The 53263-nt window shown below is 60.7% G+C and carries 52 protein-coding genes and 1 pseudogene; 23 read left to right on the top strand and 30 right to left on the bottom strand.

Features of this window, described 5'->3' with window-relative positions; all coding sequences use genetic code 11:
- Window positions 1-112: 112 nt before the first annotated feature.
- From H3028_RS21360 to H3028_RS19430, 4 genes and pseudogenes are all read right to left on the bottom strand, one after another.
- Window positions 113-463 (bottom strand): annotated as a pseudogene (locus H3028_RS21360) (site-specific integrase); the annotation flags it as partial.
- A 531-nt stretch (window positions 464-994) separates the two neighbouring features.
- Window positions 995-1609: a LysE family translocator gene (locus tag H3028_RS19440; protein ID WP_181298867.1), complete on the bottom strand. Its 615-nt coding sequence runs from the start codon at window positions 1607-1609 to the stop codon at window positions 995-997.
- A gap of 343 nt (window positions 1610-1952) precedes the next feature.
- A complete protein-coding gene (locus H3028_RS19435; RefSeq protein WP_181298866.1) occupies window positions 1953-2792 on the bottom strand; it encodes a bifunctional allantoicase/(S)-ureidoglycine aminohydrolase in 840 nt (279 codons plus the stop codon).
- A gap of 257 nt (window positions 2793-3049) precedes the next feature.
- Complete coding sequence (locus tag H3028_RS19430; protein WP_258237853.1) at window positions 3050-4036, bottom strand: DMT family transporter; 987 nt, start codon at window positions 4034-4036, stop codon at window positions 3050-3052.
- 159 nt (window positions 4037-4195) lie between these two features.
- Here H3028_RS19430 and aceK point away from each other — a divergent pair, with 159 nt between their 5' ends.
- Complete coding sequence (gene aceK / locus H3028_RS19425) at window positions 4196-5920, top strand: bifunctional isocitrate dehydrogenase kinase/phosphatase (protein ID WP_181298865.1); 1725 nt, start codon at window positions 4196-4198, stop codon at window positions 5918-5920.
- A 178-nt stretch (window positions 5921-6098) separates the two neighbouring features.
- Window positions 6099-6224 carry a PA1414 family protein gene (locus tag H3028_RS21355; protein WP_258237852.1) on the top strand — a complete coding sequence of 42 codons (126 nt, stop codon included), beginning with the start codon at window positions 6099-6101 and terminating at the stop codon, window positions 6222-6224.
- Window positions 6225-6251: 27 nt separating this feature from the next.
- Here H3028_RS21355 and H3028_RS19420 read toward each other — a convergent pair whose 3' ends face one another.
- On the bottom strand, window positions 6252-6923 hold the full coding sequence (locus H3028_RS19420) for a glutathione S-transferase family protein (RefSeq protein WP_181298864.1): 672 nt from the start codon (window positions 6921-6923) through the stop codon (window positions 6252-6254).
- Between the two features lie 96 nt (window positions 6924-7019).
- Between H3028_RS19420 and H3028_RS19415 the strand changes: the two genes are divergently transcribed.
- Complete coding sequence (locus H3028_RS19415) at window positions 7020-7616, top strand: tRNA-uridine aminocarboxypropyltransferase (protein ID WP_181298863.1); 597 nt, start codon at window positions 7020-7022, stop codon at window positions 7614-7616.
- A 17-nt stretch (window positions 7617-7633) separates the two neighbouring features.
- On the opposite strand, the gene H3028_RS19410 is transcribed toward H3028_RS19415, so the two are convergent.
- Both H3028_RS19410 and H3028_RS19405 read right to left on the bottom strand, forming a co-directional pair.
- Complete coding sequence (locus H3028_RS19410; protein ID WP_181298862.1) at window positions 7634-8035, bottom strand: YbaN family protein; 402 nt, start codon at window positions 8033-8035, stop codon at window positions 7634-7636.
- Window positions 8036-8050: 15 nt separating this feature from the next.
- Window positions 8051-8638 (bottom strand): YecA family protein, encoded by a 588-nt coding sequence (locus tag H3028_RS19405; protein ID WP_181298861.1) that lies wholly within the window; start codon window positions 8636-8638, stop codon window positions 8051-8053.
- A 245-nt stretch (window positions 8639-8883) separates the two neighbouring features.
- Between H3028_RS19405 and recQ the strand changes: the two genes are divergently transcribed.
- Window positions 8884-11007 carry a DNA helicase RecQ gene (gene recQ, locus H3028_RS19400; protein ID WP_181298860.1) on the top strand — a complete coding sequence of 708 codons (2124 nt, stop codon included), beginning with the start codon at window positions 8884-8886 and terminating at the stop codon, window positions 11005-11007.
- A 178-nt stretch (window positions 11008-11185) separates the two neighbouring features.
- Window positions 11186-11617 (top strand): MarR family transcriptional regulator, encoded by a 432-nt coding sequence (locus H3028_RS19395; RefSeq protein WP_181298859.1) that lies wholly within the window; start codon window positions 11186-11188, stop codon window positions 11615-11617.
- 55 nt (window positions 11618-11672) lie between these two features.
- On the opposite strand, the gene H3028_RS19390 is transcribed toward H3028_RS19395, so the two are convergent.
- Window positions 11673-13853, bottom strand: a complete 2181-nt coding sequence (locus H3028_RS19390) for a patatin-like phospholipase family protein (RefSeq protein ID WP_181298858.1) — start codon at window positions 13851-13853, stop codon at window positions 11673-11675.
- Window positions 13854-13923: 70 nt separating this feature from the next.
- Between H3028_RS19390 and H3028_RS19385 the strand changes: the two genes are divergently transcribed.
- Window positions 13924-14211, top strand: coding sequence for a SelT/SelW/SelH family protein (locus H3028_RS19385; protein WP_181298857.1), 288 nt, complete (start codon window positions 13924-13926; stop codon window positions 14209-14211).
- A 29-nt stretch (window positions 14212-14240) separates the two neighbouring features.
- On the opposite strand, the gene H3028_RS19380 is transcribed toward H3028_RS19385, so the two are convergent.
- Window positions 14241-15287, bottom strand: coding sequence for a LacI family DNA-binding transcriptional regulator (locus tag H3028_RS19380; protein ID WP_219920280.1), 1047 nt, complete (start codon window positions 15285-15287; stop codon window positions 14241-14243).
- 249 nt (window positions 15288-15536) lie between these two features.
- Here H3028_RS19380 and H3028_RS19375 point away from each other — a divergent pair, with 249 nt between their 5' ends.
- The gene (locus H3028_RS19375; protein WP_181298856.1) at window positions 15537-17321 is read left to right on the top strand and encodes an IlvD/Edd family dehydratase; all 1785 of its coding nucleotides are present in this window, start codon (window positions 15537-15539) and stop codon (window positions 17319-17321) included.
- Between the two features lie 45 nt (window positions 17322-17366).
- On the opposite strand, the gene H3028_RS19370 is transcribed toward H3028_RS19375, so the two are convergent.
- The 6 genes from H3028_RS19370 to H3028_RS19345 form a co-directional block, all read right to left on the bottom strand.
- Window positions 17367-18809, bottom strand: coding sequence for an FAD-binding oxidoreductase (locus H3028_RS19370; RefSeq protein WP_181298855.1), 1443 nt, complete (start codon window positions 18807-18809; stop codon window positions 17367-17369).
- 34 nt (window positions 18810-18843) lie between these two features.
- Window positions 18844-20100, bottom strand: coding sequence for a TRAP transporter large permease (locus H3028_RS19365; protein ID WP_181298854.1), 1257 nt, complete (start codon window positions 20098-20100; stop codon window positions 18844-18846).
- Window positions 20097-20585 (bottom strand): TRAP transporter small permease, encoded by a 489-nt coding sequence (locus H3028_RS19360; protein ID WP_181298853.1) that lies wholly within the window; start codon window positions 20583-20585, stop codon window positions 20097-20099. Before H3028_RS19360 ends, H3028_RS19365 begins: the two co-directional genes overlap by 4 nt.
- A gap of 69 nt (window positions 20586-20654) precedes the next feature.
- A complete protein-coding gene (locus H3028_RS19355) occupies window positions 20655-21704 on the bottom strand; it encodes a TRAP transporter substrate-binding protein (protein WP_181298852.1) in 1050 nt (349 codons plus the stop codon).
- Between the two features lie 91 nt (window positions 21705-21795).
- Window positions 21796-23118, bottom strand: coding sequence for an L-fuconate dehydratase (locus H3028_RS19350; protein WP_181298851.1), 1323 nt, complete (start codon window positions 23116-23118; stop codon window positions 21796-21798).
- A gap of 238 nt (window positions 23119-23356) precedes the next feature.
- Complete coding sequence (locus H3028_RS19345; protein ID WP_181298850.1) at window positions 23357-24298, bottom strand: LysR family transcriptional regulator; 942 nt, start codon at window positions 24296-24298, stop codon at window positions 23357-23359.
- Window positions 24299-24507: 209 nt separating this feature from the next.
- On the opposite strand from H3028_RS19345, the gene H3028_RS19340 reads away from it, so the two are divergent.
- Window positions 24508-25689, top strand: coding sequence for a fumarylacetoacetate hydrolase family protein (locus H3028_RS19340; protein ID WP_181298849.1), 1182 nt, complete (start codon window positions 24508-24510; stop codon window positions 25687-25689).
- On the opposite strand, the gene H3028_RS19335 is transcribed toward H3028_RS19340, so the two are convergent.
- Window positions 25686-26645: a LysR family transcriptional regulator gene (locus H3028_RS19335; RefSeq protein WP_181298848.1), complete on the bottom strand. Its 960-nt coding sequence runs from the start codon at window positions 26643-26645 to the stop codon at window positions 25686-25688. The genes H3028_RS19340 and H3028_RS19335 overlap by 4 nt on opposite strands.
- 119 nt (window positions 26646-26764) lie before the next feature.
- Here H3028_RS19335 and araD1 point away from each other — a divergent pair, with 119 nt between their 5' ends.
- Both araD1 and H3028_RS19325 read left to right on the top strand, forming a co-directional pair.
- Window positions 26765-27760, top strand: coding sequence for an AraD1 family protein (araD1, locus tag H3028_RS19330; protein WP_181298847.1), 996 nt, complete (start codon window positions 26765-26767; stop codon window positions 27758-27760).
- Between the two features lie 141 nt (window positions 27761-27901).
- The gene (locus H3028_RS19325; RefSeq protein WP_181298846.1) at window positions 27902-29482 is read left to right on the top strand and encodes an aldehyde dehydrogenase (NADP(+)); all 1581 of its coding nucleotides are present in this window, start codon (window positions 27902-27904) and stop codon (window positions 29480-29482) included.
- Window positions 29483-29608: 126 nt separating this feature from the next.
- Here H3028_RS19325 and H3028_RS19320 read toward each other — a convergent pair whose 3' ends face one another.
- The gene (locus H3028_RS19320) at window positions 29609-30583 is read right to left on the bottom strand and encodes a LysR family transcriptional regulator (RefSeq protein WP_181298845.1); all 975 of its coding nucleotides are present in this window, start codon (window positions 30581-30583) and stop codon (window positions 29609-29611) included.
- A 156-nt stretch (window positions 30584-30739) separates the two neighbouring features.
- Here H3028_RS19320 and dctP point away from each other — a divergent pair, with 156 nt between their 5' ends.
- The 4 genes from dctP to H3028_RS19300 all read left to right on the top strand — a co-directional run bounded on the left by dctP (window position 30740) and on the right by H3028_RS19300 (window position 35505).
- The gene (gene dctP / locus H3028_RS19315; RefSeq protein ID WP_181298844.1) at window positions 30740-31759 is read left to right on the top strand and encodes a TRAP transporter substrate-binding protein DctP; all 1020 of its coding nucleotides are present in this window, start codon (window positions 30740-30742) and stop codon (window positions 31757-31759) included.
- A 75-nt stretch (window positions 31760-31834) separates the two neighbouring features.
- Window positions 31835-32407 (top strand): TRAP transporter small permease subunit, encoded by a 573-nt coding sequence (locus tag H3028_RS19310; protein ID WP_309109567.1) that lies wholly within the window; start codon window positions 31835-31837, stop codon window positions 32405-32407.
- Window positions 32404-33705, top strand: coding sequence for a TRAP transporter large permease subunit (locus H3028_RS19305; RefSeq protein WP_181298843.1), 1302 nt, complete (start codon window positions 32404-32406; stop codon window positions 33703-33705). The genes H3028_RS19310 and H3028_RS19305 overlap by 4 nt, the downstream gene beginning before the upstream one ends.
- A 63-nt stretch (window positions 33706-33768) precedes the next feature.
- Entirely contained in the window at window positions 33769-35505 is a 1737-nt protein-coding gene (locus H3028_RS19300; protein ID WP_181298842.1) for an IlvD/Edd family dehydratase, read from the top strand.
- Window positions 35506-35512: 7 nt separating this feature from the next.
- Here the strand turns inward: H3028_RS19300 and H3028_RS19295 are convergent, their stop codons facing one another.
- The 4 genes from H3028_RS19295 to H3028_RS19280 form a co-directional block, all read right to left on the bottom strand.
- Window positions 35513-36415 (bottom strand): DMT family transporter, encoded by a 903-nt coding sequence (locus H3028_RS19295; RefSeq protein WP_181298841.1) that lies wholly within the window; start codon window positions 36413-36415, stop codon window positions 35513-35515.
- Between the two features lie 78 nt (window positions 36416-36493).
- Window positions 36494-37261, bottom strand: a complete 768-nt coding sequence (locus H3028_RS19290; RefSeq protein WP_181298840.1) for an AraC family transcriptional regulator — start codon at window positions 37259-37261, stop codon at window positions 36494-36496.
- Between the two features lie 75 nt (window positions 37262-37336).
- Window positions 37337-38725 (bottom strand): adenylate/guanylate cyclase domain-containing protein, encoded by a 1389-nt coding sequence (locus tag H3028_RS19285; RefSeq protein WP_181298839.1) that lies wholly within the window; start codon window positions 38723-38725, stop codon window positions 37337-37339.
- Window positions 38726-38899: 174 nt separating this feature from the next.
- Window positions 38900-39217: an Mpo1-like protein gene (locus H3028_RS19280; protein WP_181298838.1), complete on the bottom strand. Its 318-nt coding sequence runs from the start codon at window positions 39215-39217 to the stop codon at window positions 38900-38902.
- A 262-nt stretch (window positions 39218-39479) separates the two neighbouring features.
- On the opposite strand from H3028_RS19280, the gene H3028_RS19275 reads away from it, so the two are divergent.
- Window positions 39480-40409, top strand: a complete 930-nt coding sequence (locus H3028_RS19275) for a DUF808 domain-containing protein (RefSeq protein ID WP_181298837.1) — start codon at window positions 39480-39482, stop codon at window positions 40407-40409.
- Window positions 40410-40487: 78 nt separating this feature from the next.
- Window positions 40488-40934 (top strand): nucleoside deaminase, encoded by a 447-nt coding sequence (locus H3028_RS19270; protein WP_181298836.1) that lies wholly within the window; start codon window positions 40488-40490, stop codon window positions 40932-40934.
- Here H3028_RS19270 and H3028_RS19265 read toward each other — a convergent pair.
- Window positions 40928-42379 carry a TrkH family potassium uptake protein gene (locus tag H3028_RS19265; RefSeq protein ID WP_181298835.1) on the bottom strand — a complete coding sequence of 484 codons (1452 nt, stop codon included), beginning with the start codon at window positions 42377-42379 and terminating at the stop codon, window positions 40928-40930. The genes H3028_RS19270 and H3028_RS19265 overlap by 7 nt on opposite strands.
- 188 nt (window positions 42380-42567) lie before the next feature.
- Between H3028_RS19265 and H3028_RS19260 the strand changes: the two genes are divergently transcribed.
- Window positions 42568-42939: a YkgJ family cysteine cluster protein gene (locus H3028_RS19260; RefSeq protein ID WP_181298834.1), complete on the top strand. Its 372-nt coding sequence runs from the start codon at window positions 42568-42570 to the stop codon at window positions 42937-42939.
- An 89-nt stretch (window positions 42940-43028) separates the two neighbouring features.
- Window positions 43029-43595, top strand: coding sequence for a nitroreductase (locus H3028_RS19255; RefSeq protein ID WP_181298871.1), 567 nt, complete (start codon window positions 43029-43031; stop codon window positions 43593-43595).
- A gap of 3 nt (window positions 43596-43598) precedes the next feature.
- On the opposite strand, the gene H3028_RS19250 is transcribed toward H3028_RS19255, so the two are convergent.
- The 6 genes from H3028_RS19250 to ispZ all read right to left on the bottom strand — a co-directional run bounded on the left by H3028_RS19250 (window position 43599) and on the right by ispZ (window position 47606).
- On the bottom strand, window positions 43599-44948 hold the full coding sequence (locus tag H3028_RS19250) for a HAMP domain-containing sensor histidine kinase (RefSeq protein WP_181298833.1): 1350 nt from the start codon (window positions 44946-44948) through the stop codon (window positions 43599-43601).
- A 77-nt stretch (window positions 44949-45025) separates the two neighbouring features.
- Complete coding sequence (locus H3028_RS19245) at window positions 45026-45427, bottom strand: Spy/CpxP family protein refolding chaperone (protein WP_181298870.1); 402 nt, start codon at window positions 45425-45427, stop codon at window positions 45026-45028.
- Between the two features lie 134 nt (window positions 45428-45561).
- Complete coding sequence (locus tag H3028_RS19240; protein ID WP_181298832.1) at window positions 45562-46239, bottom strand: response regulator transcription factor; 678 nt, start codon at window positions 46237-46239, stop codon at window positions 45562-45564.
- Between the two features lie 18 nt (window positions 46240-46257).
- The gene (locus tag H3028_RS19235; protein WP_181298831.1) at window positions 46258-46641 is read right to left on the bottom strand and encodes a hypothetical protein; all 384 of its coding nucleotides are present in this window, start codon (window positions 46639-46641) and stop codon (window positions 46258-46260) included.
- A 75-nt stretch (window positions 46642-46716) separates the two neighbouring features.
- Window positions 46717-47016: a YciI family protein gene (locus H3028_RS19230; protein ID WP_181298830.1), complete on the bottom strand. Its 300-nt coding sequence runs from the start codon at window positions 47014-47016 to the stop codon at window positions 46717-46719.
- Between the two features lie 8 nt (window positions 47017-47024).
- Window positions 47025-47606, bottom strand: a complete 582-nt coding sequence (gene ispZ / locus H3028_RS19225) for a septation protein IspZ (protein ID WP_181298829.1) — start codon at window positions 47604-47606, stop codon at window positions 47025-47027.
- Between the two features lie 177 nt (window positions 47607-47783).
- Between ispZ and H3028_RS19220 the strand changes: the two genes are divergently transcribed.
- The 5 genes from H3028_RS19220 (at window position 47784) to scpB (ending at window position 52225) form a co-directional block, all read left to right on the top strand.
- On the top strand, window positions 47784-48650 hold the full coding sequence (locus H3028_RS19220; protein ID WP_181298828.1) for a PHP domain-containing protein: 867 nt from the start codon (window positions 47784-47786) through the stop codon (window positions 48648-48650).
- A 13-nt stretch (window positions 48651-48663) separates the two neighbouring features.
- On the top strand, window positions 48664-49287 hold the full coding sequence (locus tag H3028_RS19215) for an L-threonylcarbamoyladenylate synthase (RefSeq protein WP_181298827.1): 624 nt from the start codon (window positions 48664-48666) through the stop codon (window positions 49285-49287).
- A gap of 78 nt (window positions 49288-49365) precedes the next feature.
- A complete protein-coding gene (locus H3028_RS19210; protein ID WP_375154435.1) occupies window positions 49366-50541 on the top strand; it encodes a tryptophan--tRNA ligase in 1176 nt (391 codons plus the stop codon).
- A 180-nt stretch (window positions 50542-50721) separates the two neighbouring features.
- Window positions 50722-51420, top strand: coding sequence for a ScpA family protein (locus H3028_RS19205; protein WP_181298868.1), 699 nt, complete (start codon window positions 50722-50724; stop codon window positions 51418-51420).
- Between the two features lie 40 nt (window positions 51421-51460).
- Window positions 51461-52225 (top strand): SMC-Scp complex subunit ScpB, encoded by a 765-nt coding sequence (scpB, locus tag H3028_RS19200; protein ID WP_181298826.1) that lies wholly within the window; start codon window positions 51461-51463, stop codon window positions 52223-52225.
- Here the strand turns inward: scpB and H3028_RS19195 are convergent.
- Both H3028_RS19195 and H3028_RS19190 read right to left on the bottom strand, forming a co-directional pair.
- The gene (locus H3028_RS19195) at window positions 52222-52695 is read right to left on the bottom strand and encodes a methylglyoxal synthase (protein ID WP_181298825.1); all 474 of its coding nucleotides are present in this window, start codon (window positions 52693-52695) and stop codon (window positions 52222-52224) included. The genes scpB and H3028_RS19195 overlap by 4 nt on opposite strands.
- 45 nt (window positions 52696-52740) lie before the next feature.
- A partial coding sequence (locus H3028_RS19190) for an aldehyde dehydrogenase (protein ID WP_181298824.1) occupies window positions 52741-53263 on the bottom strand: 523 nt, incomplete at its 5' end.

Here is a 53263-nt window from a genome sequence, read left to right as displayed (position 1 = left end):
TCGAGTGTTCGAATCACTCCGTCCCGACCAATATGATCAATGACTTAGCCACCTTCGGGTGGCTTAGTTGTTTTTGGCCTAGCAACTTTCCGGGTGCCTACGCTGTTTTTTTCTATCCCTGTCTCCTCTTCAGGATCGTGAGCGCCGGAGCGCGTGAATCGGTTGCTGATACCTGTTGGCGGCTTCAATCAGCTGACCGAGCTCGGCCGCTGAATAATGGCTAGTGACGCTGCCGTTCTGGTGCCTCTAGAAGCACTTTCCTGTGTTCGTCCTTTACCCTCGGCGGCCCGCAGCCTCCTGCCGAACGTGTGTTTGAGGCCATGTATCCTGACCAAGGCGAAGCCGTCGAGAGGCGGCCGAAGGTATTCGTCCTGATACTGCTTCGCTGCCTGGCTCTGGCCTTTTTCCAGACCGAATCGTTCGTACGGTGCAGCGACGACGTCGGATTGCCGTTCTCATCGAATTGTCCGTACGGACCGTCGATGACCAAGCCCCCACGAGTCAGAGAAAGTACTCCCCCCGCTTTCTTACCGGCGGTATTGGCGCAGCCGATATCAGGGAAGTGGTTGAGCACATCCTGCGCCACGTGGCCGAACTCAATATGCAATCCGTATCGCTTTGGGTGGCCCGACATCTCCGGCGTGGCCGGCATCTGGCGATGCCGAGTAGATTCGGGGGGCTGAGAGGCACGGGCAGACGGGGAGACCGCGCTGCGCGCGTGCTTCGAGCAGGCCGGGAGGAGGGCGGCCTACCGGAGACAACCAGCTGCGCAGCGCTGACGGCATTCGTCATGGCGGTCACCCGCGGTATTGCAGTCCAGGCGAAGGCAGGCTTAGCCGCGAAACACTAGGGACAGTGGCCGACCAGCGTTGTCGACTGGCTATCAAGATCAGCCAGTCATCTGTGCCAGGACAGACGGATGTTTGCGGCCAGGGGGGGCCGCATTATCCCAAACATTCTCGGCGTTCTGCTTAGAAAATTCTGCGGAGCTTACCTATCTGTCAGATAACGCTAGGTTGGCCCCAAGCCCTGCGAAAGACGCAGCAAACCCCCGGCGCAGCCAGGCCCGAACTCGCTCCGATTCGATGACCGCTTTGCGGAAGGCGTCGGCCAGAAATCCGTAGAGCGCGAAGATAACGAAGGTTATAAGCATGAAGGTCGCGCTGAGTCCGAGCAGCTGTGCGAGTTCACTATCCCCGCCTGGCCGGACGAATTGCGGCAGGAACGCCAGAAAGAAGATCGTCAGCTTTGGGTTGAGAAGGTTGATCAGCATCGCCTTGGTCACCAGGCTTCGGGCACTGAGCGGTGCGCCATAGGCCTCCGCCGCGAGGGCGGATCGATCCCGCCAGGTGGCATAGGCGAGGTAGAGCAGGTAGGCGACACCGGCGTACCGAAGGGCTTCGAAGACCAGGGCGCTGGAATGTAGGATCGCTGCGATTCCGAAAATGGTTGCTAGCAGATGAGGCAGGATCCCTAACGTGCATGCCAGGGCCGCCAGGACGCCCGCGCGACGCCCGTGCACCAGCGCCGTTGAAACCGTATAGATCACGCCAGCGCCCGGTACCAGTACCACGACCAGGCAGGTGAGCAGGTATTCGAAGCTGGGCATGCGGGCTCCTCGGCATTCAGGATAGCTCGGCGGACGGCGCGGCCATTAAGACCACACCAGCATAGAACATCAGCCAAATATGCAGGCGTCACGACCGGCCGAGTTAGACGAAACGACCGCAGCCACGTTGAATCAAGGAAGGCATTCATGCGGGGTCTACGCACTTCGATGAGCGGTTAGCTCGGGGAATGGTGTTGACCAGCGGCTCGTACCGCAACGAGGTATCGACTATCCTCGCTCCCGCTGATGCCGTACTGGATGGCACAGTAACCGTGCGCTTAGCCGGACCTGAAATGAAAACGCCCTCAGTGCCAAGAGGGGGGGAGGGCGTTCGATGCTAAGGCTAGGGCCGGTGATTATACTTGCCCAGATCCATGTGGCGGTTCACGTCCTTATATAGAAGATAACGGAACTTGCCGGGGCCGCCAGAGTAACAAGCCTGCGGGCAGAAGGCGCGCAACCACATATAGTCGCCAGCTTCCACCTCAACCCAATCCTGGTTCAGGCGATAAACGGCCTTCCCTTCGAGTACATACAGGCCGTGTTCCATGACGTGAGTTTCGGCAAAGGGAATCACTGCACCGGGCTCAAATGTCACGATGTTCACGTGCATGTCATGCCGCATGTCGCGCATGTCGACGAATCGGGTGGTGACCCACTTGCCGTCGGTGCCCGGCATCGCTATCGGCTCGATATCCTGCTCGTTGGTCACAAAGGCTTCGGGGTGAGGTAGGCCTTTGACCGCCTGGTAGTACTTGCGAATCCAGTGAAAGCGCGCAGGGGAGGCGTTGTTGTTGCGTAGACTCCAATCGGAGGCTGGCGGGATGAAGGCATAGCTACCGGGGCGCATGGCGTGCTTGGTGCCTTCGAGCGTCAGAGTGAACTCACCATCGACCACGAACAGCACGCCTTCGGCATTCGGGTCTTGTTCGGGCTGGTCACTGCCGCCTCCTTCGGCCAGTTCCACGATGTATTGGGAGAAGGTCTCCGCGAAGCCGGACAGCGGGCGGGATAGAACCCACATACGCATGTTGTCCCAGAACGGCAAGTGGCTCGTGACGATGTCGCGCATCACGCCTTTCGGGATGATGGCATAGGCCTCGGTGAACATCGCACGGTCGGTCAGCAGTTCGGTCTGCGCTGGGTGGCCCCCAGTGGGTGCGTAGTACTTGGTGTTTGCCATATAACTCCCATCTTGGTTGTTGGCGCCCGCTGGCGTGATTGCCGCAAGCTGGTAAGGGGCGTTTTAAGATTGTATACATGATGCGGTGAAAACTATACACAAATGTATACAACATCTTTCACGCTACCGAAAGCCATTCCAACGTTATCGAAAGAGCGGGACGGGCGAAAAAAGAGGTTCGTCGAAGCCCTCCACACCTAAAACACCGACCTAAGGGATGTGTGGATTCCCTCGTATTGGCAACCGGCTTGTGACGCTCAGTCTGGTCGGCATGATGTGGATGGTGTTTGGGCTCGCTCTGGTATTCCAGCAAGCGCCGGATCGTCGCTAGTCGTTTCGGGGGCAGGCATCGCCACAGTAGTGGCCGGCGCTTGCTTCAGCACAAGCCAGAGCGCAACGGCGATCAGCGCGCCGCCGTAGACATAGGCCCAGTCCAACGGCTCACCAAGAAACAATGCTCCCCAAAGCACACCGAACGGTGGAATGATAAAGGTCACCGTCAGGGTTCGAACCGGGCCGATATCAGCAAGCAGCCGGAAGTAAAGAATATAGGCGAACGCCGTGCAGCCGATACCGAGCCCGAGCAGGCTAAGCCAGACCGCCCCGCCGCCCCAGGAAGCCGGCGGCGATATCAGCAACGATATGGCAAACAGGGGCAGCAGACACAGCACTGCTCCGGCCTGACTGCCGAAGGCAACCAACTCGCTGCTCAGTCCGCCGTGCTGGTTGATCCAGCGCCGGGTCAGGAAGCCCCCGAATCCATAACATGCCGTTGCGCCGAGACATGCGAGCGCACCAATCAGCAGCTGTGCGTCGAACGCCACGGGGCCAGTGCGAGTTAGCAGCGCCACGCCGCCCAGCCCAAACAGCACGCCGATCATTTTCTCCACCGTTAGCGCTTCGGCAAAAAACAACGCACCGATGAGTACACCCATCATCGGCGTAGTCGCGTTAAAAATGGCGGAATAGCCGGTTGGCAGAAACTGCGCTGCCAGTGCATAGAGCGCGAAAGGGACACCGGAATTGATCATTCCCAGAACCAGACATAGCTTCAGCTTGCCGCGAAAATCCCAGCGAACACGCATCAGCGTCAGGATCGCCAGCAGGCCAACGCACGCGAATAGCACACGGAAGAATGCGGTGGGGAAAGTCCCGAGCTCTGGTGCGATGATCCGCATGAATAGGAAACTGGCGCCCCAGATAGCAGCGAGGCCGAGAAGACGCAGAAGGTCTGAAGGGCGCATGGGAAGGCTCCGGAGGCGGGACATCGGAGTGTTGGCGAGTGCTGCCTATCTGGCAAGCCGGATCGCGCTTTTAAACTGCTTCCCATCCCCGTTGCGATACCTTTCATTACGGCCAGCCACTGGCTAAGCTCGGGCTTCCGCCGTAGCGAGACCAATCAAATGGACCAGATATCAGTGGATGCCGAGATTGCCCGGCAGATCCTGCTGGGCTTCGATGACTATCGTGAGCACTTCCGCTTGATCACCAACGGGGCAAGGTCTCGCTTCGAGCAGGCCCAGTGGCAGGAAGCCCAGCGTGCATCGGCGGCTCGTATCAATCTGTATGAGCAAAAGGTCGGTGAAACCGCAGCGACCCTGCGCTCGGCGTTCGACGCCGAAGCGCTATTGGATGTGCAGCGCTGGCCACGGGTAAAAAGTGCCTATATCAACCAGATCAATTTACGCTTCGACGATGAGTTGTCAGAGACCTGGTACAACTCAATTTTCTGCACGCTGTTCAGCCATGACTGCATCAGCGACGGCACCATGTTCATCCATAGCACTCGGCCAGGGAATCGTGCCCATGAGCGGATGACGCAGACGCGCCGGTATCAGCCCGGCGGTGACTTACACGACATGCTCGCGCAGATCTTCGATGACTTTGCTTTCGCTGTGCCATACGCGGACCTGAGTGGAGACCTGCAAAGGCTCGAGGCGCAACTGCAAGTGTCCTTGCCGGACTGGGTGTGCAAGGACCCAGAGCTCACGGTCGAACTCTTCTGCTCGGTACTGTATCGCAACAAAGGCGCCTACCTGATCGGGCGGGTCTTCACCTGCGATGAGCAGTGGCCACTCGTGATCCCGCTGCTGAACCATGAGGGCGCCGGTCTTGTCGCCGATGCGCTGATCACTGACGAGGCGGAAGTCTCGATCATCTTTTCTTTTACGCGCTCGTATTTCATGGTCGAGGTACCGATTCCGGCGGATTTCATCAGCTTCCTCAAGCGCATCATGCCAGGCAAGCATATCGCCGAGCTCTATACATCCATCGGTTTCTACAAGCATGGCAAGTCGGAATTTTATCGCGCGTTGATCAACCACCTGGCAACCACCGATGACCGCTTCATCATGGCGCCGGGGGTGCGCGGTATGGTGATGAGCGTGTTCACGCTGCCGGGCTTCAATACGGTGTTCAAGATCATCAAGGATCGATTTTCCCACGCCAAGAACGTCAGTCGCGCAACGGTGATCGAGAAGTACCGACTGGTGAAGAGCGTCGATCGGGTAGGTCGCATGGCCGATACGCAGGAGTTTGCGGATTTTCGCTTTCCCAAGTCGAAGTTCGAGCCCGACTGCCTGGCAGAACTGCTGGAGGTTGCGCCCTCAACAGTCGAGGTCCAAGGCGATACGGTTCTGGTACGGCACTGCTGGACAGAGCGGCGGATGACCCCCCTGAATATCTACGTGGAGAACGCCAGCGAGCAGCAGATCCACGAAGCGCTGGAAGATTATGGGTTGGCGATCAAGCAACTCGCTGCGGCCAATATCTTTCCGGGCGACATGCTATTGAAAAACTTCGGCGTGACCCGTCATGGCAGGGTGGTGTTCTACGACTACGATGAGATCTGCTTCCTCACCGAGGTGAACTTCCGCTACTTCCCCGAGGCGCGTTACCCCGAAGATGAGATGGCTTCCGAGCCTTGGTATTCCGTCGGCCCGAACGATGTATTCCCTGAGGAGTTTCCACGCTTTTTGTTCGCTGATATTCGGCAGCGCCGGCTGTTTGCCAAGCTGCACGGTGAGCTGTATGACGCCGCTTATTGGAAAGGTCTGCAGCAAGCGATAAGTGACGGCAAGGTGATCGACGTCTTTCCGTACAGACGTAGGCTGAAAACCACCCAGTGAGTAGCGCGGCGCGGTGAACGCCTGTAGATAGTCTGGGTCGCATTTTATAGAGCCGGAAGAAGGGCACGGCGGCCACAAACTGCAACATCTGCCGCAAGCGACCGTGCAATTCTTGGGTTATTCTGACCATGAAGCCCATGGCTCTACTACGACCCGTTACCAAGCAGGAGGGTTCATCATGAAAGCATGGCTCAGTAGCATGTGGTGGAATCTGGCAGTGGCGCTTGGCTTCATCGATCCGCCTCGGCTGCAGCCGATTCCGGTGCGCGCCCAGCGAAGCGATTCAGCGACGCCAAGACGCTGACTCGTTGAGTCTCCGGGACTGAATTGCTCAGTGCCCGGGCATTACCGGACCACCTCGTTCTATGGCTCGCTGATAGGCGGGGCGGTCACGTATCCGTTGTAGAAAAGCGTTCAGCCTCGGGCGGCTGACGCCAAGCCCGGCGCGGGCTTGGGCAGCTTCCAGCGGGAAGCTCATCTGAATATCCGCAGCGCTGAACTCTTCTCCTGCAAACCATTGGCTCTTCTCCAGTTCGCTCTCCATGTAATCCAGATGGAGTTTTAGCTGTGGGCCGATAAATGCCTTGTTGGCGCCTTTGGTGATGGCTCGGGCCACCGGCCGGATGACAAATGGCATAGGTCCGTTGGCAATGCGGTCGAATACCAGCTTGAGCAGAAGCGGAGGCATCGCCGAGCCCTCGGCGTAGTGCATCCAGTAACGAAAGCGAAGATTTTCAGGTGAACCCACAGGTGGGGCTAATCGGCCCTGGCCGTAGCGCTCGACGAGGTATTCAAGGATGGTCGCCGACTCAGCCAGCGTCAGCTCGCCGTCCGTGATGACGGGCGATTTACCCAAGGGATGCACCTTTTTCAATTCGACCGGTGCCAGCATGGTCTGCGGGTCCCTGGCGTAGCGCTTGATTTCGTAAGGCAGCTGCAGTTCTTCCAGCAGCCAGAGCACGCGCTGCGAGCGGGAATTATCCAGATGGTGCAGGGTAATCATCGGTGAGCCTCTCGGTATCGGCAGTCGCGACTAGCTTAGCGGACCGCTACGTTCCTGTCGGATATGGCAGACTTCGCCTTCTATCCAGGAGAAACTATGCCCCGTCCGCAATGTCCGCGTTGTCAGCGTCCCCTGAGTCACTGCCTCTGTATCTTGATTCCCTCGCTTGCCAGTCGCACGGCTGTGTTAATCCTGCAGCACCCGAGCGAAACCGGACATGCGCTGAATACGGCGCGGCTCGCAGCGCTTGGTCTGGTCAATGCCGAGCTGCGAACCGGAGAGGTATTCGACGAGCTGCCGCTCAATGATGGCGTTGGAAGCTATCTGCTGTTTCCAGGCGAGCATGCCGTGCCACTCGCAGAGTTGGCGCGAGAGCCTAAGCCGTTGCGGCTAATCGTCCCGGATGGAACTTGGCGCAAAGCCCGCAAGCTGCTGCATCTCAATCATCACCTCGCGAACCTGCCTCGGGTGGCGCTTCCAGAGGGGCTGACATCCCGTTATCGGTTGCGAAAGGCTCCGATGCCCGGTGCGCTGTCCACGCTTGAAGCCATAGTGGTTGCGTTGAACACGCTGGAAGGCGCGGGGCGATTCGACGCATTGCTGAGACCCTTCGAGGTCATGATCAGCGCCCAGATCGAGGCCATGGGCGACGAGGTCTTTCAGCGCAATCACGGCGGCTGTCGCGCGCGCTGAGCGCACGAAGTAATGGATTAGCGCGGCGGAAGAGTTTTTAGGCGGAGGATGTACAAGGTCACCAAGGTCGCGGTGAACAGCATGGCGATGCGGGCCCAGAACAGCGGCACCAGCCAGCAGGACAGGCTGATGCTCAGCCACATCGTCGTGATCGCATAGACCTTGCCCTTGAGCGGGACGCCATTGCCCTCCAGATAATCTCGGAACCACGGGCCAAGCCGTGGATGTGTCACTAGCCAGTTGTAGAAACGCTGTGAGCTGCGCACGAAGCAGGCGGCGGCGAGCAGAAGGAAGGGCGTGGTAGGCAGAATCGGCAGGAAAATGCCGATGACGCCGAGCGCGACGCTTAGCCAGCCGACCACCAGCAGCGCATAACGCGCTACCGGATTGCGATACGTCGGGATATCGCGGTGGGCCAAGAGAGAATCCGTGTGTCAGTGCTTGCGCGGTTTGAGAAGCGCCGGCTTCTCTTCGGGTGCGTGACAGATCAGATACAGCGCAGTAAGGATTTCCGGAATTTGCGCAACCATTTCGTCGACCAAGTCGCGGTCTGCTGCGATGTCGCTGAACTCGGGTTGCTCGTCGAATAATCCGGAACCGACCATGATCGGCAACAGCAGCTCGCTGACCTCTTCCTCGGAATCTTCGAACCACACCGACTCGCGCATGAACACGCCTTCCATGAATCCGATGCACCAGCCGCGCATGTCAGATTCATCCGGTTCGTCACCCAGGTCCAGGTCGCATGGCAATTCCATGTCTTCGTCGCTGGCCAATTGGCGGGCGATATGCGCCTTGAGTTGGATCAATGTGGCTTCGATGGCTTCGCGTTCGGTGTCGTCGGCGTACTTGGGCGGCTCGGCGAACAGCGCGTCGATCCACTCACGCTCGGGTATCTGCTCCGAACAGATGCACAACGCAGTCAGGTAGCCGTGCGCGGCGATGTAATCCAGCGCCTCTTCGTGCAGATCATCTGCATCCAGAAACACTTGCAGGCGGGCGAGTTGCTCGGCGAATGACATCGATGACTACCTTGGATAGAAGACAGCGGTGATTCTAGACGAGCTGGGGGTCCCCGGCTACCGCGCGCTCAAAGGCTACGGTGGCTGTGTCAGTTTTCAGCTCCTTCGTCTTCGACAGATAGAAAAATCCGTACGGAGTTCCGCCGTAACGGCGCTGACCACCCGGCTATCGCGTCATCGTGGTGTTCCGCCTGAACCCAGCGCTCGTGTCGCGTATACTCGCGCGTCTTGTTTCGGAGACCGGCATGCTCGATCAGGCACAGCGCATTCTAAAAGACGTTTTCGGCTATGACGCGTTTCGTGGCAACCAGGGTGCGGTCATCCAGCGTGTGGCCGGCGGCGATGATGCGCTGGTTCTGATGCCCACGGGCGGCGGCAAGTCGCTCTGCTACCAAGTGCCTGCATTACTTCGTGATGGCCTGGCTGTGGTGGTATCGCCGCTGATTGCGCTGATGGACGACCAGGTGGCCACGCTCGAGGAGCTTGGCGTTGCGGCGGCTGCGCTCAATTCGACACTGACGGCCGAACAGCAGCGCGACATTGCCGATCGCCTACGGCGCAACGAAATAAAGATGCTCTATCTCGCGCCTGAAAGACTGGTTCAGCCGCGCATGCTGGCGTTTCTCCAGCGCCTGCAGATCGGTCTGTTTGCCATTGACGAGGCCCATTGCGTCTCGCAATGGGGTCATGATTTCCGTCCAGAGTATCTACAGCTCGGGCAGCTCGCTGAATTTTTCCCCAGCGTCCCGCGCATCGCGCTCACTGCCACGGCTGACAAGCGGACGCGGGAAGAAATCGTCCAGCGGCTGCATCTGGAGAACGCCGAACGTTTCCTTTCCAGTTTCGATCGGCCAAATATTTTCTATCGCATCGTGCCGAAGGAGCAGCCGCGTAAGCAGCTGATGACGTTCCTGGCCGAGCGCCGCGGCGATGCCGGCATCGTCTATTGCATGTCGCGCAAGAAGGTCGATGACATCGCCGCCTTCCTCACCGAGCAGGGTTTTCCGGCGCTGCCCTACCACGCGGGGCTGCCGAATGATCTGCGGGCCCTCCATCAGAAGCGCTTCCTCAATGAGGAAGGCCTGATCATGGTGGCGACCATCGCCTTCGGCATGGGCATCGATAAGCCCAGCGTGCGTTTCGTCGCCCATCTGGACCTGCCCAAGTCGCTGGAAGCCTATTACCAGGAAACCGGCCGCGCGGGTCGCGATGGTCTGCCCGCCGATGCCTGGATGGCGTACGGCCTGCAGGACGTCATCTTCCTCAAGCAGATGCTTAACAACTCTGAAGGTGACGAGCGGCACAAGCGGATCGAGCAGCATAAGCTCGACGCCATGCTTTCACTATGCGAGGAAACCCGCTGCCGTCGCCAGGTCCTGCTGGCCTATTTCGATGAGCAGATGCCGGAGCCTTGCGGCCATTGCGATAACTGTGTCGATGGAGTCCAGACCTGGAATGCCACCGAACCGGCACGGCAGGCTCTGTCGGCCATCTACCGCAGCGGGCAGCGCTATGGTGTCGGGCATCTGGTCGATATCCTGCTGGGCCGCGACAATGAAAAGATTCGCAGCCTGGGTCATCAACACCTGTCCGTGTTCGGTGTTGGCAAGACGCTATCGGAAGGGGAGTGGCGCTCGCTGTATCGCCAGCTGGTTGCCCGCGGTTTGGCGGATGTCGATCTGGAGGGTTTCGGAGGGCTGCGGCTCAGCGATAGCTGCCGAGCCTTACTGCGCGGCGAGGTGACCTTGGAGCTGCGCCGCGAGCTGGCTGCCAAGGCGCCGAAGTCAGCCGTCAGCGCCGCGAGTCAGTTGGTGCGCAGCGAGGAGCGCGAAACCTGGGAGGCGCTGCGCACGCTGCGCCGTAAACTGGCTGAAGAGCATGGCGTACCGCCCTATGTGATTTTCCCGGACGCGACCCTGTTGGAAATGCTCCGCAGCCAGCCGGGCTCCCTCAGCGATATGGCGCGCATCAGCGGCGTCGGTGCTCGCAAGCTGGAACGCTATGGCCAAGCGTTCCTGGAAGTTCTGCAAGGCACGGCGAGTACCGTCAGGTCGCCCGCCGACATCCGCCATGAGCTGATCACGCTGGCTCGCGCCGGCATGACGCCGGCACAGATCGCTCGTCAGCTCGATTGCAGCGAGAAGAATGTGTACGCCATGCTCGCCGAAGCGATTGGCCAGCAGCAGCTCAGCTTGGAACAGGCCCTGGATCTGCCAGAGCAATTGCTCGGAGAGATTCAGGAGGCCTTCCTCGATGGTGAAGGCGAGCTACCACCCGTTGCGGCAATCGCTGAGCACTTTGCCGGGCGTGTTCCGGAAGCCGTTCTGTTCTGTGTCCGGGCATCGCTGCAAGCCGAATTCGAGCTCTGAATCGCTTCGGATGCTGCCTTTCGGCCGGCGGCGCCTACTAACGCTCCCCTTTTGAACATGCGCCCGGAGCGGAGCTCCAGCAATTCACGGTTACGTTCTTGCATCGATGGTAGCCTTGCCAGCATTCTGGAGGTGTGGTTAGCTCGCTAATAATTAGTATTTGCGGGAAAACCGTTCCATGTACCCTGACCAACACCGCTTCGCCATGCAATTGGCGCAACTTTCGCGTGGCTGGCGCGCTGAGCTGGATCGTCGACTCGCAGATCTTGGCTTATCGCAGGCTCGGTGGCTGGTTCTGCTGCATCTGGCCCGATTCGATCATGACCCGACCCAGCGCGAGTTGGCACAAAGCGTAGCGGTCGAGGGGCCGACGCTCGCAAGGTTGCTGGATGGCCTTGAGGCCCAGGGCTTGGTGCACCGCAAGCCGGCCCCCGGAGATCGGCGGGCCAAGCTCATCACCTTGGGCGCTCCGGCCCGCCCACTGATCCAGAAGATCGAGGCGATCTCCACCCAGGTTCGGGAGGAGCTGTTCGTCGGGATCGCCGAAGAGGATCTGCGCAAGTGTCAACAGGTGCATGAACACATTCTTGCCAATCTGGTTAAACGATAGCCAGCGGCGTCCTGACTATCAGGCTCTCTAAAAGTCTGAAGGCCAGGACAGCTGCCTAGAAGCTGCGACCCAGATTCATGTATAGCGCACGCTCGGATTCATCGTTCAGGCCATAACTGAAGTTCAACGGCCCTAGTGGCGTCTCGTAGCCGACAAAGACACTGCCGGCATTGATGTAGCCGCTGTCGAACTCGTTATCGTTATTCCAGGCGCGACCGCGTTCCAGCGATGCCCCCAGGTACAACGGAAAGTCCAGCGGCAGAAACGAACGCGGTGTCATTCGGCGAAAGTAAATCATGCGTGCCAGGCTAATGTTCTGACCGGAGAGGGCGTCTTGGCGAAAGCCCGAAAGCTGCCGCGCGCCGCCAAGTAGAAAGCTTGAGGTTATGATCTCAGCATCATCCAACGTGCGTCCGTAACGCCCCCCAACGACCAACGTATTCAGGCCAAAGCTGACGGCCTTGTCCAGATTGAATTCCCACTGCCGATAGCGTTGATCGGAACCAAGGCTGGGGTCGTATTGGCGCAGGTTAAGTCCGATATTCTCGCCTTCATGAGGGAAGTCGACATTGTCCACCGTGTCGAACGAATACTGCAGCTGGTAGTACCCTTCTTCGAAGGTGAAATCCGGAAGTTGCTGGTCGCCGACCCGTACATCCGCTTCGCCCCACGCCTGACCTACGCCGAAGCGAATTTCGCCGTTATTGGCAATCTGGCGACCGATATTCAGTCCGTAGCCGTAGCGCTGAAGACGGTACTCGGCGATAGGGTCGTTATCCAAGATCGCCTCTACGTTCTGCGTTTCAGCGAACAAATTAGGCGCGACGAACCAACGCGAGCCGGCATCCAGTGGTTGGTAGAACTCGCTGAACAGCTCCTGGCGATCACCCAGCTGCAGACGCGTCAGCCACTCGGCGCCCAGCTCGTTTATCCCATTTTTGCGATAACTCGCGCCGATGTTGAATGCACTGTCGCCGCGAAAATCATCCGAGAGGTTGATGCCTAGGCGAAGGTAGTCGGTGCCGGAGCGCTTCTCACGGGTGGTGATGACGAGCGTATTGCCTGGGTTGCCATGCACGACGCGGTATTCGACCTGTTCGAAGTAGTCCAGTCCGTACAGGGTACCCATGTCTTTCTGCAGGTCCTGAAGGTCCAGCCGCTTGCCTAGTTGCTGGCGGATATGCCGGCGGATCACTGCGTCACCGACTTTCGAGTCATTCTCGATCCGCACAGCGGTAATCAACGGGGTGCGAGGCTCGGCTGAGCGGGCAAGGCTCAGCGCAAGATTGCCGCCGCTCTCGCTGCGCATGGCATTAAGCCGGCCGTTCATCGCGCTGGCGGCTCGGTAGCCCGCATCGATGAGCTGTTGGGCCCGGCCGAAATCGGTCGAGCCGAATCCCGCCAGCATCGGTTGCACCAGCACGTCTTCCGGGCGCAGGGTCGCCAGCTGTGCTTCGGAATTGCGCCGGGTCATCATCGTGATCGATTGGTTGAGTACATCGACAACAGTGAGTAGTTGCTCACGAGGCTGCAACGGCGAGCCGATGTCCACCACGATCAGTCGATCCACGCCCATGTCACGGGCGACATCCATGGGAATGTTGTCGACCATACCGCCATCGACGAGCAGGCGACCCTCTATCTCGACCGGAGCGAACACCGCCGGGATCGACATGCTGGCCCGAATCGCCTGGGGCAGGTGGCCGCTGCGGAAGATGACCTTCTTGTCATTGGCGATATCCGTTGCGACCGCGCGGAAGGGAATCGGCAGACGATCGAAGTCACGGGTGTCGCTGGTGTGCACAAGAAGGCGCTCGAGCAGCAGGGCGAGGTTCTGCCCTTGAATAACGCCAAGCGGCAATCCGAGGCTGCCATCGTCACGAAAGCTGAGTTTGCGCTTGACCAGAAAGTCGCGGTCGTCCTGCTTGCGTCGGAAAGGAACATCCTGACGCGGCGGGTCGTCAGACAGCACCTGCTGCCAGTCGAGACCGAGTGCCAGCTCTTCCAGTTCTTCCACGCTATAGCCCGCCGCGTAGAGCCCACCGATGACTGCGCCCATACTGGTGCCGGCAATCGCGTCGATGTGCACACCGTGCTCCTCCAGCGCTTTCAGCACGCCGATATGCGCCAGCCCCCGTGCCGCACCGCCGGACAGCACCAGGCCGGTGGTGGGCTGGGCGTCGGCGAATCCTGTCAGCGGCATCAGGACGATCAGCAGAAACAGTAGGCGGGACATGGCAACACCGGCGGGATGGCTGCGAAAAGGCGGCTATTATAGGCGTCCCTTCAACAGCGAGCGCCCCGTCATGTCCGATGCCAAGCCGGAGATCGTCATTACCTACTGCACTCAATGCCAGTGGCTGCTGCGTGCTGCTTGGTTGGCGCAGGAGCTGCTGTCCACCTTTGCCGCTGATCTGGGCAAGGTCTCGCTGGTACCGGCTACCGGCGGTACATTTCACATTGCCTGCAACGGGGTGCAGTTATGGGAGCGCAAGCGGGACGGCGGTTTTCCGGAAGCCAAGGAGCTGAAACAGCGCGTGCGTGACCAGATCGATCCGCAACGGGACCTCGGACATAACGACAGGCAAAGATAGAACAGTGCACCCGAATCGAACAGTGACCGCTAGCGCGGCTGCGCCGTGCTTTCGCGCGCAAGTATCCGGTAGTCGACGATCGAGACCTCGCGGGGTCTCGGCGTGCCTTCGCGCTGTGCGGCGGCGCTGGCCTGCAACAATTCGCCGGCGCGCCAGCCGATTCGGTAGGGATCGACCGAGACGGTAGTAATCGTCGGCGTGCAGTGGCGCGATACTTCGAAGTCGCCGAAGCCGGCGATGCCGATATCGTCCGGTACGTTCAGGCCTTGACGATGGCAATGCATGATCGCGCCGAACGCGGAGAGATCGCTGACGCACATCACCGCATCCGTGTCAGGCCATTGTTCCAGTAGGCGGCGTATGGCTTCGCCGCCATGGCTCATGGTGATAGGTGACTCGCCGTGCTCGACGGCCCTTGGATGGAGATCCAGCTCGGCGAGCGCTCGCAGATAGCCTTCACGTCGTTGCAACCCGCGGTGGTCAAGCGATGACGCACCGCCGATGAAGCCGATGCGCCTGTAGCCGCAACCATGCAGGTAGCGGACCATGGCTGCGGCGGCTTCGGCATTGGAAAAACCCACGGATTGGTCGATCGGCTCGCCAGGTACGTCCCAGGTTTCAACCACCGGCACGTTGGACTGCAGTAGCAGCTTGCGCGTGATATCCAGATGCGCGCTACCGGTCAGCATTACGCCCAGCGGCCGGTGCCGCAGCAATGTCCGCACCAGCAGCGCTTCCTGATCGGGATGATAATCGGTGTCACCCAATAGCAGCCGCAGTCCCTGCGCTCGGATGCTGTCGTTAAGGCCCCGCACCGTGTCGGCGAAATTCGAACTGTTCAGCGACGGTACCAGCGCGACGATGAATTCGGAGCGCCCGCTTGATAGGGTGCCGGCCGATGCATCGAGGAGGTAACCAAGGCTCTCGATCGCTTCCTGAACGCGCGTTCGGGTCTTTTCGCTGACGTTTCTGCCAGCAAGCACCCGCGAAACCGTCATCTTCGAGACACCGGCGAGCTTGGCAACATCCGCCATACGTGGAAGCGATACATCAGTCGCGGGGATGTCTTCGGTCATCGTCGTAGGTTCCGGCAGTCACGGGAGGCATCGGAGTATACCTGTGGCCCGTTGTCGGTCTGGTCGTTCATCGCGCTTTACAATGCGGATGTTATCGGTAACATTTTGAGCCGTGTCGAGCGGGCTTGCTGCTCCTTGAATGTGTTGTGGACGATCCATCTGATCTCCACTCTGCGTTTCGGCGGCTGGCGCACCCACAACTGATCGGCCGCGGAACCGTCCCGGCCGGCGAGAACAAGAAGGGCTCCCATGACTCAAGCTCACAAACGACCGCTCCGCAGCCAGCAATGGTTCGACGACCCCAGCCACGCCGACATGACCGCCATCTACGTCGAGCGCTACATGAACTACGGGCTGACTAGGGGCGAGCTGCAATCCGGCCGCCCGATCATCGGTATTGCTCAGACCGGTAGCGACCTGGCGCCCTGTAACCGGCACCATCTCGAGCTGGCCCAGCGAGTCAAGGCGGGCATACGCGATGCGGGCGGCATTCCCATGGAGTTTCCCGTGCATCCACTGGCCGAGCAGACCCGCCGGCCTACGGCAGGCCTGGACCGCAACCTCGCCTATCTCGGACTGGTGGAGATTCTTCACGGCTACCCGCTCGACGGCGTCGTGCTCACCACGGGCTGCGATAAGACCACACCGGCGTGCCTGATGGCGGCCGCCACAACTGATCTGCCCGCGATCGTTCTGTCGGGTGGGCCCATGCTCGACGGCCACCACAAGGGTGAACTGATCGGCTCGGGCACCGTGCTGTGGCACGCCCGTAAGCTGTTGTCGGCCGGCGAGATCGATTACGAGGGGTTCATGGAGATGACGACGGCAGCGTCACCCTCCATTGGTCATTGCAACACCATGGGCACTGCACTTTCGATGAATGCGCTGGCCGAGGCGCTGGGCATGTCGCTGTCGGGTTGCGCGAGCATTCCTGCGGCCTATCGCGAGCGCGGTCAGATGGCTTACCTCACCGGCAAGCGGATCGTCGACCTGGTTTTCGAGGACGTTCGTCCATCGCAGATTTTGACCCGAGAGGCATTCGAGAACGCCATCGCCGTGGCCTCAGCCCTCGGTGCGTCGAGCAATTGTCCGCCGCATCTGATCGCCATCGCTCGCCATGCGGGCGTTGAGCTGTCGCTCACTGACTGGCAACGCGTCGGTGAAGAGGTGCCGTTGCTGGTCAACTGCATGCCAGCCGGCAAGTATCTGGGCGAAGGGTTTCACCGTGCCGGCGGCGTGCCGGCCGTGATGCACGAGCTGCTTAAGGCGGGTCGCTTGCACGAGGGTTGCGCAACCGTTTCTGGCAAAAGCATTGGCGAGATCGTTGCCGCGACCCAGGCCCATGACAGCGATGTGATCCGCCCATATGGGGACCCGCTCAAGCACCGCGCCGGCTTCATCGTGTTCAGCGGCAATTTCTTCGACAGCGCCATCATGAAGATGTCGGTGGTTGGCGAAGCCTTCCGCAAAACCTATCTGGCCACCCCAGGTGCCGAAAACCGTTTCGAGGCGCGGGCGATCGTGTTCGATGGGCCGGAGGACTATCACGCACGGATCAACGATACGGCGCTGAAGATCGACGAGCATTGCATCTTGGTCATCCGTGGCTGCGGCACCGTCGGTTATCCGGGCAGTGCCGAGGTGGTCAACATGGCGCCGCCATCCGATCTGATCCGTCGCGGGGTAGATTCATTGCCATGCCTGGGCGACGGTCGCCAAAGCGGTACCTCGGCCAGCCCCTCCATCCTCAACATGTCGCCGGAGGCTGCGGTGGGCGGCGGGCTGGCCCTTCTTCGCACCGGCGACCGGCTACGCGTAGATCTGGACAACCGTAGCGTCGATCTGCTGGTCGACGAGCGTGAGTTGGATCAACGGCGCACGGACGCCGCACCGATGATCCCGGAATCGCAAACCCCCTGGCAGGAGCTGTATCGGCAACTGGTCGGCCAGCTCTCGACAGGCGGTTGCCTAGAGCCTGCCACGCTCTATTTGCGCGTGATCGCCAACCGTGGGGAGCCGCGCCACTCGCATTGACCTTTGCACCCAATCCCGGCTGCAGGCCAGCCGGGCAGGGTGCGCCTAGTCGGCTGCGGTCCGCGCTTGCGTCGGAACGATGCGGCCGGCATTCATCAAGTCCAGGGGGTCGAACAGGGCCTTCAGGCCCTTGAGCAGCTGTACGTCCTCCTGCGTGATTCGAGACAAATAGGCATTTCGCTTGACCCGCCCGATACCATGTTCGGCGCTGATGCTGCCATTGAAGCGATCCAGGACGGTGAATATCACCTCCTCGATCTGTAGCAGCAGGGCTGTGACTGAAGTGTTGGCGAGCTCGGCTGGCGGCAGGATGTTGAAGTGCAGGTTACCGTCGCCGATGTGTCCATAGACCAGGCTTGTCGCCTGCGGCGAGACCTCGGCGACCGCCTTGCTCGCCTGATCGACGAACGCCGCGATGGACGAGATGGGCACCGAGACATCGGTTCGTAGATGCTCGCCGCGCAGGCGCTGGCCTTCGACCATGCCCTCACGGATCAGCCATAGCCTGCGCGCCTGTTCACCACTGCTGGCAAGCGCGCCATCGTGCACCAAACCGTCGCTCATGGCCCGTTCGAGGAAACCGTCGAACAAGCCTTGTAAGTCCAGCGGCCCGGAGACGCTCAGCTCCAGCAGCACGTAGAAGGGGGAGGGCTCGGCCAGCGGATTGGACAACTGAGGATTGGCTTCGAACGCCAGCTCCATGCCGATCCGAGGGATCAGCTCGAAGGCCGACAACATCTCGCAGCACTCTCGCCGCGCACGGGTGTACAGCTGCACCGCATCGGCGGCCGACGCGACGGCCAGCCAAACCGTGAGGGTGCGCTGCGGGCGCGGCGAGAGCTTGAGTACGGCTCCGGTGACGATGCCCAGCGTGCCTTCGCTGCCGATGAACAGCTGCTGCAGGTTGTAGCCGCGGTTGTCCTTGCGCAGGGCATTCATGCTTTCCCAGACACGGCCGTCAGGCAGCACCACCTCCAGTCCCAAAACCAGCTCGCGCATCATGCCGTAGCGCAGCACATTCACCCCGCCGGCGTTGGTGGCGATGTTGCCGCCGATCTGGCAACTGCCTTGGGCGCCCAGCGCCAGCGGGAAGTAGCAATCCGCCGTCTCGGCGGCCTGCTTGACCTGTTCCAGCACGCAACCCGCATCAACGGCCATCGTGAAGCCGATGGGGTCGATCTGACGAACGCGGTTCAGTCGTTCGAGACTGATCACCAGTTCCGGTCGTGCGCAGTCGGGCAACGCGCCGCCGACCAGACCGGTATGCCCGCCTTGCGGCACCATGGGAATGCGGTGCTGCGTGCAGAACCGGACGATCGCGGCTACCTGCGCTGTGTCGGCCGGCCGGACCACGGCCAGCGGCGTGCCCAGGTGGCTGCCACTCCAATCGCTGACGTAGCGTTGAACATCCTGCGTGTCGCGCAGCACAGCGGTGTCGCCGAGGATTGAAACCAGCCCTTCGAGCATCTGCTGGCGGGAAATCTTCATGGGTTATTACTCCGGTGGGAGCCGGTCCGGCGCGCTAGCGATACCACAGCACCAGCCCCGGAAAGGCGAGGAACAGCACCAGCAGCGCCAGCAGCGTGAAGTAGAACGGCAGCAGTCGATGCACCAGCTGCTCCATGCCGACCTTTCCAACCCCGCACCCCACATAGAGCACTGTGCCGACGGGCGGCGTAATCAGGCCGATGCCGAGAACGAAAGACATCAGCACGCCGAAGTACACCGGGTCCACGCCGAGCTTCACCACGATAGGCGTCATCAGCGGGGCGAGAATGACCATCGCCGGCGTCAGATCCATGAAGAAGCCAACCAGCAGCAGAAACAGGGTAAGGATGCCGAGAATGACGAACTTGCTTTGCGAGAGGGCGCCGAGCGCCTCGACGAGTTGTTGCGGGATCATGTTGGCGGTCAGAAGCCAGGCCAGCACATTGGCGAATGCCAGTAGCAACATCACCACGCCGGTGAGTTTGCCAGTGGCGATACACAGCTCGAAGAAGCGTTTCACCGTCAGGCTGCGGTAGACGAACATCGAGATGCCGAGCGCATAGACCAGGGCGAAGGCAGCGCTTTCGGTGGGCGTGAATATCCCGGTAAGGATGCCGCCGACGATGATGAGCGGCAGTAGCATCGCCAGCAGTGCGCCCCGCAGTGCCGTGCCCAGTTCGCCGATACTGAAGGGCTGCGCTTTGCCAATCTTTTTCGACTGGAAGTAGGTGGTGATGGCCAGACCCAGGGTGATCAGCACGCCCGGTACGATCCCAGCGAGAAAAAGCTGGGAGATCGACGTGTTGGTCACCACGCCAAAGAGAATCATCGGAATCGACGGCGGAATGATGATGCCGACAACCGACGAGGCTACGATGATCGCGGCAGCCAGTGGTGCAGGGTAGTGATGGCGCTTCATGGGTTCGATCATCATGCTGCCGACCGCCGAGGCATCGGCAACTGCCGAGCCGCTGATGCCGCCAAAGAACATCGACGTGAGCACGGCGATCTGTCCCAGGCCACCGGAGATGAAGCCGACCATGGCACTGGCCAGGCGCACCAGACGCTTGGCGATACCTCCTTCGCTCATTACCTCGCCGACCAGGATGAACAGTGGGATCGCCAGTAAGGGAAATGAGTCCAGGCCATTGATAGCCTCGGAGACGATGGGCGTCATCGCGTAGTCGGCGTAAAAGAAGATGAACAGACTTATCGCCGCAAGGCCGAATGAAATCGGCACGCCCACCACAATGGCAGCCAGCAGGCCGATCAGAATGCTCCAGAGGATCATGTCGAGCTCCGGCTGAATATCGAGAACAATGCGATGGTGTTGGCGATCAGCGTCAGCACCGCCATGACCGGCATGGCGCTATAAATGAAGGTCTTGGAGATCTGCAGCAGAGGCGTGACGCTGACGAAGCCGGAAAGGATGTCCTTGAAGCCGATCAGAATGCAGATGCAGACCGCATAGATGACGGCGACCGTGATCAGGCTGAATACCTTTTGCACCGGGGCCGCGACCAGGTTCTTGAAGTAGGTCACCGAGACATGCTCGTTGTTCAGGCTGGCGAGCCCCGCACCAAGGAGGATCACCCAGATGAACATGATCCGGGAAAACTCCTCGGCCCAGATGAAGGAGTAGTTCAGTACGAAGCGACCGAAGACGTTGGCGGCGACGCAGAAGACGACGCCCACCACCAGCAGGCCGATCGTCACTTCCAGCGCCGAACGCAAAACGCCCAGTATTGCCTGGAGAGCAGATGAGTGAGGGATCATGGAACTAAACCTGAATGCTAGCGGGAGGGCGGGCAGGCATCGGATGCCGGCCCGTAACGAAGTGACGCATCAGCTCTTGTTCAGGATCGAATCCAGTAACTCTTCGCCGATCTGTTTCTTCCACTTCTCATAAACCGGCTTCAACCGCTCCTGGAAGACGGCTATCTGCTCGGGTGAAAGCTCGATGACATTCATGTTCGATGCTTTCATTTCGGCCTTCAGTTGGTCGTTCATGGTGCGGCTGACATGGCGTTCGTAGAGCGCCATTTCCTTGCTCGCATCGACCAGCAACGCTTGGTATTCGGCAGGCAGACGATTCCAGAAACGCTCGGAAACCAGCGTCATGAACGGCGTATAAACGTGGTTGGTTTCGGTCGCGAAGGGCTGAACCTCGTCGAAACGTGAAGCCGAGATAGTGATCCAGGGATTTTCCTGGCCATCGACGACGCCCTGTTCCAGTGCGGTGAACAGCTCCGCAAATGACATCGGCGTCGGGTTCGCCCCGAGTGTCCGCCAAATATCGATATGAATCGGGTTCTGCATGGTGCGTACTTTCAGCCCGGCCAGATCGTCAGGCGTCTGCACGGCTTTCCTACTATTGGTCAGCTGACGGTAGCCGTTCTCCGCCCAACCAATGGCGACGAAACCCTGACCGGAAGCGTCCTTGAGCATCTTCTGACCGATCTCGCCATCCAGCACCTGGTCGGCATCGGCGGGGGTGGGAAACAGAAACGGCAGGTCGAACACAGCGAGTTGCGGCAGCATGCCGACCAGCGGCGACGTCGACGGAGCCGTCATCTCCAAGGTGCCGGCCTGTAGTGAGCTGACCGCCTGCAGGTCATCGCCCAGTTGCGCACTGTGGAAAAGCTTTACATCGATACGCCCTTCGCTGCGCTGCTCGACGATTTTTTCGAAATACTCCAGGCCGCGATATTGAGCGCCGGACTGGGTGGTGCCGATGCTGAACTTGATATTGAACGTACCCTTGTCCGGGACGGTATCGCCCGTCACCTCTGGAAACGGTGGGAACTGCGGCTCGGCAGCTGCATTCAAGCTCGCAAGGCCGATGCCAAGCGCGCCGAGTATGGAAATCACCTGTTTTCTTGTATTTGTTTTCATCGTGGTATTCCGTTTGGGTTGAGGGCCTGCGGGACGTGGTCGTTCATGTCGGCCGGGTTTGTAAGACTCGGGTGTGGTTTGTCTCCTCACTTCAGGGGGTGCGTGGGGCGGTGCTGAACTGCCAGGCAGGACCGTCAGGGAATAGATGTTCGGTGAGTGACGCAGCATGCATGGCGATGCTGCTACCCGGTGCGGTCGGCACTCGATAGCGACCGCGCTCCACACGGACGGGATCGGCGAAGTGCTCGTGCAGGTGATCGACATACTCCAGCACACGGCCCTCAAGTGAGCCGGACACGGCGATGTAATCGAAAAGCGACAGATGCTGGATGTATTCGCACAAACCCACGCCGCCTCCATGCGGGCATACCGGTACGCCGAATTTGGCGGCCAGCAGCAACACCAGGATTGCTTCGTTGAAGCCACCAAGACGGGCGACATCCACCTGGCAATAATCGATCGCACCCGCTTGCAGCAGCTGTTTGAACATTACCCGGTTGTGGCAGTGCTCACCCGTAGCGACGCCGATGCCGTTGAGTCGCCTGCGAATTTCGGCATGGCCGAGAATATCGTCGGGGCTGGTCGGCTCCTCAATCCACATCGGGCTGAACTGCGCCAGCTGACGCATGTTGAAAATCGCTTCGTCTAGATCCCAGACCTGATTGGCATCCATCATGAGGACGGCTTGCTCACCGATTTCTTCACGCAGAATGCGAGCACGCCGGATATCGTCCTGTAGATCGCCTCCCACCTTCTGCTTGAAATGGGTCCAGCCTTCTGCCAGCCCTTCGCGGGCCAGCCGGCGAATTTTCTCTTCGGAATAACCGAGCCAGCCGGCCGAAGTTGTGTAGGCGGGATAACCGAATTCGATCAATTCACACTCGCGTATGGCCTTGCCGCCGGCCTGACGTCGGAGCATGGCAAGCGCTTCTTCCGGCGTCAGGACATCGCTGACGAAGCGAAAATCGAGACACCTCACCAACTCATCGGGCGGCATGTCAGCCAGCAATTTCCACAAGGGCTTGTCTTCGACCTTGGCCCATAGATCCCAAATGGCATTGACGATGGCGGCGGTGGCGAGATGGATGACGCCTTTCTCGGGCCCCAGCCAACGTAGCTGACTGTCCCCTGAGGTCATCTGGCGCCAGAACGCACCCATGTTTTCGGTGATAGATGCCAGGCTGCGGCCCTCGACCATGCCTGACAGCGACCGGACTGCAGTGACGCATATTTCGTTGCCTCGGCCGATGGTGAACGTCAGGCCATGACCGGCGAGGCCGGCGGGTGCATCGGTATGCAGGATGACGTAAGTCGCAGAGTAGTCCGGCGCGGGGTTCATCGCGTCCGAGCCATCCAGGGAACGCGACGTCGGGAAGCGGATATCCTTGACCTCGACACGGGTGATCGCCGGCATTGCGGGTTTTCCTTTGCGGTGCGTCTTGTTTTTGTTGTTGCTGTCGCGTCTGTGCGATGCGGCAACGATGGTTGGCTGGGGCGGTGGGATTGCCCTCGCCAGCGCTGAGGAAGGTATAGACGGCTTCGACTGATCGACTAATGAGGCTTCTTCATTAATCGATAACGAGCGGTTATCCCGACGAACCTCGACTCGTTCGTCGGCGCGATCCGCGTCGTCATGCCAGACGCGGGGAGACTCAGCTCTCGGTGCGGCCTTGCAACAGGATCTCCATCAGTTCCTGTGCGTTGCTCGACGGCGCCTGGTGCTTGCGGGTGAGGATGCCGTACTTGAGCGATTGGGTGGCCAGACTGGTGGACAGCTCACAAAGCAACCCCTGCTCGACCTGTTGCCGGGCGATGGCTTCGGGTAGCAGTGCCAGCGTCTCGCTGTTGCGCAGCAGATAGAGGGTTGTCTGCACCGAGGTGGTTTCGACAACATTGCTAGGTGGCGCGACGTCGAGTTGGCTGAGAAGCTGCTCCAGCATTTGCCGCATCGGTGTGTCGAACGGGTATAGCACCCAAGGCCAGCGCGTCAGTTCCGTAGGGTGGATATCGCGCTGTTTACTCAGCGGATGATCGCGTTTGCAAATCAGCCAGAACGGTTCTTCGGCCAGCGGCTGGAAGTCGAAGCGCTGCTGCTGGCGGGCGTTGGTGAAGCGACCCACCACCAGGTCGAGCTGCTTGTGTTCGAGCATCTCCAGCAGATGGTCACTGGTCTGCTCCACCAGCTCGATCATCAACAGCGGCCTGCGGCGCTTGAGCTCGACCAACGCCACGGGAATGGTGGCGGCGGTGGCAGCTATGATCGCGCCTATCCTGATGTTGCCGTGGCCACCCTTGCGCAGGGTGTCGAGCTGATGGGCGAAACGCTGCGTATCGTTGAGTGTGCTTTCGGCGTGCTGGATGACGACCTGACCGAGCTCGCTAGGTACCAGCTTGCGCGACAAACGCTCGAAAAGCGCGAAGCCGAACAACTCCTCGATATCGCGTAGCATCTTGCTGACCGCCGGCTGGCTGAGGCCCATCTGCTCTGCCGTGGTGTGCATGTTAGCGGTCCGTGCCAACGTGGAAATCAATACGAGATGGCGGTATTTGAGCCAGTTTCTCAGTGCGGGCAGATTGCCCTGTTCAGCACTCATGATTGGTCTGTTCGGCGGTGTGATGATAACAAAGTCATATCGGACCCTGAGAAATTGTCATTAGAAGCCCGACGGAGAGGCTGCCTAAAGTGGCGATTGCCGCGCACCGCCGAGCCCGCAGCACCGGATATTACTGCAGGCTGCACCGGCATGGGCCCGTTGACCGGGTTATAGACGCGGCATCCTATCTTTACCAAGGTAAACGACCTATGCCCTGCCGGATTCAGCTCACCCCCGAAAACACCCTGCCTGTCGATGGCGTGCAGGGCACTCTTGTCGGACGCGCCTGGCTGCCCGGTGAGGTTGCCGGGCCGGTGCCTGTGCTGTTGCGCGAGGATGATGTCTATGACTTGTCCCACCTGGCTCCGACCCTGAGCGGCCTGTTCGAGGAGCCCGAGCTATTGCAGCGCTTGCAGCAACTGGACGCACCGCGGATCGTCAGCATCGAGGCGCTGCTGGGCAACAGCGGCGAGGATGCCGACCCGACTCGGCCGTACATACTGGCGCCAGCGGATCTGCAGGTGATCAAGGCCGCCGGGGTGACGTTCGCAGCCAGCATGATCGAGCGCGTGATCGAGGAGCAGGCCGCCGGCGACCCGGCCAAGGCCGAAGCGGTGCGCGACCAGGTTCGCCAAGTGCTGGGGACTGATCTGTCGCGTATACAGCCTGGCTCCAACGCAGCGACGCGACTCAAAAAGGTGTTGATCGAGCAGGGCCTCTGGTCGCAATACCTGGAGGTCGGTATTGGTCCGGATGCCGAAATATTCACCAAGGCGCCAGTGCTGGCGGCTGTCGGCACCGGCGCCCAGATAGGTATCCACCCGGGTTCGGCGTGGAACAATCCCGAGCCGGAGGTTGTGCTGGCGGTCAACAGTCGTGGTGTAGCAGTGGGCGCGACCCTGGGCAACGACGTGAATTTGCGCGATTTCGAGGGCCGTAGTGCGCTATTGCTGAGCAAGGCGAAAGACAACAACGCCTCGTGTGCGATCGGGCCCTTCATCCGGTTATTCGATGAAAGCTTCGATATCGAGGATGTGCGGCGCTGCGTCGTTGACCTACGTGTGGAGGGGGAGGACGGCTACATACTCAGCGGCAGCAGTTCGATGGACCAGATCAGTCGGGACCCGCTGGATCTGGTGGGTCAGGCAATCAACCGCAACCACCAGTATCCCGATGGTTTCCTGCTCTTTCTGGGTACGTTGTTTGCACCTACCGAGGACCGCGATACGGCGGGCTCCGGTTTCACCCACAAGCTGGGTGACCGGGTCAGTATACGTAGCGCTCAGCTGGGCGCTTTGCACAACCGGGTCAATCACACCGACGTGGTGCCGCCTTGGGAGTTCGGTGTGCTGGCCCTGCTCAAAAACCTCGGAGCGCGCGGCCTGCTTTAGCCCACGCTGGGCTCGGCTATCGCAGCCGGGCCGCTTTCGTCCTGCAGCTCTTCGAGCAATAACCGCGCCGCTGGAGACAGGCTGCTCCCGTGCCGGGCAATGACGCCATAGGGCTCGCTGCGCGAGTGCAGCTTTAGTGGCAATCGGCGGATCATGCCGAAGCGTTCGCTGAAACGCGCCACCGACAGCGGCATGACGGCGACCAGTTCCGGGTCTTCCTGCAGCAGGCTGAGTGTGGTGAAGGTGGATGCGGTTTCGACCGGGTATCGTGGGAATTCAAGACTGGCTTCGCTGAATTCACGCTCCAGCAACTGGCGCATCGGCATGTTCGCCGGGTAGATGACCCAGCGATACCCGCTCAGATCAGCCAGGTTCAGCGGTGCGGGGGCGTCGGCCATCGGATGGTCAGGGTGGGCGACCACGGCCAGCTGTTCCTCGTGCAGAGTCAGGCAGTCATAGGTATCCGGACGCCGGCTGACGCTGCTCCGGCAGATCGCCAGATCCAGTCGGCCCTCATCAATCAGCCCGAGCAGGCGAGCGCTGGTGTCCTCGACGATTTCCACCGATAGCTCCGGCTGTTTGCGCCGCAGCCGGCCCAGCGCATGCATCAGCAAAGGAACGGCACCCATGATCACACCCACCGAGAGGCGTCCGCCATGCCCTTGCAGAATGCCGACCATCTCTTCGCGCAGATGTGCCAGATCGCTATGGATGAGTCGTGCATAGCGGATCACGCAACGGCCTAGATCGTTGGGCTGCAATCCCTGGCTGCTGCGGGTAAACAGCTCGGCGGCGAACGTCGTTTCGATTTCATGTAACGCCTTGGTGGCGCCAGGCTGACTGATCGAGATCTGCTCGGCGGCTCGGTGCAGCGAGCCCTGCTCATCGAGCGCGATGAGAAGGCGCAACTGCTTGAGGCGCAGGCGAGACACGATGGAGGGCAGGGCAGCGATCATGGGGATGACTGGAAGTTATCACTCAATCAGAAGCTTTCATTAGGCACCACCTATGGTGCTTTTTAAAGTGGTTGCAGCAGATGCCTGCAGTTGCGGGCACTTCAGGAAGAGGAAGCCTCATGCGGTTGATTCAATTCGAGAACGAACAGGGCCAGCGTCAGGTAGGCGTGGTGGGCGCCGAACGTATCGAGGTGTTGCGTGGCGTGAGCAGTACCCGCGAGCTGGCACTCACTGCAATTCGTAACGGTAACAGCCTGGCAGCGCAGATTGACGCGCAAGGCTGCGATGCCGGTCCGTCGTATCGTCAACTTCTGGAAGCCGGCCGGGTGCTGCCGCCGGTGGATCATGACGATCCGGCGCATTGCCTGGTCAGCGGTACTGGCCTGACTCATCTGGGTAGCGCCTCGACCCGAGACAAGATGCACCAGCAGGTGGAGCAGACCGAGGAAAAGCTCACCGACACGATGCAAATGTTCCGATGGGGAATGGAAGGCGGCAAACCGCAACCGGGAAGCATCGGGGCGCAGCCCGAGTGGTTCTACAAGGGTGATGGCAGCATCGTGGTTCGCCCCGGAGCGGATTTCCCAGCACCCGATTTCGCCGAGGATTTCGGCGAAGAGCCTGAGCTGACCGGTCTCTACGTCATCGGTGACGACGGCCAGCCATATCGGCTCGGTTTCGCCCTGGGCAACGAATTCTCCGATCATGTGACCGAACGCAAGAACTACCTGTATCTGGCCCACTCCAAGCTCAGGTTCTGTTCATTCGGCCCGGAGCTGCGCATTGGCGAGTTGCCCTCGAACCTGGCTGGCATCAGTCGTATCCGCCGGAACGGGGAGGTGCTCTGGGAGAAGGAGTTTCTTTCCGGCGAGGAGAACATGTGCCACAGCCTGGAGAATCTCGAATACCATCACTTCAAGTACGCCCAGTTCCTACGTCCTGGTGATGTACATGTGCATTTCTTCGGAACGGCCACTTTGTCGTTCGCGGATGGGGTCAAGGCGCAACCGGGTGACCAGTTCGAGGTCAGCCTCGATGCCTTCGGTGAGCCCCTGCGCAACGGCATTTCCATCCGGCAGCCCAGCATCAGTGCCGGTGGGGTGAAGGCGCTCTGACTTGGATCTGCGCAGCTGTATCGTCATACAAGGCGAGCCGCTGACCTAGTCTTCAAGGTTGGCGGTTCTGCCCACGGGCCGTCGGCCATCCTCCGCGCACCATGCGGAGCCCCCTGAACCAACAGGTAGAGGAGATATTCCATGTCCGCCATTCTCGGCCACAACTACATCGCCGGTGCCCGCAGTGCCGCCGGTACCCAAAAGCTGCAGAGCCATGACGCCACCAGTGGCGAAGCACTGCCGTTTGAATTCGTACAGGCCACGGAAGACGAAGTGAATTCCGCGGCCGAGGCCGCTGCAGCTGCATACTCAACCTACCGCGCGCTCCCAGCCGAGAAGCGTGCCGGATTTCTCGACGCCATTGCCGATGAGCTCGACGCGCTGGGCGACGACTTCGTCGCCCTGGTTTGTCAGGAGACCGCATTGCCGGCCGGGCGCATCCAGGGGGAGCGCGGGCGCACCAGCGGGCAAATGCGGTTGTTCGCCAAGGTGCTGCGCCGCGGCGATTTCTACGGGGCGCGTATCGATCGCGCCTTGCCGGAGCGCAAGCCGTTGCCGCGTCCGGATATACGCCAATGCCGTATGGGGCTCGGCCCGGTAGCGGTATTCGGTGCCAGTAACTTCCCCTTGGCATTCTCTACGGCCGGTGGCGACACCGCATCGGCGCTGGCCGCCGGTTGCCCGGTGGTGTTCAAAGCGCACAGTGGGCACATGGCAACCGCCGAGCAGGTCGCCGACGCGATTCTCCGCGCCGCCGAGAAAACAGGCATGCCCAAGGGTGTGTTCAACATGGTCTACGGCGGGGGCGTCGGCGAATGGCTAGTCAAGCATCCGGCGATTCAGGCGGTCGGCTTCACCGGCTCGCTGCGCGGTGGTCGTGCGCTATGCGACATGGCGGCGGCGCGCCCGCAGCCGATCCCGGTGTTCGCGGAGATGTCCAGCATCAACCCGGTGCTGGTCTTGCCCGAGGCATTGAAAGCGCGCGGTGACGCCATCGCCAACGAGCTGACCGCCTCTGTGGTGTTGGGCTGCGGCCAGTTCTGCACGAACCCGGGCATGGTTATCGGCATTCGCTCGCCAGAGTTTTCCACGTTCATCGAGCGGCTCACGGGCTTCATGTCCGAGCAACCGGCGCAGACCATGCTCAACGCCGGTACGCTGAAGAGCTACGTCAAGGGGCTGGAACACCTGCAGGCACACCCGGGTATCGCCCATCTGGCCGGCGCTGCTCAGGATGGCAACCAGGCGCGGCCGCAACTGTTCAAAGCTGACGCACAGCTGCTCATCGACGGCGACGAGCTGCTGCAGGAGGAGGTCTTCGGACCTACCACGATCGTGATCGAAGTTGCCGACAAGGCGGAGTTGCTGCGAGCGTTGCATGGCCTGCGCGGGCAGCTGACCGCTACCCTGATCGCCGATGAGGCGGACCTCGGCGGCTTCACCGATCTCACCGCGGTATTGGAACAGAAGGCTGGACGCTTGCTGCTCAATGGCTATCCGACCGGCGTCGAAGTCTGCGATGCGATGGTTCACGGCGGGCCGTATCCGGCGACTTCCGATTCGCGAGGCACTTCGGTGGGAACCTTGGCGATCGACCGCTTCCTGCGGCCAGTGTGCTATCAGAACTTTCCCGAGGCGTTGCTGCCGGAGGCTCTGAAGAACGCCAATCCGCTAGGCATCAGCCGTCTCGTGGATGGCGAGATTACTCGGGACGCGATCTAGCTCAACGTGACGGGCCGTTGGCTGCCCGTCAGTCCGCGACCACGCGGGCGACATGACGAGGCAGAGCCTCTGCTGCTCGAAGGCGGCGCTTATCCTGGCATTTATTGAAAACTGTCGGGACGCCGCCTAGGTGACCGTCGGCATCGCACCCAGCGTCGTCTGCCGTGCGATTTCGCGCAGCAACTCCAGCACGTTGCGTGCGGCCGGGGAGAGCAGCTGCTGGTTTTTAATGATGATGCCGTAGGCCATCAGCCCCTGATTCAGGTCGGTATCGATGCTGGTGTCGACCTCGATCTCGGCGAGCATTCCGTAACGCGCATAGTGCGCCAGGACATCGCGCGGTAGCACGGTAAGCATGTCGTTCTTTTCCACCAGGGTGGTCACCATCAGCAGGTTTTCGGCGTTAACGACCTTGGTAGGTGGGCGCATGCCGACGCGCTGGAACAATGCATCGAATTCCTGACGCAACACGCTTCCAGCCGGCGGTAGCACCCAGTCCGCGGCGTTTAATTTGGCGCGCGACAGAGGACCTTCGATCAGCCCGACGCGCGCGCAGATCTTAAGCGGCTCTTTGGCCAGTGGCTCGAAGTGCAGGTCGTCCTGCTGACCGCCGGCATAAAACCGAGCTACCAGAAAATCCAGCTCCCCGTCGTCCAGAATCGCCAGCAAGTCGCGGCTCGAGCCCGTACGAATAGTGATCTCCAGGCCCGGGAAGCGCTGCTTCGCGCGGCGGACGGTTTCTGGCAGCAGTTCCGCACAGGGCGTCAGGATAGTGCCGATGCGTACATGTCCCTGTTGCCCTTGGCGCAGCGCGTCGACCTCGCTATACACATTGTCCAGCGTGCTCTGCAGGCGCCTGGCATGGCGAATCATGGTTTCGCCGTAGAGCGTCGGGACCACCCCACGCGCATGCCGCTCGAAAAGTGCGACGCCCAGCCCGTCTTCCAGTTCCTTCAACAGCTTCGAGATGGCCGGCTGGGAAATCCCCAGCCCTTCAGCCGCGCGATTGAGATTGCCCGTGTCCCCCAACGCCACCAGCAGAGGGATGTGGCGGTTCTTCAGGCGGGCTCGAACGAACCAGTTGCTATTGATCGGCTTCATGTTCGCTATATCCGTTTGGGTATCGGTGCGGCTGGATTTTGTATTTGTTGATGATGGCTGCGCTCACTAATCTTTTCAACGGCGGTACGGGCTGGTGTAACAAAGCCTGTCATCGCGAACTGAAAGTGCCGAATAACAATAATTGGAGAGGCAACCATGCAACCGAACACTCCCTGTGTCGGTCTTGCCCTTGCGGCGAGCCTGATCCTCACTTCCGGAAGCGTCGCCGCTGCCCAGGAGTGGAAATTCCAGATCAACGTCAACGCCGGTGACGACGAGTACCGCATCGCCCAGCAGTGGGCCAAGAGCGTCGGTGAGAAAACGGGCGGCGAAATCACCATCGAGGTGCTCCCGACCGGCACCATCGTGGGTAACAACGAGACACTGGACGCCGTCGGCGCAGGCATCATTCAGGGCCATATCACCGATCCCGGTTATTTCTCAGGCAAGAATCCCGCCTTTGCGGTGTACGGCAACATGGTCGGTGCCTGGGGCGGCCCGGCGCCGTTTCTCGATTACATGCGTAACGCGGGCGGGGAGGCGGGTTACAACCGCCTGGTCGAGCCGTACAACGTTCATCTTATCCGTGCTGGCGCCGTGGGCGCCGAATCCTTGATCAGCAAGCGCAAGATCGAGACGCTCAACGATCTCGAAGGCCTCAAGGTGCGTGCCCCGGAGGGCATGGTCTCGAACATATTCAAGCTGGTGGGTGCGGCGCCAGTGAATCTTCCGACATCTGAGGTGTACACCGGACTGGAGAAGGGCGTGATCGACGCGGCCGACTACACGGTGTTTTCCACCAACTACCAGCAGGGCTATCACAAGTACGCGCCGTTTGCCGTCTACCCCGGCTTTCATTCGATGCCGATGAAGGACATCTCGCTCAACAAGGCGCTGTGGGACGAGCTTTCCGCAGAGCAGCAGAAAATTCTCGAAGACTCGGTCGATGCGTTCACCGAACAGCTGGTCAACGACCTGCAGAAAAAGGACGAAGAGCAAGTGGCGCTGGCCAAGCAGAAAGGCGACGTGACCCTGGCCTCGCTGCCCGAGGACGAACTGAAGAAATTCCGTCAGTCCGCTCGGGACGAGTGGTCGCGCTGGCGTGATCGCAGCCCTCAGGCCAAGGAGGCGGTGGACTCGATCCAGGCCTACCTGCAGGACAAGGGCATGCTCTGAGTCGCGCATCGCGGCTCCTTTCTTCGATGACCAACGACTTTCCGGCCTACGCCGGGCAGTCCGAGGAGTTTCGCTGTGAAAAAATCTCAATCCTCGTCTGACGATCATCTCGATGCCTGCGCCCCCGAGCCGGGGCGCGGGCTGCTTGATCGTGGTATTCGGCGCGGTGGTCAGGTGGTTGCCTGGCTGGTGTTCCTCGCCATGCTGGTCAGTGTGTTCGAAGTCATCATGCGCTATGGCTTCAACTCGCCGACCGAATGGGCGCACGAAACCACCACTTTTCTGGTCGCTGCCATTTTTGCGCTGGGCGGGCCCTACGCCTTGGCAACCAACCGGCATATCCAAATTCGCATCCTGCTCGACCGTCTTTCGCCGCGTAGGCGGAGTTGGCTGGAACTGCTGAATCTGCTGCTGGGCATCCTGTTCTGTCTGGCGATCGGTTATGCCGCTTGGGTGCTGGCCTATAACGCGACCCACGCACCCGATGGCAGCTGGCGCCTGGAAACCTCGGGATCGTCCTGGAATCAGCCGCTGCCAGCGTTCACCAAGATCGTCATACTGATCTCCGTCGCGCTGATGGCTGTGCAGCAGACCGTGCGGATCGCTACTCATCGGCGTGCGCGTCATGATTCGGATGCCACGCGATGAGTATCGACATCGCAACCTACCTGATGGTTTTCGCGATCTTCGCGTTGCTGGTCCTGGGCCTGCCGCTGGCCTTCGTGACCGGCCTGGTCGCCGCCGGCTTCACGCTTGGATGGTTTGGCCCCGTGGCGGTGCCTCTGGTGGCGAGCCGCGTGTTCGGCTTCATCACTGAGTATTCGCTGGTGGCCGTGCCAATGTTCGTCTTGATGGCGGGCTTGCTGGACCGATCGGGGCTGGCGCGGGATCTGTTCAATGCCATGCGCTTTTTCGCCGGCCGCCTGCCGGGCGGGGTCGCGGTACAGACCATCGTCGTGGCGTTCTTTCTCGCCGCAATCTCCGGAATCATCGGTGGTGAAATCGTCCTGCTCGGCGTACTGGCGCTGCCGCAGATGCTGCGCCTGGGCTACGACAAACGTATCGCCATCGGCGTGGTCTGCGCGGGTGGTTCCCTGGGCACCATGGTGCCGCCATCGATCGTCCTGATCATTTACGGGTTGATCGCCAGCGTCTCCATCGCCGATCTGTTCAAGGCCGCGATCATTCCCGCCGCACTGCTGATGGGCAGTTACATGCTCTACGTGGTGGTGATGTGCATGCGTTATCCGCATATGGGCGGCGCGCACCTGGAAAAGGACACAAGCCTGCCGCACCTGACCCTAGGCGAGGCGTTCAAGGGCATGTTCTTTCCGATCGCCATCGCCGGGCTGGTCCTCGGCAGCATCTATGGCGGCATCGCTTCGGTCACGGAAGCGGCGGCCATGGGCGCGCTGGGTGTGCTGTTGGCGGTGCTGGTGCGGGGTGAATTCAGCCTCAAGCTGCTTCAGGAAAGCCTGACCCAGACCTTGGAAACTTGCGGGATGATCGTCTGGATCGGAATCGGCGCCGCCTGCCTGGTCGGGGTCTACAACCTGATGGGTGGCAATCGCTTTGTCTCGTCGGCGATCACCGGACTGGAGGTGGCGCCCTTCGTCATCGTGCTGGTGATGATGCTGATCTTTCTCCTGCTGGGCATGTTTCTCGACTGGATCGGCATCGCCATGCTCTGCCTGCCGATCTTCGTGCCCATCGTCGTCGAGCTCGGCTACGACCCGGTGTGGTTCGGCATCCTCTTCGCGGTGAGCATGCAGGTCTCGTACATCTCGCCACCGTTCGGGCCGGCCGCGTTCTACCTCAAGAGCGTGGCGCCGCCTGATATCACGCTGACGGATATCTTCCGCTCGATGGTGCCCTTCATCGTCATCCAGATAGCGGTGCTCGGCCTGCTGCTGTACTTCCCTGCCATCTCCACCTGGCTGCTGTGAACCCAACCCGAACGTTCAATCTGGCAGGCCCGGCGGGTCGGCCGCGAAAACAGGTGTATTGCAATGACTGACAAACGCCCCCTGCGCTCCGCTCAATGGTTCGGCACGACTGACAAGAACGGCTTCATGTACCGCAGCTGGATGAAGAACCAGGGCATTCCGGATCACGAGTTTCAAGGCAAGCCGATCATCGGCATCTGCAACACCTGGTCGGAGCTGACGCCCTGCAACGCGCATTTTCGCAAGATCGCCGAGCACGTAAAGAAGGGCGTGCTGGAGGCAGGCGGGTTTCCGGTGGAGTTTCCGGTGTTCTCCAACGGCGAATCGAACCTCAGGCCGACCGCCATGCTGACCCGTAACCTGGCCAGCATGGACGTCGAAGAGTCGATTCGCGGCAATCCCATCGATGCGGTGGTACTGCTCACCGGCTGCGACAAGACCACTCCGGCGTTGCTTATGGGCGCCGCCAGCTGCGATGTGCCAACGATCGTGGTGACCGGCGGGCCGATGTTGAACGGCAAGCACAACGGCCGCGATATAGGGGCCGGCACCATCGTCTGGCAGATGCACGAGGCGTACAAGGGCGGGCTGATCAGCCTCGACGAGTTTCTTTCAGCCGAAGCTGGCATGTCGCGCTCGGCCGGTACCTGCAACACCATGGGTACCGCCTCGACCATGGCCTGCATGGCCGAAGCGCTGGGTACGTCACTGCCGCACAACGCGGCGATTCCGGCGGTGGATTCGCGGCGCTACGTGCTGGCGCATCTGTCCGGTATGCGCATCGTCGATATGGTGCACGAAGACCTGAAACTATCGAAGGTGCTGACCAAAGCGGCATTTGAAAACGCCATTCGCGTTAACGCCGCGATCGGTGGGTCGACCAATGCGGTGATCCACCTCAAGGCTATCGCCGGGCGCATCGGCGTGGAGCTCGATCTGGACGACTGGACACGTATCGGTCGAGGAATGCCAACGCTGGTCGATCTGCAGCCATCCGGACGCTTCCTGATGGAGGAGTTCTACTATGCCGGCGGCCTGCCGGCGGTGATCCGACGGCTAGGCGAGAATAAGCTGTTGCCCAATCCCGATGCGCTCACCGTCAACGGCAAATCGCTATGGGATAACTGCGCCCAGGCCCCCATCTACGGGCAGGATGAAGTCATCCGCGCCCTGGACAATCCACTGCGCGCCGATGGCGGCATCTGTGTGCTGCGCGGCAACCTGGCGCCCAGTGGCGCGGTGCTGAAACCCTCAGCGGCGACCCCGGAACTGATGCAGCATCGTGGCCGCGCGGTGGTTTTCGAAGACTTCGACGACTACAAGGCGCGCATCGCCGATCCAGATCTGGATGTCGATGAAAGCTGTGTACTGGTAATGAAGAACTGCGGACCCAAGGGTTATCCCGGCATGGCCGAGGTTGGCAACATGGGCCTACCGCCGAAAGTATTGGCCAAGGGTGTTACCGATATGGTGCGGATATCGGATGCGCGCATGAGCGGCACTGCCTACGGCACCGTGGTGTTGCATGTAGCACCAGAAGCGGCTGCAGGCGGCCCTTTGGCGGTGGTGCGCAACGGTGATTACATCGAGCTGGATTGCATGGCCGGACGGCTGCATCTGGATATCTCGGATGCCGAGCTGCATGAGCGTCTGACGGCATGGCAGCCACCGCAGGGCCTGTTGTGGGACGGTGGTTATCGGCGGTTGTTTGTCGATCATGTATTGCAGGCCGACGAAGGCTGCGACTTCGACTTCCTTGTCGGCTGCCGGGGCGCGGAGGTACCACGTCATTCCCACTAAGGAGCCACTAACGGGGCGCTTCGGGTATCTCCGCCAGTGGTGTAGCGGCATTCGGCGCGGCCGGAGCCTTCAGGCGGCTGGTGATTACCGTAGCAAGGATGATCAGTGTGCCGCCCATCAGCATGCGCAGGGTGGGTTGTTCATTGAACAGCCACCACGCGAAGGCGATGCCGTAGACCGGTTCGAGGGCGAAGATCACTGCGGTTGTCCGAGCCTTTAGTACCTTGAGGCTCGCTACGAACAGGCTGTGCGCCAGGCCCGTGCAGAACACGCCGAGCAATACTAGCCATAGCCAATCCAGCGCCGGTACTGCTGGCAATGAGCTCCAAGTGAAGGGCAGCAGGCAGAGCAGGATGGTGCCGTTCTGCCAGAGGGCTGCCTGTACCGGATCGACGCCGCGCGTAACGGCACGGTTGAGTAGTGAGAGCAGTGCGAACATCAGCCCCGACAGAACGCCATAGAGCAGGCCCACTGTGCTTTGGCTGGCAAGATCGAAATGCGGCGTGACCAGCAGAAGACCTGCGCATACCAGCCCCACCATGGCGAACTCGATGGGGCGGGTTCGCTCGCGGAACAGCAGACCTTCGAACAGCACTGTGAACGCCGGGAAGCTGGCGAAGCCCAACGTGGCAATGCCGACGCCGGCGACTTTCACTGCCATGAAGAAGGTGAGCCAATGCCCACCCAACAGCAGACCGCCAAGCAACAGGCCGCTGCGCTGACGCCAGTTCGGTCGGTTACCACCGGTACGCAGGAAATACGCTGCCAGTACTAGCGCGGCGACGGCAAACAGTGCGCGGCCGAAGGTGATGAGCAGCGGCGGGCTTTCGGCCAACTTGCCGAAAACGCCGGAGAGGCCAAACATCAGCGCGCCAAAGTGGATCGCCAGTAGCGCGTTGCGATGGGTCATGGGGCCTCACGATAGGATGCGTTTGAGACTGTCAGCTGGCACCCATAGTAGTGCGCCGGGGGCGGCCCGTCTGTCGCGTCAACGTTGTGATTTGCCGAGCGCCTCGCGCCGGACTGCGCGCGGCGTCGTGCCGTACTGACGGTTGAGGGCGGCGGTGAAAGCGCTTTGCGAGGCGTACCCGACGCGCGCGGCGATTTCGCCAACCGCTAGCGAGGTGCTGATCAGCAGCTGTCTTCCCTGTTGCAGACGGCGTAAGCGGATGAACTCCTGGGGAGTCAGGCCCGTTTCGCTGACGAAGCGCGCATGGAAGCGCGGCACGGAAAGGCCGGCCAGTCGTGCGAGATCACTGACTTCAAGCGGATGCGCCAAATGCCGATCGACGTGGGCGTAGAGGCCGGCCAGAGGGAGCGGATGCTGCCGGCCGGCCGGCTCGCAGCCCGACGCAAGACTGGCTAATAGTAGCGTGGCGCCTTGCTCATTGATGATCGGGTCGTTAATCGGGCTGGCTGAAAGCCAGCTGACGAGCTGGCTCTGGGTGGTGCTCAGGCGCAGCGCTGCGGGCCGCTCCAGCAAGCGCTGCGCAGGGTCGGCATGGTGTCCGAGACGCTGCTGCAGCCAGCCGTGATCAGGTATATCCACGACCAGGCACAAGCTGCCATCGACGCTACCGCAGGCATGGTGCGCGTCGCTGGGGACAACCGCCAGGAGCTGTTGCTGGATGCGGCTGCCGTGGCCGTCGATCTCGAAGTCCAGCTGCCCTCGCAGGCCGAACACCAGTTGTGTGTGCTGGTGACTATGGATGACCTGGTCGTGGCTGTAGTGGCGCAGCGATAGGATGGGCGACATGGGTGACCTCGACTTTGAGGTAGCGCCGGCGGCCTAGGCTGTGATTGCCGTGGACCGTCGCCGGCACCGGCGGTGCTACATTATGACCTTGTCGCGAAGTTTGTCGGCAGCCTGGTTGAGGGCCTGGATAACGCGCTCCTTGTCGAAGTTCTGCACGCCGTTGGTGTCCAGGTACATCGAGAAGCCCGGCAATTCATGCTCGACAAAGCTGCTGGTCGCACCCAGATCGCGGCGGAAGTCCACCACTTGATAGATCTGCACCGGACGCGAGAAGCCCTTGACGCTGATCTGGCCCTTGTCGCGGCACATGATCACGTCTTTGACCAGTGAATAGGTTTCGTGGGAGATCAGGATCTCCCCGGCTTCGGCGGAACTCTCCAATCGGCTGGCGAGGTTCACTTCGCGACCGATGATGGTGTAATCCATGCGGGTATCGGCACCGAAGTTGCCGACTGTGCAGTAGCCGGTGTTGATCCCCATGCGGATTTCCATCGGCTTCGTGATGCCTTGTGCGCGCCATTGCTGGCGCAGCACTTTCATGTGCTTGCGCATGGCGATGGCCATCGATACCGCGGCCACCGCATCCTTTTTGGCACCCTGACTGGCGGGGTCGCCGAAGAAAACCATCACGCAGTCGCCAACGAACTTGTCGATGGTCCCGCCGTACTTGAGGGTGATCTTCGACATCTCGTTGAGGTAGGTGTTGAGCAGATCGGTCAGGGCTTCGGCTTCCAGTTCTTCTGACAGCTCGGTGAAGCCCTTAATGTCGGAAAAGAACACCGTGAGCTTCTTGCGCTGGGTCTCCAGGCGTACGCTGCGTTTGCCGGAGAAAATCGACTCCCACACCTGGGGTGATAGATATTTGGCCAGATTACGGGCCAGCCGTGCGGCCTTGGCCTGCTGGGCCTCGACTTCGCTGCGAGCCTGGGCCAGCCGTATCCCTTGCTGATGCACGTAGTAGGCCGTGACGCACACGTACAGCGTGGTGAAGAGAATGCTGACGGCGGATACTAGGACGGGGGTTGAGTCGTCGAAGCGCAAAGGCACCAGCAAGCTGGTCAGCCCGACGCCGATGGTGACCATCAACATGGTCATCAGGAAATGGCGCAGGCTGCCGATGACCAGCGCACTGAAGCCCAGCGTCAGGAGGAACATCAGGCTTGGCACCAGGGCGCAGCCGAGCAGCACGATTCCTGCTCCCGCATTCAAGGCGTCGAGGCACAGCAGTGTTTGCGAAGTTTGCTCCGGGTATCGGCGCTTGAAGCGATAGCTCAGGTGATAGGCGAAATGTGGATAGAGGAGGGTGTAGGGCACCATCCACAGCAGGCTGAGTGCGAACTGCTGGGTATAGACACCAGCGGCGAGTGTGGCGGCGCAGGTCAGATAGGCGAAAACCCGGGCGTAGTACTCGCGCAGGGGGCGAGTCGCGAGGCCGTTACGCCGTTCACCGGTCACGGTTGACATTATGATTGCTATCCCTGAAAGGTTCCGGCGCTCTGGCATGCACCGTTGGAGGCAACAGCGCATCGGCCGGCGCTGGCCCGGCGATCATAACTAAGTCGCCACCATTGCGCCAAACCGCCCGTCCAATCCGTGACGGTCCGCGGCTACCAACCGGATATGGTCGGCCTCGGTGATTCAGAATCGGATCTTTCCGGTAAGCATGTCCTTGAGCATCACCCAGTCCCCGAGAAAGCTGTAGAGCGGGTACTGGAACGTCGCCGGCCGGTTCTTCTCGAAAATGAAATGCCCGATCCAGGCGAACCCGTAGCCAGCCAACGGCATCGCTAGCAGCCATAACCACTGCTGGCTGATTAGCGCGTAGGCGAGTATGGCCAACACGAGTAAGCTCCCTATGTAGTGCAGTCGACGGCAGGTGGGGTTGCTGTGCTCGGCCAGATAGAACGGATAGAACTCCGCAAAGCGGGTAAAGCGTTCGGCGGTTTGCGTGCTCATGCCGCACCTCCTGTCATTGTGGTCAGCGCAGTCTAGATTCGCTGGTATTTTTTGGCCACTGGCCAGGATAGTTGGTTTGGTCGCGCTGCTAGCTCACTGCTAGAACCCACAGGCGACATCATGCTGGCTTGCGAGGCGTGCCGGCGCCGGCGATGCCATGCCGGAACTTGTCTTGCAGCAGGAGGGCCTTAGTTTCCATACCCCCGTTTAGCGGCGTGTTGAATGCCGTTCCCGTGAATACATCACCAAAGGACGCCCAGCTTTGGCCAGTAGCCTGCTTGCCCTGATTGACGATATTGCGACGGTTCTGGATGACGTCTCGGTCATGACCAAGATCGCCGCGAAGAAAACCGCCGGCGTGCTGGGTGATGATCTAGCGCTCAACGCCCAACAGGTCACCGGCGTCAAAGCCGACCGGGAGTTGCCCGTCGTCTGGGCCGTGGCTAAAGGGTCGATGCGCAACAAGTTGATCCTGGTACCGGCTGCGCTGTTGATCAGCGCATTCGTTCCGTGGGCGATAACGCCCTTGTTGATGCTCGGTGGGGCGTTCCTGTGTTTCGAAGGCTTCGAGAAGCTTGCGCATCGTTTCCTGCACCGGGACGACGACCAGCACGCGCAGCAACTGAAGGCCCTGGCAGATCCGAGTGTCGACATGGTCGCCTTCGAGCGAGACAAGATCAGTGGCGCGGTGCGCACCGATTTCATCCTCTCGGCCGAAATCATCGCCATTACCCTTGGCACCGTGGCCGCTGCAACCTTCACTGAGCAAGTGGCGGTGCTCGCGGGCATTGCGATCATCATGACGGTAGGCGTGTACGGGCTGGTCGCTGGGATCGTGAAGCTGGACGATGCCGGTCTAGCGCTGAGCAAAAGCAGCAGTGGCGCCGCGCAGGTGATCGGACGGGGCATCCTTGCGGTTGCGCCGTGGCTGATGAAGTCGCTGTCGGTGATCGGTACTGCGGCCATGTTCATGGTCGGTGGTGGCATCCTTACCCACGGCATCCAGGCGATTCACCATTTCATCGAGAACAGCGCAGAGCATACGGTTGCGCTGCCTTATGTCGGCTCGGTATTGGCCGGGTTGCTGCCGACAATCCTGGACGCGGCATTCGGCATCCTGGTCGGTGGCTTGGTATTCGCTGCGGTTACGCTGGGCGGGCGTCTGTTCAAGGGAAAGGCCGACGCGGCCTGAACCGAAGCCTTGGCTTGCACACTGTCGTGCGGGCCTGGGCCAAGCAAACCATGTTCTGAACATCACAGGAGCAAAGGGATGGATGCATTCATGCAAGCGGCAATCGACGAAGCGAAGAAGGGATTGGCTGAAGGCGGCATTCCGATCGGCTCGGTGATTGTTCATCGTGGACAGATCATCGGCCGCGGGCACAACCGGCGCGTGCAGCAGGGCAGTGCCGTGCTGCACGGGGAGATGGATGCCTTCGAAAATGCCGGCCGACAACCAGCCAGTGTCTATGCCGAGTCGGTTCTTTACACCACGTTATCGCCCTGCTCGATGTGCAGCGGGGCCATCCTGCTCTACGGAATCCCCCGGGTCGTGATCGGCGAAAATCAGACCTTCATGGGCGAGGAGCTGTTGTTGCGCGGTCGCGGCGTTGAGGTCGAAGTGCTGCAGGACGCCACCTGCGTAGAGATGATGCGCAGCTTCATCGCCAACAGCCCCGAGCTGTGGAACGAGGACATCGGCGAGACGAGTCAGTGACGCCAGAATGACGGGGTCAGCATCACCAGCACGGTGATGATCTCCAGTCGACCAAGCAGCATGCCGACCGACAGCAGCCACTTTGCGGCATCCGGCAGGGTCGAGAAGTTGCCCGCCGGACCGATGATCGGACCCAGGCCAGGGCCCACGTTGCAAACCGCCGAAGCCGCTCCCGTGAGCGCGGTGATCGGGTCCAGGCCAAGCAGCGCCAAACACAGCGCCAACACACCGATGGTCATGGTGATGAAGAACGAAAAAGTCAGAATCGAACGGACGATTTCTTCATCGAGGTTGTGCCCGTTGTACTGCTGACGAATCACCGCGCGCGGGTGAACCAGCTGCTTGAGGTTCGAGCGCAACAGGGCGTAGGCGACCTGGAAACGGAACATCTTCAAGCCGCCGGAGGTGGAGCCGGAACATCCGCCAAGGAACGTAAGGTAGAAGAACACCATCACGGCGAATCCACCCCACTGGGTGTAATCGTTGACCGCGAAGCCCGTCGTCGTAATTACGGATACCACGCTGAAGGTCACGATACGCAGCGAGTCGAGTAGGTTGTCGTCATGGTTGAGCCAGTACCAGCCGCTGAACAAAAGGCTGGTAATGGTCAGCATCAGCAGGAAACCACGCACTTGTTGATCGCCGAGCAATGCGTTGCGATTCCCACGTGCCGTGGCGACATACAGTGTGAACGGCAAGCTACCCAGGATCATGAAAAAGATCGCCACCCAATGCGATGCGGGGCTGAACTTGCCGAGCGAAGCATCTGATGTCGAATAGCCTCCCGTCGCCACGGTCGACATCGCGTGGTTGATGGCGTCGAAGCCGCTCATCCCCGACAGCCAGAATGCAATGAAGGCTGCCAGCGTGAATGTCAGGTAGATCGCAATCAGATACTTGCCGGCCATGTGCGAGCGCGGCATGACTTTCTCTGACCAGTCCGATGACTCGGTCTGGAACAGCCGCATGCCGCCGACCCGCAGCAGCGGGAGAATCGCCACCGCCATGCCGATAAATCCAATACCGCCAAGCCAGTGCAGCAGCGACCGCCACATCAACAGGCCGGGCGACGCGCTATCCAGCCCTGAAAGCACCGTCGCGCCGGTCGTAGTGATACCGGACATGGTTTCGAAGAATGCGTCGGTATAGCTGATGTGCTGAATGAGCATCAGCGGCAAGGCAGCGAAGCAGCAGACAGCCACCCAGCTGACGGTGGTCAGAAAGTACATGTCGCGCGGGCGCAGATGGGTGTTGGCCGGTCGCCCTGGCGCGACCAGGGCAAAGCCGCAGCCGAAGGTAATAAGGCTCGCCCAAAGGAATGCCTGGAGATCGTCGGTGCGATCAAAGGCAAACAACGTGATCATCGGAATGACCATGCTGACTGCAAGAGTAATCAGGAAAATGCCGAGAATGAAACCGATGATACGCAGGGTCGGCAAGGCCATTGGTGATTGTTGCTCGGCTCGAAAATGAGGCCGCCATTCTACGCCAGTCGCAGCGGCAGTAAACCGGCGATCGGCCTACCGAAAAATCTTTTACAGCGCGCTCTGCGGGCCTCTTCCCAAGTTCGCTGCGATGGATAGAATAGCCGCCCGGCGCCGGCCCTTTGCCGGTTTCTCGGTGTTCACCTTCCATGTCGATCGACAACCCCTGCCTCACGTGTGGCGCCTGCTGCGCGTATTTTCGTGTGTCTTTCTTTTGGGGCGAATGCGCCTCGTCCGGCGGTACTGTTCCCGATAGCGCCACCGTGCAGGTCAGCCCGTTTCATGTGGCGATGCTCGGGACGGAGTCCAAACCTGCACGTTGCGTCGGTTTGATGGGCGATGTGGGGTGCGGCGTGCGCTGCACGATGTATGAGCAGCGCTCGAGCACCTGCCGCGAATTTGAGGCGTCCTGGGCCGATGGTCAGCACAACGCTCACTGCGATGCGGCCCGGGCAGCCCATGGCCTGCCACCGCTGACACCGCCATTGGAGCCGCAGTTAGCGCCTGATCGGGTGGCTTGACGGTCTCCGCCGGCAGGGGCGTTGCCATTGCGACTGCGCAAAGAACGTATCGGGGCCCTAGAATGTCCGATTCGTTTTTGGAGGTGGTGATGGACGCTCTTGACCTGTTACTCAACCGCGTTTCTGTTACGCGGCTCGCTGATCCGGCACCGAACGCCGCTCAGCTGGATCTGATTTTTCGCGCGGCACTGCGCGCTCCGGATCATGGCCAGCTTCGTCCGTGGCGTTTCCTGACGGTTCAGGGAGACGCTCGGGAGCGCCTGGGTGAGGTGTTCGTCGAGGCACTTGGCTTGCGCCAGCCGGATGCCGCCGAGGAAGCGCTACGCAAGGCGCAAAAGATGCCGCTGCGCGCGCCAATGGTGCTGGTGGTTATCGCCCGGGTCTTGCCACACCCAAAGATTCCTGGTTCCGAGCAGGTGCTCGCGGTCGCCTGTGCGGCCCACGGTGTGTTGTTGGCAGCTCACGCGCAGGGCCTGGGCGCGGTCTGGCGTACCGGCGAGTTTGCCTATGATCGGCATGTAGCCCAACAGTTAGGCCTGGCCGAGAACGAGCAGGTGCTCGGCTTCATCTACCTGGGCACGCCGGAAGGTAATCTGCGGACCCCTCCGGAGTTGGATCCTCGTTCTTTCGTTAATCAGTGGGACCGCGCTCGATAGTACTCAAAGCGGATGCGGCAGGGTTGACCCTGTCGCGCTCAGCGGCAGCTTCAAGCTAGCGATGAAGCCACCCTCCGGGTGATTGCCCAGCAGCAGCTCACCGCCATGGCGTTCGGCGGCGCGGCGGGCTATCGCCAGCCCCAATCCATGGCCGGCGGTGGTCTGTCCCGGCGCGCGGAAGAACGGCTCACTTAATTGCGCGAGGTGGGCTTCGTCCACACCGGGCCCGTGGTCGCGGATGCTCAACAGCAACCAGTCATTATCGATACTGGCGCCTAGCTCGATCGGCGCACCCTCGGGATTGAAGCGCAGCGCATTGCGCAGCAGATTATCCAGTGCTCGTTCAAGCATGTCCGGCCAGCCGCTCAGCACGATATCGGGGTCCATCCGAGTTTCGACGCGCTGGGCGGGCGCGACGATGCGCGCATACTCTTCCAGCTGCTGAAAGATCGAGGCCAGATTGACGGGAGCCGTCGCGCCTGGCTCGGCGTCCAGTCGCGCCAGTTCCAAAATCTCGCTGATCAACGCTTCGAGCCGGTCACATTCCTTGGCCAGTCGCGGCCAGATGACTTCACGTTCTTCCGGGGTCGCCCGTTCGGCGAGCGCCAGGGCGATACGCAGGCGTGCGAGCGGTGAGCGTAGCTCGTGTGAGACGTCACGTAGCAGCTGCCGCTGACTGCCGATCAGGCTTTGCAGCCGCGCGCCCATCCGGTTGAAGTCCTTGGCCAGCACGCCGAGTTCATCGCGTCTGGTGGCCAGGCGGGCGAGCGAGTTCTGCTGATAGGCAGTCTGTCCAAGGTCGTGCACGGCGCCCCGAAGGCGATCGAGGGGGCGGGTGATCGATAGCGTAAGCAGCAGGCTGAAGCCGGCCAGCACGACCAGCGCGATGGCAATCGCGCTCAGCGGCCAGAACAGGCTATCGCGATGCCAGGCCTGCAGTTCAGAGTTTGGAATGCGATAGATGAATAGGTAGGTTTCGCCGCTGAGCGGGCTGGTGTAATCGGCGGTGAGTCGTCGCCAGGGTAAGCGCCCCGAGCGGTTTTCCTGACGCGCTTCAAACGCGGCGGCGCGTGCCGGAAACGTTCCGCGGATGACCGGTTGGCCATTCTCGGCAAGCACCTGCACATCGACGTGGAAGCGATGCCGGTGTCGTTCGAGCAGAAACTGCGCAGGCAGAGGGCCTTGGCGCTCATAGACTCTGGTCCAGACCTCGGCCAGATCTTTTACCCCGGGGTGCCGGTTGATGATCCAGGTGTCCTGGTTCAGTGCATGACCAAGCAGCATGGCGAGGCCGGCCACCAAAGCGATGGCGAGCCAGAACGTCGCTAGGATGCGCCAGAACAGAGATCGCACAGGTCATTTCTCCACAGCAAAACCCGGCGCGGCGCCTTAATGTCAGGCGGGCCGGGTGGGTTGGTTTCGGCTAGCGGTCAGTTCTTTTGGTCGCGCTCGGCTTTCCACTGTTCAAACTCGGCGCGCTCGGCTCGCTTGGCTACCATTTTCTCGTGCATTTCGTCGAATTGCTTCTGCTGCTCAGGCTTGAGCAGATCGCGAATCTGCTTGTGGGTATTTTCTTTGCTGTTCTTCAGCTCATCCTGCATCGCCTTGCGCTCGGCTTCTGGCAACTTGTTCAGATAACGCTGGGTGATTTCACGATGGTTCTTCATCTGTTCGCCCATCAATTCGCGCATTTCCCGCTTCTGTTCCTTTGTCAGATCCAGCTGTTCGAAGGGGGCGTGTTTGCCATGATGACCGTGGCTGCCGTCGGGCATGGCCATTGCAATGGCGGGAAGAGTCGAAGCGAAAAGCACGGCGATAAAGGTCTTGCGCATCATGAGGTCTCTCCTGTGTATGAAGCCGATCGCGAGAAGCGCTTGCGCACGTTCTGGCTTCGACCGGATGAGCTCAGTCTAGGGCGCGCAAGGTCAAGGCCCGTCAGCAGAGGGTAAAGGCTGGGTAAAGCCGATCAGGAGGCGTAAAGGTAACCGCGGCTGCGCAGCGCGACGATGCGCTGGCGTCCGTCGGGGTGCGGACCGAGCTTGCGGCGCAGGTTGCTGACATGCATGTCCAGACTGCGGTCATACAGGGTCAGCTTACGACCGAGGGCGAGCTGGGCCAGTGCCTGCTTGTCCAGCGGGTCGCCTGGCTGACTGAGCAGCGCCTCAAGAATGCGACCTTCGGAAAGCGTCAGGGTCACCTCATGCTCGCCGACGCTGGCCACACCACGGGCCGGGCTATAGCAAAGATCGCCCAGCTCCAGCTGGGTCGGCGTGCTCGCCGGCTGGCTGCGCCGCAGCACCGCGCGCAGCCGTGCGGTGAGCTCGCGAGGGTCGCAGGGTTTGGCCAGGTAATCATCGGCGCCCAGCTCCAGGCCGAGGATGCGGTCGAGTGGCTCGCCGCGCCCCGAAAGCATCAACACCGGTAGATCAGGGTGTTCGCTGCGAAGCTGCTTGAGCAATTCGAGACCGCTGCCGTCAGGCAACATCACATCGAGCACCACTGCCGCCGGCTGATGCTCGGCCAGCGCCGCCCGTGCGCTCTGCCCGTCATGGCAGGCGTGGGCGACAAAACCCTCTTGCGACAGCCAGCTCACCAGCAATTCGCAGAGTTCCTCGTCGTCATCTATCAGCAGCAGTTCGCTCATGCTTCGCTCGTATCCGCTTCAATTCAACCATTGCCGACGACGACGTCCCCGCGTGGTCAGGACGCCCAGCAGGAAACCTAGTACACCGACGCCACCGCCCACAGCAAACCATTGTTGCTGATCATTCAACAGTTGCGGTTGAGCGTTCGGCTGCGCCTGTTGCAGCTGCATGCGCAGACGATGATTCTCCTGACGCAGGCGCGCCAGCTGTGCTCGCTCGGCATCCGTAACGGCGATGTCGAGACTGCCGGACAGCTCTTCACGCCGCAGTTCGTTCTCGGATAGACGTTGCTCCAGCTCGGTCCGTCGTTCGGTGGTGGGATCGGTTGTACCTTCCTCGGCATGCACGGATAGCATGGCGAAACTCACGATAAGCAGCAGAGACAGCAAACCTTGGCGCATCGGAACTCCTTTTTCCTCAACAGGCCGTGGAAACCCTACGGCTTGACAGATACCTGGCGGCGTTAGCCGATCCGCTCAGGGAAAGACTTGCTTGAAGGGCTTGACCACTACCTCGCCGTAGACTCCGGCAGCTTTGTACGGATCAGCCGCAGCCCAGGTTTCGGCGGCCTGTAGGGACGCGAACTCGGCGACCACCAGACTTCCGGTGAAGCCGGCAGCGCCCGGATCGTTACTGTCGATTGCTGGGTGCGGACCGGCCAGGACCATTCGACCCTCGTTTTTCAGCTGCTCGAGACGCGCCAGGTGAGCCGGGCGCGCAGCCAGGCGGTTTTCCAGCGAGTCGGGTACATCGGTGGCAATGATGGCGTAGAGCATGTTTACTCCTATGATTCTTCAGGTTCGGGTTGCATATGGCGGACCAGATACACGGCTTGGCCCGCCATGAAAAACAGCGTCAGCCCCAGGCTGCCGAAAACCTTGAAGTCGACCCATATAGAGGGATAGACGAAGGCAACGAACAGATTGGCGAAGCCGCAGACGAGAAAGAACAGGATCCAGGCGACATTCAGTTGCGCCCATTGTGCGGATTGCAATTGCACAGCGTGACCCATCATGCGCTGGATTAGTGGCTTTTCGCCAATGAAATGGCTACCGGTGAAAGCCAGCGCGAACAGCCAATTCAACACCGGCGCCTTCCATTTGAGGATGGTTTCGCTGTGTAGCACCAGCGTCAGTCCGCCAAACAGCAGGCATGCTCCCAGCGTCAGCCATTGACTCTTCTCGAGCCGGCGCTGGTAAACGAACAGCGCGGTATACAGGATCAGCGAGCTGGCAACGAGCACTGCTGTGGCACTGAAGATACCGCCGACCGTGAAGCTTAGATCCGCCAGTGCAAGGGTCCTCGGCTCGAGCTTATAGGCCACGAAGAACAGCAGCAGCGGAATGAAGTCGACGATTTGTTTCACGAAGAGAGCCAGAAGCGGTATGTGGCCGGCATAATAACAAACCGCGCTTTTGGCGGAACGCTGTCAGCCGGCCATTTCCTGAACATGGCGCAAGCTTTGGCGAAGTGGATGATGGCACGAGCGCCGGCACGGACGGTCAGTAACTGTATGTCGCCAGCCCCATGGAGAAGGTCCCGAATGATTGTTGATCTGCATTGCCACAGTACCGCGTCGGACGGCGTATTGGCGCCTGATGCGCTGGTTGAGCGGGCACATGCACGCGGTATCGGGTTGCTCGCCCTGACTGATCACGACACGTTGGAAGGCCTCGATGTTGCCCGCGCCGTGGCGGACTCGCTAGGGGTCCGGCTGGTCAACGGTATCGAACTTTCATGCGTGTGGGGCGGCGCGACCGTTCACATTCTCGGCTATGCCTTTCGCCGGGACGCGGCCGCCTTGCAGGAGGCCATCGCGCAACTGCACGAGGGTCGTTGGCGTCGGGCGGAATTGATCGCCCAACGCCTGGAGGCAAAGGGAATGCCAGGTGCGCTGGAAGGGGCACGGGCCGTCCAGCAGGAGCTGGGCGACAGCGGCAACGCCCCGGCGCGTCCGCACTTCGCCGATTTCCTGGTGCGTGCCGGTCATGTGCGTGACCGTGCCGAAGCGTTTCGCAAGTGGCTTGGCTCGGGCAAGCTTGGCGATGTGAAACAACACTGGCCGAGTCTCGAGCAAACCGTGACTACGCTGCGCGAGGCCGGCGCCTGGATCAGCCTGGCGCACCCTTGGCAGTATGAATTCACTCGTAGCAAGCGGCGGCGCCTGGTGACAGAGTTTGCCCAGGCCGGTGGGCATGCGCTGGAAGTGGTCAACGGCATGCAGCCGCTGGAGCAGGTTGGTGGCCTGTCGATTCTGGCGCGTGAGTTTGGCCTGATGGCCAGTGTCGGCAGCGATTTCCATGCGCCCAGCGACTGGTCGGAGTTGGGGATGTATCGGACCTTGCCGGAAGATCTGCAACCGCTGTGGAGGCATTTCGATCATGAACCATGCGAGTCTGTTGCCCGCTGAACAGGGAGTTTCCATGAGCCAGTTTTTTCAGATACACCCGGAAAATCCGCAGGCCAGGCTGGTCAAACAGGCCGTGGAAATCATTCGCAACGGCGGCGTGGTGGTCTATCCCACCGATTCGTCCTACGCCATCGGCTGCTCGATGGGTAATAAGGCAGGCATCGAACGTATTCGCCGCCTGCGTCAGCTGGACGACAAACACAATTTCACCTTGGTCTGCCGTGACCTATCCCAGCTCGGCCTCTTCGCCAAGGTGGATACCGCGGCCTTTCGCCTGCTCAAGACGCACCTGCCGGGGCCATATACCATCATCCTCACCGCCACTCGCGAAGTCCCACGGATGCTTCTGCATCCCAAGCGCCGCACGATTGGCTTGCGGGTCCCTGGGCAGCCCATCGCTCAAGCGCTGCTCGCCGAGCTGGGCGAGCCGCTGATGAGCGTCAGCCTGATTCTGCCCGGTGAAACCGAGCCGATGAGCGATCCTTACGAAATGCGTGATGCGCTGGAGCATCAGGTAGACCTGATCATCGACGGCGGTTACGGTGGCGTCGAAGCGTCCACGGTCATCAGTTTGGTGGACGGCGACCCGGAAGTGGTGCGTGTCGGCTGTGGGGATCCTGCACCGTTCGCCGCCTGATCTGATTCGCCTTTTCGAAACACTACGAAGGAAACCCTTTTGAGCTCCATGGATTCGCAGCGACGTGTGGTCTCCGGAATGCGGCCTAACGGCCGTCTTCACCTTGGCCATTACCACGGCGTATTGAAGAACTGGGTCAGGATGCAGCATGAATATCAATGCTTCTTCTGCATTGTCGACTGGCACGCCCTGACCACAGATTATGCGACCGGTGCCGATATCGCCCGGAATGTGCAGGACATGGCAATCGACTGGCTGGCGGCAGGCGTCAGCCCCAGCTCGGCCACTCTGTTCATTCAGTCTCAGGTGCCTGAGCACGCCGAACTGCACCTGCTGCTGTCGATGATCTGTCCTTTGGCTTGGTTGGAGCGAGTGCCGTCCTACAAAGAGCTGCAACTCGATTCACAGCAGAAAGAGCTTGGCACCTATGGCTTCCTCGGTTATCCGCTGCTACAGGCTGCAGACATCCTGGCCTATCGCGCCGGGGTCGTGCCGGTGGGCGCCGATCAGCTGCCGCACATCGAGTTCGCCCGTGACGTGGCGCGGCGCTTCAACCACCTCTACGGCAGCGAAGAAGATTTCGAAGTGAAGGCCGAGGCGGCGGTCCGCAAGCTCGGTAAGAAAAGTTCCAAGCTTTACTCCAGCCTGCGCAAGAGCTACCAGGAGCAGGGCGATCTGGAAGCGCTGAATACGGCCCGCGCATTGCTCAAGGATCAGCAGACCATCACCATCGGTGACCAGGAACGCCTGTTTGGGTATCTGGAGGGCAGCGGCAGGTTGCTGCTCCCCGAACCGCAAGCCCTGTTAAGCGATTCGCCCAAGGTGTCTGGCCTGGATGGTGGCAAGATGGCCAAGTCGGCGAGCAACTCCATCTTCCTGCGCGATACGCCTGAGGAGATCGAAGAGAAGATCAAGCGCATGCCTACTGATCCGGCACGGGTGCACCGCCACGATCCGGGTGAGCCGACGCGTTGTCCGGTCTGGCAGATGCACCTCGCCCACTCGGGAGAGGATGTTTGCCAATGGGCCGAGCAGGGCTGTCGCAGTGCTGGAATCGGCTGTCTGGAATGCAAGGCGCCGCTGATCGAATCAATCAAGCTCGAGCTGGCTCCGCTTCAGGAGCGGGCCCAGGACTACGAGCAGAATCCGGATCTGGTTCGCAGCATTCTGGCCGAGGGTGCCGAGCAGGCCCGCGATGAAGTTCGCGAAACGCTCGTGGTTGTGCGTCAGGCAATGGGCCTGAGTTACCGCTAGAGCCCATACGGCGGCAGCATTACTTGCCGCCGCTTCATCTGTTCGTTCCGTGGAGAGATCATGCAGGATTCACCGACCGAGGCGACGATCGATCCGCCCGGTGAGCAGCTGCGGCTGGCATTGGTCTATGGCGAGGCGTTCAACAATCTGCCGCAGGATCTCTATATTCCTCCAGATGCGCTGGAGGTGTTTCTCGAGGCGTTTGAAGGTCCGCTGGATCTGCTGCTCTATCTGATCCGCAAACAGAACATCGACATCCTCGATATTCCGGTTGCAGAGATTACCCGCCAGTACATGGGGTACGTCGAGCTGATGAAGACCGTGCGCCTGGAGCTGGCCGCCGAATACCTGGTGATGGCCGCGATGCTGGCTGAGATCAAGTCGCGCATGCTGCTGCCGCGTTCGGCCGAGGTGGAGGAGGACGAACTCGACCCGCGTGCCGAGCTGATACGTCGGCTGCAGGAATACGAGCGCTTCAAGGCAGCATCCGAAGACCTCGATCAATTACCGCGCGTTGGCCGCGATCTGTATGTGCCGAGAGTCGATGCGCCAGACGCTCGGGCGCGCAAGCTACTGCCTGAAGTGAGCCTTGAGGAACTGCTCATCTCCATGGCCGAGGTGCTGCGCCGTGCCGACATGTTCGAAAGCCATCAGGTCACGCGCGAAACCTTGTCGACCCGCGAGCGTATGAGCGATGTGCTGGAGCGCCTCAAAGGCGGGGCCTTCGTTCCTTTTGCCACGCTGTTCACCGTCGAAGAAGGCCGGCTTGGCGTGGTGGTGACCTTCATGGCCGTACTCGAATTGATCAAGGAATCGCTGGTCGAGTTGGTGCAGAACGAACCCTTCGCGCCAATTCATGTTCGCGCTCGGGTCGAATAGCCTGTGCGCACGGTTTAGGTATGAGTCGAGGTAATCAAGGTTGAATCTCTCTGATCCCAAGGATCTCGCTTCGCTACTGGAGGCTTTCTTGCTCGCCTCGGGGAAACCGATGTCGATCGAGCGAATGGCCGAGCTGTTCGAGGATACCGAACGGCCCGCGCCGGCGCTGTTGCGTAAAGCGCTGGAAGTGCTCGACAAATCTTGTAAGGGACGCGCGTTCGAGCTGAAGCAAGTTGCCAGCGGCTACCGCCTGCAGGTGCGCGAGCGCTTTTCGCCCTGGGTGGGCCGGCTCTGGGAGGAGCGGCCGCAGCGCTATTCACGCGCATTGCTGGAAACCCTGGTGCTGATCGCCTATCGCCAGCCGATCACCCGAGGAGAAATCGAGGACATTCGCGGCGTTGCGGTCAACAGTCAGATCGTCAAGACGCTGTTGGAGCGCGAATGGGTGCGGGTGGTTGGTCATCGCGACGTGCCGGGACGGCCGGCCATGTTCGCCACCACTAAGCAATTTCTCGATCACTTCAGCCTGAAAAACCTCGACGAGCTGCCGCCGTTGGCGGTACTGCGGGAGATGGAGCCCGAGCCGTTGCCTGTCGACGTCGAAGAGGCGCCGGTGCCGGCAGCATTGCAGGCACGCGTCGACGCCGAACTGGAATCGGGAACGCCGCGCGAGCAGACCAGCTTCCGCAGCCTGCTGGCGGAGTTGGACAGCATGGAAACCGGCCTCAAGACCGACTTCGATGATTTGCGCGACGAAGCGGAAGATGAAAGCCAAAGCGTTCCGGACGAGGAACGCCGCGACTAGTTTTCTGTTTTCCGGCCTGCCAGGTAGTTGTCGTAGTCCGGAATGCTCAGCGCGTGGGCTTCGTCAAGTAATGGACTAGATAGTAAGTAATCGGCGCTGCTCTCGTTGGCGGCAAGCGGAATATTCCAGACCGCAGCAACCCGCAGCAGCGCTTTAACATCAGGGTCATGCGGCTGCGGCTCGAAGGGATCCCAGAAGAACACCAGCATGTCGATGCGCCTTTCGGCGATGCGCGCACCGATTTGCTGATCCCCACCTAGCGGACCGCTGATCATGCATTCCACCGGCAGCTCCAGGCGACGCCCAAGTAGCAGGCCGGTGGTGCCGGTGGCGAGCAATTCGTGGTTCGCCAGTTTCTCTTTCTGTCGGTCCGCCCAATCCAGCAGGCGCTCCTTGCAGTGATCGTGCGCGACCAGCGCGATGCGTTTGCGGGCGGGCAGTGTCGCGGTAACGAAATCGATGCGGTTCATGTTCTTCCCTGGCTTGCTGAATGGGCGGCTGAGCCGAATTGCCGGTTACGGTGCTTCGTGCAAGGCGCGGCAGGTGTCCAACATTCGATTGGAGAATCCCCACTCGTTGTCATACCAGGCCATCACTTTCAGCAGTCGTCCGCTAACCTTGGTGTGGTTGGTGTCGAAAATCGAGGACATGGGGTTGTGGTTGAAATCGCAGGAGACCAGCGGCAACGAGTTACAGGCCAGTATGGGCGAGCGCTGGCTGGCGTCCAGCATCAGCGCATTGACCTCGTCTGCGGTGGTTTCACGGCTGAGTTCGAGGGTCAGATCTACCAGCGATACATTGATCACTGGCACCCGGACCGCCATGCCGGTCAGCTTGCCGGCCAGTTCCGGCAGAACCAGACCCACGGCTTCGGCTGCGCCGGTCTTGGTCGGAATCATCGATTGCGTGGCCGAGCGCGCGCGGTAGGGATCGCTGTGGTAGACGTCCGACAAATTCTGGTCGTTGGTATAAGCATGGATGGTGGTCATCAGGCCGTGCTCAATACCGTATTCGCGTGACAGGATCTGGGCGACCGGG

It is taken from the genome of Pseudomonas sp. Q2-TVG4-2 (assembly GCF_013620795.1).
Lineage (GTDB): Bacteria > Pseudomonadota > Gammaproteobacteria > Pseudomonadales > Pseudomonadaceae > Stutzerimonas.
Note: the sequence above shows the minus strand (reverse complement) of the source record. Positions and strands in the feature narration are given on the sequence as shown.

Coding starts and splice junctions, on each gene's coding strand:
- H3028_RS19440 (WP_181298867.1), bottom strand. CDS start 1,609: ATGCCCAGCTTCGAATACCTGCTCACCTGCCTGGTCGTGGTACTGGTA.
- H3028_RS19435 (WP_181298866.1), bottom strand. CDS start 2,792: ATGGCAAACACCAAGTACTACGCACCCACTGGGGGCCACCCAGCGCAG.
- H3028_RS19430 (WP_258237853.1), bottom strand. CDS start 4,036: ATGCGCCCTTCAGACCTTCTGCGTCTTCTCGGCCTCGCTGCTATCTGG.
- aceK (WP_181298865.1), top strand. CDS start 4,196: ATGGACCAGATATCAGTGGATGCCGAGATTGCCCGGCAGATCCTGCTG.
- H3028_RS21355 (WP_258237852.1), top strand. CDS start 6,099: ATGAAAGCATGGCTCAGTAGCATGTGGTGGAATCTGGCAGTGGCGCTT.
- H3028_RS19420 (WP_181298864.1), bottom strand. CDS start 6,923: ATGATTACCCTGCACCATCTGGATAATTCCCGCTCGCAGCGCGTGCTC.
- H3028_RS19415 (WP_181298863.1), top strand. CDS start 7,020: ATGCCCCGTCCGCAATGTCCGCGTTGTCAGCGTCCCCTGAGTCACTGC.
- H3028_RS19405 (WP_181298861.1), bottom strand. CDS start 8,638: ATGTCATTCGCCGAGCAACTCGCCCGCCTGCAAGTGTTTCTGGATGCA.
- recQ (WP_181298860.1), top strand. CDS start 8,884: ATGCTCGATCAGGCACAGCGCATTCTAAAAGACGTTTTCGGCTATGAC.
- H3028_RS19395 (WP_181298859.1), top strand. CDS start 11,186: ATGTACCCTGACCAACACCGCTTCGCCATGCAATTGGCGCAACTTTCG.
- H3028_RS19390 (WP_181298858.1), bottom strand. CDS start 13,853: ATGTCCCGCCTACTGTTTCTGCTGATCGTCCTGATGCCGCTGACAGGA.
- H3028_RS19385 (WP_181298857.1), top strand. CDS start 13,924: ATGTCCGATGCCAAGCCGGAGATCGTCATTACCTACTGCACTCAATGC.
- H3028_RS19380 (WP_219920280.1), bottom strand. CDS start 15,287: ATGACCGAAGACATCCCCGCGACTGATGTATCGCTTCCACGTATGGCG.
- H3028_RS19375 (WP_181298856.1), top strand. CDS start 15,537: ATGACTCAAGCTCACAAACGACCGCTCCGCAGCCAGCAATGGTTCGAC.
- H3028_RS19370 (WP_181298855.1), bottom strand. CDS start 18,809: ATGAAGATTTCCCGCCAGCAGATGCTCGAAGGGCTGGTTTCAATCCTC.
- H3028_RS19365 (WP_181298854.1), bottom strand. CDS start 20,100: ATGATCCTCTGGAGCATTCTGATCGGCCTGCTGGCTGCCATTGTGGTG.
- H3028_RS19360 (WP_181298853.1), bottom strand. CDS start 20,585: ATGATCCCTCACTCATCTGCTCTCCAGGCAATACTGGGCGTTTTGCGT.
- H3028_RS19355 (WP_181298852.1), bottom strand. CDS start 21,704: ATGAAAACAAATACAAGAAAACAGGTGATTTCCATACTCGGCGCGCTT.
- H3028_RS19350 (WP_181298851.1), bottom strand. CDS start 23,118: ATGCCGGCGATCACCCGTGTCGAGGTCAAGGATATCCGCTTCCCGACG.
- H3028_RS19345 (WP_181298850.1), bottom strand. CDS start 24,298: ATGAGTGCTGAACAGGGCAATCTGCCCGCACTGAGAAACTGGCTCAAA.
- H3028_RS19340 (WP_181298849.1), top strand. CDS start 24,508: ATGCCCTGCCGGATTCAGCTCACCCCCGAAAACACCCTGCCTGTCGAT.
- H3028_RS19335 (WP_181298848.1), bottom strand. CDS start 26,645: ATGATCGCTGCCCTGCCCTCCATCGTGTCTCGCCTGCGCCTCAAGCAG.
- araD1 (WP_181298847.1), top strand. CDS start 26,765: ATGCGGTTGATTCAATTCGAGAACGAACAGGGCCAGCGTCAGGTAGGC.
- H3028_RS19325 (WP_181298846.1), top strand. CDS start 27,902: ATGTCCGCCATTCTCGGCCACAACTACATCGCCGGTGCCCGCAGTGCC.
- H3028_RS19320 (WP_181298845.1), bottom strand. CDS start 30,583: ATGAAGCCGATCAATAGCAACTGGTTCGTTCGAGCCCGCCTGAAGAAC.
- dctP (WP_181298844.1), top strand. CDS start 30,740: ATGCAACCGAACACTCCCTGTGTCGGTCTTGCCCTTGCGGCGAGCCTG.
- H3028_RS19305 (WP_181298843.1), top strand. CDS start 32,404: ATGAGTATCGACATCGCAACCTACCTGATGGTTTTCGCGATCTTCGCG.
- H3028_RS19300 (WP_181298842.1), top strand. CDS start 33,769: ATGACTGACAAACGCCCCCTGCGCTCCGCTCAATGGTTCGGCACGACT.
- H3028_RS19295 (WP_181298841.1), bottom strand. CDS start 36,415: ATGACCCATCGCAACGCGCTACTGGCGATCCACTTTGGCGCGCTGATG.
- H3028_RS19290 (WP_181298840.1), bottom strand. CDS start 37,261: ATGTCGCCCATCCTATCGCTGCGCCACTACAGCCACGACCAGGTCATC.
- H3028_RS19285 (WP_181298839.1), bottom strand. CDS start 38,725: ATGTCAACCGTGACCGGTGAACGGCGTAACGGCCTCGCGACTCGCCCC.
- H3028_RS19280 (WP_181298838.1), bottom strand. CDS start 39,217: ATGAGCACGCAAACCGCCGAACGCTTTACCCGCTTTGCGGAGTTCTAT.
- H3028_RS19270 (WP_181298836.1), top strand. CDS start 40,488: ATGGATGCATTCATGCAAGCGGCAATCGACGAAGCGAAGAAGGGATTG.
- H3028_RS19265 (WP_181298835.1), bottom strand. CDS start 42,379: ATGGCCTTGCCGACCCTGCGTATCATCGGTTTCATTCTCGGCATTTTC.
- H3028_RS19260 (WP_181298834.1), top strand. CDS start 42,568: ATGTCGATCGACAACCCCTGCCTCACGTGTGGCGCCTGCTGCGCGTAT.
- H3028_RS19255 (WP_181298871.1), top strand. CDS start 43,029: ATGGACGCTCTTGACCTGTTACTCAACCGCGTTTCTGTTACGCGGCTC.
- H3028_RS19245 (WP_181298870.1), bottom strand. CDS start 45,427: ATGCGCAAGACCTTTATCGCCGTGCTTTTCGCTTCGACTCTTCCCGCC.
- H3028_RS19240 (WP_181298832.1), bottom strand. CDS start 46,239: ATGAGCGAACTGCTGCTGATAGATGACGACGAGGAACTCTGCGAATTG.
- H3028_RS19235 (WP_181298831.1), bottom strand. CDS start 46,641: ATGCGCCAAGGTTTGCTGTCTCTGCTGCTTATCGTGAGTTTCGCCATG.
- H3028_RS19230 (WP_181298830.1), bottom strand. CDS start 47,016: ATGCTCTACGCCATCATTGCCACCGATGTACCCGACTCGCTGGAAAAC.
- H3028_RS19220 (WP_181298828.1), top strand. CDS start 47,784: ATGATTGTTGATCTGCATTGCCACAGTACCGCGTCGGACGGCGTATTG.
- H3028_RS19215 (WP_181298827.1), top strand. CDS start 48,664: ATGAGCCAGTTTTTTCAGATACACCCGGAAAATCCGCAGGCCAGGCTG.
- H3028_RS19210 (WP_375154435.1), top strand. CDS start 49,366: ATGCGGCCTAACGGCCGTCTTCACCTTGGCCATTACCACGGCGTATTG.
- H3028_RS19195 (WP_181298825.1), bottom strand. CDS start 52,695: ATGAACCGCATCGATTTCGTTACCGCGACACTGCCCGCCCGCAAACGC.